Annotated in this window: 51 protein-coding genes, 2 tRNA genes and 1 riboswitch (2 of these 54 only partly in view); of the genes, 45 read left to right on the forward strand and 8 right to left on the reverse strand. The window is 53.8% G+C overall.

The features are described 5' to 3' along the window. Positions 1 to 185: the start of a S9 family peptidase gene (locus HMPREF2609_RS02410; RefSeq protein ID WP_070534874.1), read on the reverse strand. Its footprint begins 2,017 nt before the window's first position; 185 of the gene's 2,202 nt are visible here — the first part of the coding sequence; its start codon is at positions 183 to 185; its stop codon lies beyond the left edge, outside the window. A gap of 171 nt (positions 186 to 356) precedes the next feature. Here HMPREF2609_RS02410 and HMPREF2609_RS02415 point away from each other — a divergent pair, with 171 nt between their 5' ends. Together HMPREF2609_RS02415 and HMPREF2609_RS02420 are read left to right on the forward strand one after the other, a co-directional pair. After that, positions 357 to 1,361, forward strand: a complete 1,005-nt coding sequence (locus HMPREF2609_RS02415; RefSeq protein WP_065423715.1) for an Abi family protein — start codon at positions 357 to 359, stop codon at positions 1,359 to 1,361. 301 nt (positions 1,362 to 1,662) lie between these two features. Then, positions 1,663 to 2,409 carry an SDR family NAD(P)-dependent oxidoreductase gene (locus HMPREF2609_RS02420; protein ID WP_070534877.1) on the forward strand — a complete coding sequence of 249 codons (747 nt, stop codon included), beginning with the start codon at positions 1,663 to 1,665 and terminating at the stop codon, positions 2,407 to 2,409. Between the two features lie 105 nt (positions 2,410 to 2,514). Here the strand turns inward: HMPREF2609_RS02420 and rsgA are convergent, their stop codons facing one another. The 4 genes from rsgA to HMPREF2609_RS02440 form a co-directional block, all read right to left on the reverse strand. Beyond that, on the reverse strand, positions 2,515 to 3,663 hold the full coding sequence (gene rsgA / locus HMPREF2609_RS02425) for a ribosome small subunit-dependent GTPase A (protein ID WP_231375383.1): 1,149 nt from the start codon (positions 3,661 to 3,663) through the stop codon (positions 2,515 to 2,517). A 117-nt stretch (positions 3,664 to 3,780) separates the two neighbouring features. After that, positions 3,781 to 4,575, reverse strand: coding sequence for a hypothetical protein (locus HMPREF2609_RS02430; RefSeq protein WP_048753028.1), 795 nt, complete (start codon positions 4,573 to 4,575; stop codon positions 3,781 to 3,783). 9 nt (positions 4,576 to 4,584) lie between these two features. Then, positions 4,585 to 5,334 carry a hypothetical protein gene (locus HMPREF2609_RS02435; protein ID WP_246825542.1) on the reverse strand — a complete coding sequence of 250 codons (750 nt, stop codon included), beginning with the start codon at positions 5,332 to 5,334 and terminating at the stop codon, positions 4,585 to 4,587. Positions 5,335 to 5,351: 17 nt separating this feature from the next. Beyond that, positions 5,352 to 6,353 (reverse strand): ABC transporter ATP-binding protein, encoded by a 1,002-nt coding sequence (locus tag HMPREF2609_RS02440; protein ID WP_048753031.1) that lies wholly within the window; start codon positions 6,351 to 6,353, stop codon positions 5,352 to 5,354. Positions 6,354 to 6,934: 581 nt separating this feature from the next. Then, positions 6,935 to 7,048: riboswitch (SAM riboswitch) on the forward strand. A 109-nt stretch (positions 7,049 to 7,157) separates the two neighbouring features. Here HMPREF2609_RS02440 and HMPREF2609_RS02445 point away from each other — a divergent pair. Both HMPREF2609_RS02445 and HMPREF2609_RS02450 read left to right on the forward strand, forming a co-directional pair. Further along, on the forward strand, positions 7,158 to 8,504 hold the full coding sequence (locus tag HMPREF2609_RS02445; protein WP_070534879.1) for a bifunctional o-acetylhomoserine/o-acetylserine sulfhydrylase: 1,347 nt from the start codon (positions 7,158 to 7,160) through the stop codon (positions 8,502 to 8,504). A 97-nt stretch (positions 8,505 to 8,601) separates the two neighbouring features. Then, complete coding sequence (locus HMPREF2609_RS02450) at positions 8,602 to 9,885, forward strand: homoserine O-acetyltransferase MetX (protein ID WP_070534881.1); 1,284 nt, start codon at positions 8,602 to 8,604, stop codon at positions 9,883 to 9,885. Between the two features lie 124 nt (positions 9,886 to 10,009). Here the strand turns inward: HMPREF2609_RS02450 and HMPREF2609_RS02455 are convergent, their stop codons facing one another. After that, on the reverse strand, positions 10,010 to 10,825 hold the full coding sequence (locus HMPREF2609_RS02455; protein ID WP_070534883.1) for a MerR family transcriptional regulator: 816 nt from the start codon (positions 10,823 to 10,825) through the stop codon (positions 10,010 to 10,012). Positions 10,826 to 10,920: 95 nt separating this feature from the next. Here HMPREF2609_RS02455 and HMPREF2609_RS02460 point away from each other — a divergent pair, with 95 nt between their 5' ends. Next, positions 10,921 to 11,685 carry an alpha/beta hydrolase gene (locus HMPREF2609_RS02460; protein ID WP_048755112.1) on the forward strand — a complete coding sequence of 255 codons (765 nt, stop codon included), beginning with the start codon at positions 10,921 to 10,923 and terminating at the stop codon, positions 11,683 to 11,685. Positions 11,686 to 11,785: 100 nt separating this feature from the next. On the opposite strand, the gene HMPREF2609_RS02465 is transcribed toward HMPREF2609_RS02460, so the two are convergent. Then, positions 11,786 to 11,998: an RNA-binding S4 domain-containing protein gene (locus HMPREF2609_RS02465; RefSeq protein WP_048755111.1), complete on the reverse strand. Its 213-nt coding sequence runs from the start codon at positions 11,996 to 11,998 to the stop codon at positions 11,786 to 11,788. Between the two features lie 161 nt (positions 11,999 to 12,159). On the opposite strand from HMPREF2609_RS02465, the gene HMPREF2609_RS02470 reads away from it, so the two are divergent. The 12 genes from HMPREF2609_RS02470 to HMPREF2609_RS02525 all read left to right on the forward strand — a co-directional run bounded on the left by HMPREF2609_RS02470 (position 12,160) and on the right by HMPREF2609_RS02525 (position 27,623). Next, positions 12,160 to 13,539: a glycine--tRNA ligase gene (locus tag HMPREF2609_RS02470; protein WP_070534885.1), complete on the forward strand. Its 1,380-nt coding sequence runs from the start codon at positions 12,160 to 12,162 to the stop codon at positions 13,537 to 13,539. A gap of 80 nt (positions 13,540 to 13,619) precedes the next feature. Further along, entirely contained in the window at positions 13,620 to 14,684 is a 1,065-nt protein-coding gene (locus HMPREF2609_RS02475) for a GNAT family N-acetyltransferase (protein WP_070534888.1), read from the forward strand. Positions 14,685 to 14,823: 139 nt separating this feature from the next. After that, the gene (gene dusB / locus HMPREF2609_RS02480) at positions 14,824 to 15,990 is read left to right on the forward strand and encodes a tRNA dihydrouridine synthase DusB (protein WP_070449133.1); all 1,167 of its coding nucleotides are present in this window, start codon (positions 14,824 to 14,826) and stop codon (positions 15,988 to 15,990) included. Positions 15,991 to 16,100: 110 nt separating this feature from the next. Next, complete coding sequence (locus tag HMPREF2609_RS02485; protein WP_070534890.1) at positions 16,101 to 17,462, forward strand: deoxyguanosinetriphosphate triphosphohydrolase; 1,362 nt, start codon at positions 16,101 to 16,103, stop codon at positions 17,460 to 17,462. Between the two features lie 105 nt (positions 17,463 to 17,567). Further along, positions 17,568 to 19,598 carry a DNA primase gene (gene dnaG, locus HMPREF2609_RS02490; RefSeq protein ID WP_070534892.1) on the forward strand — a complete coding sequence of 677 codons (2,031 nt, stop codon included), beginning with the start codon at positions 17,568 to 17,570 and terminating at the stop codon, positions 19,596 to 19,598. A gap of 89 nt (positions 19,599 to 19,687) precedes the next feature. After that, positions 19,688 to 19,760, forward strand: a tRNA-Asn gene (locus HMPREF2609_RS02495). A gap of 544 nt (positions 19,761 to 20,304) precedes the next feature. Next, the gene (locus HMPREF2609_RS02500; protein ID WP_048753045.1) at positions 20,305 to 21,168 is read left to right on the forward strand and encodes a phage holin family protein; all 864 of its coding nucleotides are present in this window, start codon (positions 20,305 to 20,307) and stop codon (positions 21,166 to 21,168) included. 192 nt (positions 21,169 to 21,360) lie between these two features. After that, positions 21,361 to 22,572 (forward strand): glycosyltransferase, encoded by a 1,212-nt coding sequence (locus HMPREF2609_RS02505; RefSeq protein ID WP_048753046.1) that lies wholly within the window; start codon positions 21,361 to 21,363, stop codon positions 22,570 to 22,572. A gap of 72 nt (positions 22,573 to 22,644) precedes the next feature. Beyond that, positions 22,645 to 22,718 (forward strand) — tRNA-Ile (locus tag HMPREF2609_RS02510). Positions 22,719 to 22,936: 218 nt separating this feature from the next. Further along, entirely contained in the window at positions 22,937 to 24,292 is a 1,356-nt protein-coding gene (locus HMPREF2609_RS02515) for a hypothetical protein (protein ID WP_048755105.1), read from the forward strand. Between the two features lie 247 nt (positions 24,293 to 24,539). Next, positions 24,540 to 25,538, forward strand: coding sequence for a Yip1 family protein (locus tag HMPREF2609_RS02520; protein WP_246825543.1), 999 nt, complete (start codon positions 24,540 to 24,542; stop codon positions 25,536 to 25,538). 12 nt (positions 25,539 to 25,550) lie between these two features. After that, positions 25,551 to 27,623 (forward strand): hypothetical protein, encoded by a 2,073-nt coding sequence (locus HMPREF2609_RS02525; RefSeq protein WP_048753048.1) that lies wholly within the window; start codon positions 25,551 to 25,553, stop codon positions 27,621 to 27,623. Between the two features lie 101 nt (positions 27,624 to 27,724). On the opposite strand, the gene HMPREF2609_RS02530 is transcribed toward HMPREF2609_RS02525, so the two are convergent. Continuing rightward, the gene (locus HMPREF2609_RS02530; RefSeq protein ID WP_239661874.1) at positions 27,725 to 28,201 is read right to left on the reverse strand and encodes a murein hydrolase activator EnvC family protein; all 477 of its coding nucleotides are present in this window, start codon (positions 28,199 to 28,201) and stop codon (positions 27,725 to 27,727) included. A gap of 814 nt (positions 28,202 to 29,015) precedes the next feature. Here HMPREF2609_RS02530 and rpsB point away from each other — a divergent pair. The 28 genes from rpsB to HMPREF2609_RS02670 all read left to right on the forward strand — a co-directional run. Then, the gene (rpsB, locus tag HMPREF2609_RS02535; protein WP_004006225.1) at positions 29,016 to 29,810 is read left to right on the forward strand and encodes a 30S ribosomal protein S2; all 795 of its coding nucleotides are present in this window, start codon (positions 29,016 to 29,018) and stop codon (positions 29,808 to 29,810) included. A 131-nt stretch (positions 29,811 to 29,941) separates the two neighbouring features. After that, positions 29,942 to 30,772: a translation elongation factor Ts gene (gene tsf, locus HMPREF2609_RS02540; RefSeq protein ID WP_004006226.1), complete on the forward strand. Its 831-nt coding sequence runs from the start codon at positions 29,942 to 29,944 to the stop codon at positions 30,770 to 30,772. A gap of 375 nt (positions 30,773 to 31,147) precedes the next feature. Then, positions 31,148 to 31,891, forward strand: a complete 744-nt coding sequence (gene pyrH / locus HMPREF2609_RS02545) for a UMP kinase (protein ID WP_004006227.1) — start codon at positions 31,148 to 31,150, stop codon at positions 31,889 to 31,891. A gap of 201 nt (positions 31,892 to 32,092) precedes the next feature. Then, entirely contained in the window at positions 32,093 to 32,650 is a 558-nt protein-coding gene (gene frr, locus HMPREF2609_RS02550; protein ID WP_048753050.1) for a ribosome recycling factor, read from the forward strand. Positions 32,651 to 32,659: 9 nt separating this feature from the next. Beyond that, positions 32,660 to 33,538: a phosphatidate cytidylyltransferase gene (locus HMPREF2609_RS02555; RefSeq protein ID WP_048753052.1), complete on the forward strand. Its 879-nt coding sequence runs from the start codon at positions 32,660 to 32,662 to the stop codon at positions 33,536 to 33,538. A 90-nt stretch (positions 33,539 to 33,628) separates the two neighbouring features. Beyond that, positions 33,629 to 34,222 (forward strand): DivIVA domain-containing protein, encoded by a 594-nt coding sequence (locus HMPREF2609_RS02560; RefSeq protein ID WP_004006230.1) that lies wholly within the window; start codon positions 33,629 to 33,631, stop codon positions 34,220 to 34,222. A 62-nt stretch (positions 34,223 to 34,284) separates the two neighbouring features. After that, on the forward strand, positions 34,285 to 35,613 hold the full coding sequence (gene dxr, locus HMPREF2609_RS02565; protein WP_048755101.1) for a 1-deoxy-D-xylulose-5-phosphate reductoisomerase: 1,329 nt from the start codon (positions 34,285 to 34,287) through the stop codon (positions 35,611 to 35,613). Positions 35,614 to 35,749: 136 nt separating this feature from the next. Next, on the forward strand, positions 35,750 to 37,183 hold the full coding sequence (locus tag HMPREF2609_RS02570) for a M50 family metallopeptidase (protein WP_070534896.1): 1,434 nt from the start codon (positions 35,750 to 35,752) through the stop codon (positions 37,181 to 37,183). Positions 37,184 to 37,409: 226 nt separating this feature from the next. Further along, a complete protein-coding gene (gene ispG / locus HMPREF2609_RS02575) occupies positions 37,410 to 38,552 on the forward strand; it encodes a flavodoxin-dependent (E)-4-hydroxy-3-methylbut-2-enyl-diphosphate synthase (RefSeq protein ID WP_080972543.1) in 1,143 nt (380 codons plus the stop codon). A 143-nt stretch (positions 38,553 to 38,695) separates the two neighbouring features. Continuing rightward, positions 38,696 to 39,682, forward strand: a complete 987-nt coding sequence (locus HMPREF2609_RS02580; RefSeq protein ID WP_070534897.1) for a GNAT family N-acetyltransferase — start codon at positions 38,696 to 38,698, stop codon at positions 39,680 to 39,682. A gap of 163 nt (positions 39,683 to 39,845) precedes the next feature. Further along, positions 39,846 to 41,663: a proline--tRNA ligase gene (locus HMPREF2609_RS02585; RefSeq protein WP_070534899.1), complete on the forward strand. Its 1,818-nt coding sequence runs from the start codon at positions 39,846 to 39,848 to the stop codon at positions 41,661 to 41,663. Between the two features lie 65 nt (positions 41,664 to 41,728). Continuing rightward, on the forward strand, positions 41,729 to 42,394 hold the full coding sequence (gene rimP / locus HMPREF2609_RS02590; protein WP_070448430.1) for a ribosome maturation factor RimP: 666 nt from the start codon (positions 41,729 to 41,731) through the stop codon (positions 42,392 to 42,394). A 130-nt stretch (positions 42,395 to 42,524) separates the two neighbouring features. Beyond that, positions 42,525 to 43,562: a transcription termination factor NusA gene (nusA, locus tag HMPREF2609_RS02595; RefSeq protein WP_004006237.1), complete on the forward strand. Its 1,038-nt coding sequence runs from the start codon at positions 42,525 to 42,527 to the stop codon at positions 43,560 to 43,562. Positions 43,563 to 43,739: 177 nt separating this feature from the next. Continuing rightward, positions 43,740 to 44,033: a YlxR family protein gene (locus HMPREF2609_RS02600; protein WP_080513871.1), complete on the forward strand. Its 294-nt coding sequence runs from the start codon at positions 43,740 to 43,742 to the stop codon at positions 44,031 to 44,033. Positions 44,034 to 44,263: 230 nt separating this feature from the next. Beyond that, positions 44,264 to 47,062, forward strand: a complete 2,799-nt coding sequence (gene infB, locus HMPREF2609_RS02605) for a translation initiation factor IF-2 (protein ID WP_070534901.1) — start codon at positions 44,264 to 44,266, stop codon at positions 47,060 to 47,062. A 116-nt stretch (positions 47,063 to 47,178) separates the two neighbouring features. Beyond that, the gene (gene rbfA / locus HMPREF2609_RS02610) at positions 47,179 to 47,619 is read left to right on the forward strand and encodes a 30S ribosome-binding factor RbfA (RefSeq protein WP_048753064.1); all 441 of its coding nucleotides are present in this window, start codon (positions 47,179 to 47,181) and stop codon (positions 47,617 to 47,619) included. A 4-nt stretch (positions 47,620 to 47,623) separates the two neighbouring features. After that, positions 47,624 to 48,706 (forward strand): tRNA pseudouridine(55) synthase TruB, encoded by a 1,083-nt coding sequence (truB, locus tag HMPREF2609_RS02615; RefSeq protein ID WP_070448428.1) that lies wholly within the window; start codon positions 47,624 to 47,626, stop codon positions 48,704 to 48,706. Continuing rightward, a complete protein-coding gene (locus HMPREF2609_RS02620) occupies positions 48,703 to 49,074 on the forward strand; it encodes a hypothetical protein (protein WP_004006242.1) in 372 nt (123 codons plus the stop codon). Before truB ends, HMPREF2609_RS02620 begins: the two co-directional genes overlap by 4 nt. Positions 49,075 to 49,180: 106 nt before the next feature. Further along, the gene (locus HMPREF2609_RS02625; RefSeq protein WP_095343012.1) at positions 49,181 to 49,666 is read left to right on the forward strand and encodes a hypothetical protein; all 486 of its coding nucleotides are present in this window, start codon (positions 49,181 to 49,183) and stop codon (positions 49,664 to 49,666) included. 28 nt (positions 49,667 to 49,694) lie between these two features. Then, positions 49,695 to 50,390, forward strand: coding sequence for a DUF4345 domain-containing protein (locus tag HMPREF2609_RS02630; RefSeq protein ID WP_070448427.1), 696 nt, complete (start codon positions 49,695 to 49,697; stop codon positions 50,388 to 50,390). Positions 50,391 to 50,495: 105 nt separating this feature from the next. Further along, a complete protein-coding gene (locus HMPREF2609_RS02635) occupies positions 50,496 to 51,461 on the forward strand; it encodes a bifunctional riboflavin kinase/FAD synthetase (RefSeq protein ID WP_048755096.1) in 966 nt (321 codons plus the stop codon). Positions 51,462 to 51,847: 386 nt separating this feature from the next. Next, on the forward strand, positions 51,848 to 52,789 hold the full coding sequence (locus HMPREF2609_RS02640; RefSeq protein WP_239661875.1) for a hypothetical protein: 942 nt from the start codon (positions 51,848 to 51,850) through the stop codon (positions 52,787 to 52,789). Positions 52,790 to 53,027: 238 nt separating this feature from the next. Beyond that, a complete protein-coding gene (locus HMPREF2609_RS02645; RefSeq protein WP_070534903.1) occupies positions 53,028 to 53,489 on the forward strand; it encodes an S-ribosylhomocysteine lyase in 462 nt (153 codons plus the stop codon). After that, positions 53,486 to 54,403, forward strand: a complete 918-nt coding sequence (mtnN, locus tag HMPREF2609_RS02650) for a 5'-methylthioadenosine/S-adenosylhomocysteine nucleosidase (protein WP_210391446.1) — start codon at positions 53,486 to 53,488, stop codon at positions 54,401 to 54,403. Before HMPREF2609_RS02645 ends, mtnN begins: the two co-directional genes overlap by 4 nt. Positions 54,404 to 54,567: 164 nt before the next feature. Then, positions 54,568 to 54,873: a hypothetical protein gene (locus HMPREF2609_RS02655; RefSeq protein ID WP_013398741.1), complete on the forward strand. Its 306-nt coding sequence runs from the start codon at positions 54,568 to 54,570 to the stop codon at positions 54,871 to 54,873. A gap of 228 nt (positions 54,874 to 55,101) precedes the next feature. Further along, a complete protein-coding gene (locus tag HMPREF2609_RS02660; protein ID WP_070534905.1) occupies positions 55,102 to 56,544 on the forward strand; it encodes an amino acid permease in 1,443 nt (480 codons plus the stop codon). A gap of 203 nt (positions 56,545 to 56,747) precedes the next feature. Then, positions 56,748 to 57,017 carry a 30S ribosomal protein S15 gene (gene rpsO / locus HMPREF2609_RS02665; protein WP_004006251.1) on the forward strand — a complete coding sequence of 90 codons (270 nt, stop codon included), beginning with the start codon at positions 56,748 to 56,750 and terminating at the stop codon, positions 57,015 to 57,017. 280 nt (positions 57,018 to 57,297) lie between these two features. Then, on the forward strand, positions 57,298 to 57,671 hold the beginning of the coding sequence (locus HMPREF2609_RS02670) for a polyribonucleotide nucleotidyltransferase (protein ID WP_070534907.1). Its footprint extends 1,846 nt past the window's final position; the window shows 374 of its 2,220 coding nt (coding positions 1-374); it begins with the start codon at positions 57,298 to 57,300; the stop codon falls past the right edge of the window.

The raw sequence follows: 57,671 nt of genomic DNA on the forward strand, positions 1-57,671 counted from the left end.
ACGGCGGCGGTGTAGTCTGCCTCCGCGTTCAGGTAGTCGAGGACTTCCTGATTTTCTTTATCGCGCATCCACTCGTAATGGTCGATAAAAGTGTCGCCGTGATACTCACGAATATGCTCAACTTTTTTAGGGATGGGAACGAGGGGCATTTCTTCTGTCTGCGTGGTGTTCGATGCGTCGCTCATGGGGCTCCTTGACTCGGGCTCGACTAGTTGGCGAATGCTTTGTTAGCTTGTTCTCTAGTGTAGCGACTTGAGAGGTAAATTACTGCCCTAGCACGGTTTTTGGGGTGATATTGGGATCAAGAACGTGTAGAATGGAGGCAATCGTTCAGCCCGCCTCGATTTACATTGAGAGTGGGCTGGATCTCTTTTTATATATCAAAGGCGGATACATTGGGAACAATACCTCTAAAGCCACCAATAACGCTTGAGCAGCAGATTGAGCGGTTACGTAAGCGGGGGATGAGCATCGAAGATGATATAGCTCAGCAGTGGCTAAGTAATATCTCTTATTACCGTTTGTCAGCGTATTGGTATCCGAATCGAATTATAACTAAAAATTCTGATGGACAAATATGTAGAGGTGATCTGTTTATGCCCAGAACCTCGTTTGAAGATGTTATAGCTCTTTATGAGGCTGATCGTAAGCTTCGTACGCTTATTCATGATGGTATCGAACGTATTGAAGTAGCTTTACGAGCTCGTATTGGTGAGTTGTTAGTTTCTGAAGGATCACTAAGTTATCGTAATAAGATTATATTTCGGCCTAATTTTAAACATGAAGAATGGCTAGAAACTGCTGATAAACGCGTTTCTCGTGCTATGCGACGTAATGAATCTATTAAGCATTATGCAGATCAATATGGTGGTCAATACCCTTTTTGGGTTCTTGCTGATGTCCTTGATTTTTCTGATATTTCAAAGCTTTATGAAGGGTTGAAAACAACTGATCAATATAAATTGGCGGAAGATTTAGGCGTGAATATTGACCTAAATCTGCTGCCCGCAAATCTGCGGAGGAAAACACTTCGCAGTCATCCACTTGTACGCTGGTTTGAGCAACTATCCATTGTGAGGAATACATGTGCTCATCATGGAAGACTCTGGAATAAGTCTTTTACCCCTGCCTCTACCAATGCTTTGCGTACGGTACATGGGCTTTCTACTTTACCTGACGGGCAAAGTGGACGGATCTATGGCACTCTTGTCCTTATGGCATTTTTGTTGCGAACTATATCCCCTAATTCATCGTGGCAAGGAAAAATTGTTAATCTTCTTGAGGATAAATTTATACCGAATCCAATAGTATCCATGAAAAGCATGGGTTTGCCGAATAGTTGGTCCGGCTCCCTTTTATAGGCCTAATAAGAATTGTTATTCTTTTTAATAACTTGCCCTTTGGAGTTATTTGCAGTGCTAAAACTGTGCTATCAACTAGTTTGAGACAGATATATCCCGCAATAACGATGGTAAACCAGAAGGTTTTTACCGGGGAGCCAATGCCTGTGCTGGACCTAGAAATCTGCAGCGGCGTATCTGTCGATGCCATATCTAGCGATAGGTACAGTGTCCCTTGATAGACAGCTCCTCTTTTATTTCACTATGCTGAAAGGTGATGCTGAACTTTCAGCGTCTTTCACAGCTCATACAAGGAGGAAATATGGCACAGATCGCTCTCGTCACCGGCGCCAGCCGCGGTATTGGTAAGGCGACTGCGGTTCGGCTGGCGCAGCTGGGGTATCACGTGATTGCGCAGCACCGTGCGGAGAACCCGGACTTCAGTGAGGTAGAGGCTGTCGCATCCGAGCGCGGGGTAAAAGTAACACCTGTACAGGCTGATTTCTCAGACCCGCAGTCCGTTTCTGTCTTTCTGGCTCACGTGAAGGATGCGCTGGGTGGGGATACTCTCGACGTTGCTGTGCTCAACGCAGGTGTTGGCACGCAGGGAACCTTCCAGGAGCTCGATGGAGAGGCTCTGCGCAGTCTGCTGCAGATCAATACGGTTGCCCCCTACGAACTTGCTGCCGGGCTGGTGCCGCTTATGAGCGCACCGGGTGGGCGTTATGTTTTCACCGGGTCGGTTTTGACTCGCTACGCGTTCCCCGCGATGACGGGCTATGGTATGAGTAAGATTGCACTGGAATACCTGGTGCGGAATATGGCTGTTGAGCTTGGACCTCAGGGTATTACAGTGAACCTTGTGGCGCCCGGGGTGGTCGATACTGACATTAATGCCGCCTGGCTGCGCGATAATGCGGAGGCAGCCGAATTCGTGAAATCCGGCAATGCGATGAAGAAGGTTACCCAGCCTGAGGATGTAGCAGAAGTAATTGGTCTGCTCACTCAGAACTCATCGCAAACAATTACCGGGCAGATTATTGACGTCTCGATGGGCGATAAGCTCTAAATCCTGACGTCCGCGAGCAGGTAGGATTTGGCCGACCATGCCGAAAAATCCTACCTGCTCGGGACAAAAGACACCTGCTTGTGGATAGAGAGTAGGAAGAATCGTCTACCTGCTGCGTCCTTTGACACGCATGAGGGTGCGGCGGCCGCTCTTGTTCGCTTTGGTAAATCGACGGTTTTGCTCGCGGTACGCACGCTCATCTGCACGCAGGCGCTGATTTTCAGATTCGCGGCGCATCCGCTGGTAACGGTCGAAGCGCTCGGCATCCAAAAGCCCGGAACCGAGAGCCTCACGCACCGCGCATCCAGGTTCGCTGCGATGCGCACAATCCGTATAGCGGCATTTAGCGGCAAGAACCGAAATATCCGTAAAAGTCTCGTCGATGGCGTGAGGATCAGTTGTCGCTGCCAGTGCACGAACACCTGGCGTATCAATGACCACAGCATGTTTACCCACGAGCATGTGGCGAGAAGTTGTGGTGTGCCTGCCCTTGCCGTCGGAGGCACGAACACCTGAGACAACCTGCGGGATCGTCCCAGGCGCACCGCTAAAATACGTGTCTCCGAGCATCGTATTCACAAGTGTAGATTTTCCTGCACCGCTACGCCCCAGTAAAACTGCCGTTTTGCCGGTTAGGGATGCGTAGAAATCCGCAATACTCGCCGGCGAATCCACACTGACCGCGTGAACTGCATCTACATCGCGGCCTAAGGAGCTGCGGTAGTCCTCAAATGCATCTGCGGAACATAAATCGGTTTTTGTTAGCACTAGAACCGCTTCACACATGCTGGAGCGTGCCAGTGCCACGTACCGTTCGATGCGTCCCACCGAAGGCTCGGGGAATACTGGCTCCACAATGCATAGCGCATCAACATTCGCTGCTACCGGCTGCGCAGTTGAGATGCGCGTAGCACTCGGGCGGTCCAGGTAAGTGCGGCGCGGCAGAATAGCGAGCAGGACGGTGTGGTCTGGGTGCGCGTCAAGCAAAACCCAGTCACCAACGACTGGAAGACTCTCGGTCTCGTCATCATGCGGGGCAGTGGAGAGTGTCACCGAAAACGTACGCAAAGGTACGGCAGAGTCCGGGGCATCCGGGAAAGGAGCACCTATGGCCTCGAACCGGGTGCGGTGGATCGTGCTGACTCGGGCGATCGCGAGTTCGTGAAGATCGAGATTATCAGCGTAGGCGGCGGCTACAGCTTGCCCGTGCCAGAGGGCATCGTAGCCCAAAGACATAAGAGTAAAAGTAGACATTAAAATCCTCAAAATCTTGAGTAGTTACTGCCTCGCGAACAGATAGGATCTGACTGAGCAGGTAGAAAAACCCTACCTGCTCGGGACAAAAACCACCTGCTCGCGAGAAGGGAAAGGTTATAGCAGATTCGTGCGTGCACCCGAGCGGATGCGTCGCGCAGCGGCATGTACTAGGACAAGCCCCGCAAGTGCCCAAAGTACGCAGACTAGCACCTCAGTCACAACTGTTGAATCCACCATTTCAGAAGAGCCGCTCACCAAAGCAATCGTTCGTCCGCCGGGAACCAATGTACACAATGCCGCCAGCCACGCCGGGTATGCATCTACCGGCACGATCACGCCCGCACTGATAGGCAGAAGCGCTCCTAAGATAGTTCCTCCCAGATATGGGTCGGAAAGATACAACCCCAGCCCAGCGGCGAAAACACCCAGACATACACCTGCCATGAGAGCCAGGGGTAAGAGTGTCACAGAACGCACAAGCATGGACAGGCTGCCTTCAAGGGAACCACCGAAACCGGTATAGGCAGCTGCAACACCCAGGTTCGTGATGCCAGTGATCAGAGCTAAAAGCACGGGCATTGCAGAGACTCCCAGCCAATAAGCCGCATCAAACCGTCGGGCGGTGCACACCTGCTCGAACACTCCCAGCCAGCGGTCGGTCGCCGCGCGCGCCACAACACCGACTGCCACGCTGAGTACCACGCTTGCCAGGGCAGAGGCGCATGCGATCCGCACAGGATCAGGTGCGGAAAGATCGCGTCCTAGTAGAACGCTGAACAGCACGCTCATCCCCGGTACGATCACGAGGGTGCTGAGTGCCGTACCAACTGTGGCGAAGGTGATGGATGAAGACCACCCAACCTTGGCGGTACTGTTCAGACGATAGAGAAAGTTCGTTCGTTTAAACATCGCAGCCTCCTAGATTGCACCCAGAGTGCCATGTACCGTTGCCGCGCGTAGTGCTCGCCTACCCAATAGATATGCCGCGAGCATCCAGAGGGCTGTGACCGCACAGGTTTGCAGTACAACGCCCAGAAAGTCACCGAATGAGTTCATAGGCATCTGCCCAAGCAGAACCTTCACGGGTGCCTGAATCGGAATCAGCGTGCCGAGCCCATCAAGCCATGCAGGCGCGGAACTCTCGGTAAAAAGCACCCCGGAAGCCACGAAAACCGGCACAAGCAGCAGCTCCTCATAGGCGATAGCGTTCGGGGTCGCCACAAAGAACCCTGCAATCACGAAGGTCACCGCCAGACACGAGATCCACAGCAGCGAAAGACCCACCAGATAGCGTGCACCCACCTGAGTAAAGTCTGTAAAATCTACCGAGAAGGTGCACAGCGCCCAGAAAACCCAGGCCAATGGCAGGGCGGCAAGCCCAAAAATGGAGGCAGTTGAGACCACCGCTGCGAGCGCCCGCAGCGGGTTCACGGCACCATTGAGCAGATACACGAACGTTCCCCGGTAGCGCTCAAAGTTGAGGATTCCGGCACTAACAATGCACATGTTCCAGGTGCCGATAATACCTGCGCGAGTCCAGGCGAGGGTTGCATCAACTGGCCAGGCACCGGCGGCGAGCGCCTGCAGGGCCGTCGCCCCAAAGGTACTCAGCAGCAGTAATTGTAGGAAGTAGGGAACTGTGAGGAATTGGCGCAGAGAAAAAGACATCAAGCGAAGTTGCCGGTTCATCGTTTCAGTCCTTCCGCCATGGCCAGGTATGCCTCTTCGAGAGTGGCTGGGCGAGTATACAGTGGTGTGAGCATCTGAACCTCACGCTCAGCGAGAATACGGGTCAGCAGAGCCTCTGCGTGTTCGGTACTGAAGGGGTGCGGCTTTTCCGAAACAGAACGTTCATTCCAGTACACGGTGATCTCCCACTCGCTGCCGCGCGGGGTCAGCAACACTGTTCCCGCATCGCCCAAAGACCGAGCAAGTTCTTGAAGCACCGGCCCGGCATTCGCATCCACACGCCCCACGGTGGTAACGGAGATCCCGGCGTGCGCGGTAATATCCGCCACTGTGCCCGAAACCGCCATGCGACCGGCACCGATGACCGTGACCCGATGCGCTAACTCCTCAATCTCGCCCAGCAGATGGCTCGTGAGTAAAATGGCGGTGCCGTCATCAGCGAGGGCGCGAATTAGCTGGCGTATTGTCAGCGAAATATCTGGGTCAAGCCCATTCGTCGGCTCATCCAAAAGCAGCAGTTTTGGCTCGCCCAGCAGTGCCCGCGCGATGTGCAGACGTTGTTTCATACCGCGGGAAAACTCTTGTACCTTCTTCGCGGCGACATCTGCAAGATCGACCCGTTCCAAAGCGCTCGCCACCTGGGTACGGCGTTTGCGCGCGCTAACTCCGGCAAGGTCGGCGAAGAAGAGAAGATTATCGCGGGCGGATGCTCGCGGATAGAACCCGGTATCCCCGCCGAGTACAAGCCCTAGGGATGCGCGCGCACGCTGGGGGTGTGCAAGCGCATCCACCCCGTCGATGCGAACGGTACCGCTTGTGGGAGTCAGCAGTGTTGCGCACATCTGTACAACCGTTGTTTTCCCCGCTCCATTGGGACCGAGCAGAGCATGAATTTCGCCGGAACTTATGCTGAGTGAAACATTATCGACAGCGGTGAAAGCGCGTTCACCCTTGCCAAAGGTGCGGCATAGCTGTGCCGCGTCAAGAATTGTAGACATTGTGATAAAACCTTGCGGTGCTTAGTCACCCGAAGCCGCTTGAGCATGGTGTTCGCACGCCTGCAATACGTGGGACGGGTGAGATGAATAAGTCGTGAGAGAGGCACTTCTTAGTGCCTGAATAATCCCAAGTCACCGGCTGCAGGTGCGGAAGGTATAACAATAAAACCCTCAGAACTTTGGTGTCCCAAGCGCTCACTATGCGCTTCTGAAATGTATCGAACCAAAGCAGGGTTATTTCTGAAATTTTTAGAGCCCACCATCTGGGCGGGCATTCCGCGAGCCGGTGCGACTTTAGCGGGAAGTCATACCTCATCACTCCTAGATTCAAGGCTTCCACCAGTGTAGCATGGCTCACGATTGCCTACGCTGATGGTAATTTAGCGACGGCTAACGGCAGATCACATGGCTTTAGCGGTTCGGGTACAACATAGGCACGGTCACAAGCGCATAAGTATTGGTGTTTCTCCCAAACAATAGGCTGTCGTGAAAACAGTTCATAAAACGTCATCTTTGCAACAATGCGCCGAAAACGCGCATCCGGCTTGACCATGTGCGCTTCCTATGAAACTCTAGATGCAGGTCATGAGAGCCAGTGATAAGCCCCAGCTAGCTGGCCGGCAACCCTCCTCCGCGGTGGGGTGCCCTGGGTGAGGACCAGGCGTTGAACACAAAGTACAACGCAAGCGCGGGACCGATGTGCCCGATTCTGGTACATCGTTTTTTCGTTTGCAGAGAAGAAAGCCTAAGAACTCTGTACCGAAATCGGCATGCGGCCCCCTGAACTATTACAAGGAGCTTCGCATGAGCAACACTACAGTCCCGACTCCCGCCAATCCCGCCGGTTGGAAATTTGAAACCCGCCAGATTCACGCGGGGCAGGCACCGGATGCTGCAACGGGAGCTCGGGCGTTACCTATCTACCAGACCACCTCGTTCGTTTTCGAGAACGCAGAACAGGCCGCTAACCGTTTTGCTCTCACAGAGCTTGGGCCTATCTATACCCGTCTGAACAACCCCACCCAAGAGGTTATCGAAAACCGCATCGCATCCCTTGAAGGGGGAGTAGGGGCGCTTTTGCTGGCCTCAGGCCAAGCGGCTATTACCTATGCGATTCTTAATATTGCGGGCGCGGGCGACCATATCGTGGCTTCCCCATCGATTTATGGGGGAACCTACAACCTACTTAAATACACGCTTGCCGACCTCGGCGTTGAAACTACGTTTGTTGAAAACCCGGACGACCTGCAGCAATGGCGCGATGCGGTTCGCCCCAACACGAAACTCTTCTACGGAGAAACCGTACCTAACCCCCGGAATGATGTGCTCGACATCGAGCCTATCGCCCAGATCGCCCACGACAATGGCGTTCCCCTAATCGTTGATAACACTGTTCCCACCCCATATCTGGTGCGCCCCATCGAATTTGGTGCGGATGTTGTAATCCATTCCGCCACAAAATATCTGGGTGGGCACGGCACCTCAATCGGCGGCGTTATCGTGGACTCCGGGAATTTCGACTATGGAGCCAATCCCGAAAAGTTCCCCAAGTTCAACGAACCTGCCCCCGGTTACCACGGTCTAGTTTATGCCCGTGACTTGGGCAAAGACTCCGCTTTTGGTGCGAACCTTTCCTATATTCTCAAGGCGCGGGTTTCGCTTCTGCGCGACACCGGGGCGGCGATCTCTCCAACCAACGCCTTCAACATTGGTATCGGTCTGGAGACTCTTTCCCTGCGCATCGAACGCCATATCGAGAACGCGACCAAGGTCGCAAACTGGTTGGAGGAGCATCCGCTGGTCGATCAGGTGATCTGGGCCGGTCTGCCTTCCTCGCCCTGGTACGAGCGAGCCCAGAAGTACCTGCCGAAGGGGCCGGGCGCCGTCGTGGGATTCACCCTCAAAGACGCCGACCTGGAACAGACTCGCACCTTTGTGGATGCTCTGCAGCTGCATTCCAATGTGGCGAATATCGGCGATGTACGTTCGCTTGTTATTCATCCCGCATCCACCACCCACTCGCAGCTTTCCGAGGAAGAGCTAGAGGCAATTGGGGTGAGCAAAAACTTTGTGCGCCTCGCCGTAGGGATCGAGAATATTGACGATATTATCGCAGACCTAGAATTGGGTTTTGCGACTCTGAACGCCTAACCTGCACCGTCGCGACCGGGCTGCACAGTAAGTGCCCGGTCGCGGTATCGGTTTCTCGCCTGCCATTACCAAAACTACCGGTTACCCAGGAGAAAACATGACGGAAAATACCGTACACGCCACCTATCTGTCGCAGCTGCAGTATCCCAGCGCTCAGGGGTACCTGCGGCAGATGGCGATCGGTGATTTCACCCTCGAAAACGGTACCGTGCTTCCACAGGTGAACATTAGCTACGAGACGTGGGGGACTCTTAACGAAGCTGGGGACAACGCGATTCTTATTCTGCACGCCCTCACCGGCGACACCCATGTTTCGCGAGGGATTCCCACATCAGATATGCCTGCACCCAGTATCCGTGCGGTCGAAAGTGATGGTTGGTGGGAAGGTATTGTGGGGCCGGGTGCGGTGGTCGATACTACCAAGTATTTTGTGATAGCCCCCAATATCTTGGGTGGATGCTACGGCTCGACCGGTCCGGCAAGTATCGTACCCGAGGGGTACCCGGGTGCCGGGAAACCCTGGGGGTCACGCTTTCCTCACGTCACTATTCGCGACTCGGTACGAGCCGAAGCCGAACTTATCGCCCGGTTGGGGATTAAGAGTTTTCACCATGTAATCGGAGGATCGCTCGGCGGGGCACGCGCTATCGAATGGGCGGCAACCTTCCCCGAGCTGGTACGTGGATGCGCGGTCATCGCCGCCGGCCCCGCCGCCACTGCCGAACAGATTTCCTGGGCTCACACCCAGAACCTCGCCATCCGTGCTGATGCCAATTTTGCTTCCGGCGATTATTATGGGGGATCGGCACCCACGGCCGGGCTCGCGCTGGCGAGGCGCATAGCCCACACCACCTACCGCAGCCCAGCCGAGTTGGAGCATCGCTTTGGGCGGCAGGCAAACCGCGGCGAATCCACCGACGGCGGGTCCATTGGTGAGAACCGCGGACGATATGCGGTCGAAAGCTACCTGGACCACCATGGTGATAAGCTCGTTGAGCGTTTCGATGCCAATAGCTACCTTGCCGTGAATGAGGCGCTAATCTCGCACGATGTTGCACGCGGGCGCGGCAGCCTCTCGCATGCGCTTGCCCTCAGCGATTGTAAGTGGACTATCGCCGCCGTAAGCACCGATCGCCTGTTTTTCCCGCATGAATCGTACCGTCTGGCGGAGGCGCTGCCGGTTCCCGTAAAGGTCGATATTATCGAATCCGACCACGGACATGACGGTTTCTTAGTCGAATCCCGCCAGTTGGAGGCGATTCTCGCTAAGGCTCTCGGAGTCCCGGTTCCCGAGCGAGAGCGCGCTGTCGATGAAGGAAAATCCTTTCAAGATATAGCTGCTCTTTTCGGTTCGCCTCTTGAAACACAAAAACAGAACTAGCTTTCGTTTTTATATATCCGAACATAGAAACCGTACATAAAAGCCTTGTGAGGACTATATTTCGGCGTGAAATAAGTCCCCACAAGGCTTTGTGTACGGTACCGATATTTGTGAATGGACGAGGTTAGCACCAGGTCACATTCTCGGGGTCAAGACCGTGGGCGCGGGCATTCTCGTAGATGATGTCCCGCAGCCAGACAGCCAGTCCCGCAGCGAGCTTCTCGTAGTGCTCGTTGAAACGGGCGTCCTCAACATAACCGCGTGCCAGAATTGCGTGTTTGGCGGGGGTTACCTCGAAGAAGAAAAGTGAGGCGCGGTGCCGCTCGGCAAGCGCATTCGCTTCCTCACTGCCTGGCTGCACGCCACGAGTGAAAGCCTCGACGAGGGCTTGCTCAACCGTGTCAAGCTCCTGCTTGCCCTTCACCCAGTCGGTGCGGCTCATGGCCGCAGTACGGCGTTGGTATTCAGCCCAATCGTCGGTGTGCCCGTAACGCTCCTGCGCTTCTTGCTCACGTGCGGGGCTGAACCCGTCTCCCATAATTTCTGCTTTTTCTGCAGCGGTGAGCTGTTCGTTCTTAGGTGCCATTGCATCCTCCAAAAGTTGATCTAGTGTTGTTAGCATGCGCTCATAGACGGCCATTTTGCGCTGGAGCATATCTCGCTGGGCGAGTAGATGCTCGGTGCTGTTCGCTTCGTCCTGCAGTACGCTGCGAATGGCTTCAAGGCTCATGCCAATGGCGCGATACCCCATAATGACGGTGATGCGCTCAAGATCGGCATCACTGTAGTAGCGGTATCCGTTGAGCTCATCGTGCGCGGGGCTGATCAGACCCCGCTGTTCCCAGTGGTGAAGCGTGCGCACGGTCAGCCCGTGCAGGGATGCAGCCTCTCCTACGGTGTACTCGTGCTGCCCGCCATCTGGTGTAGTGTTCGCGTCCATGTTTTTACTGTAGATCCTGACGTTGGGTGAGGGTCAAGCCTTGAGCGGAAATCTATTTCGGTTGTTTATGGCAGGCTCCTCGGTAAGATGAAGATATGAGTGAAAATACGTACATTGTCGAATATTCCCGACCCGAGGATGAACGCGCCGGAACCCACCTGGTGCTTCTGCTGCATGGGTACGGTTCGCATGAGAAAGACCTGCTGTCGCTAGCTGAACATCTGCCGCAGGAGGGTATCACCTATGCGGGAATGCGCGCCCCGCAGCCGGTAGGCACCCAGTTTTCGGCGGACGCAACCGGTGCCCACATTCCCGCCGAGGCCATAGGTTACCAGTGGTACCCACTGGATCAACAGCTCAATGCGGATGTGCGGACCATAGAACAGGCCAGCGACTACGTGCTGGAGTGGGTCGAACAGCAAGAACCACACTACGCTTCAGTCTCGCTGGTGGGGTTCTCGCAAGGCATGGCGGTGGCAACTTCTATGGTGCGGCATCGCCCAGGAAAATTTGCCGCACTGGTGGGGCTCTCCGGATACGCGGTCGAATCGGACTCTCCTTATTTCAAGGATGACGAGCTCAAAGCCACCGGGCTGCCCGTTTTCTTCGGCAGGGACCAGGAAGACCCTATTATTCCGCAGCCCTTCGTGGATTACACCTACGAGTGGATTCGCGCATATACCGATGGCATCAAAGTTCTGTATGCGGGCGCCGGGCACGGGGTAAGCGCCCTGGAAATCCGCCATGTGGGCGAGTTCATCGACGTGAAGGTGCTGGGGCATGCGCCGCGCATCCGTGATGAGAAGGTAGCGGATGCAGCGGGTAATGCTGGGGTGTCAGAGCAAGAATCTGCCGACTAAAAGAACCTGAATAACGCATCTTGGGTTGTATAACGCACCGCCGGAAGGTGCGTTATACAACCCAAGATGCGTTATTGCGGGAGGGGAAAGGACAGAAAACCTAGTCCCGAGCCACCTGCGCACTTACCCCGTTGAAGCTCACCGTGTCGCCCGGATGCAGCTGTTTGCCCCGTGCCTCCTCAATCTGCCCATTGACCTTTACCAGCCCATGCTGGATTACTTCGCGTGCCTGTGCACCGTCTTCGACCAGATTAGCCAGCTTCAAAAACTGTCCCAGACGAATCATTTCGTCACGAATATAGATTTTCTCCATGTCACCAGTGTATCGGCGCCCAGAAACTACACGGCAAGACGGGTACGCAATGATACCCTAGTATCTTGTACTTGTGACCGTATATCCCGGCGCTTACCGCGCGCGGAAGAACACTGAACTCACGCACGCCACAGCCGGTGGCGGGGCATAAAGGAGTAAACATGGCAGAAAAGTCCACTCTCGACAATGTTATTGCGCTCGCTAAGCGCCGCGGCTTCGTCTTCCAGGCGGGTGAAATCTACGGCGGTTCCCGCTCCGCATGGGATTACGGTCCCCTTGGCGTGGAACTGAAAGAAAACATCCGTCAGCAGTGGTGGCAGCGTTTCGTGCGTTCACGCGCGGATATGGTCGGGCTGGACTCTTCGGTAATCCTGCCTCGCCCGGTGTGGGAAGCATCCGGGCACGTGGCAACCTTTATGGACCCGCTGGTGGAATGCCTCTCGTGCCACAGGCGTCAGCGCCAAGACCACCTGATTGAGGCTTTCGAAGCTAAAAAGGGGCGTGCACCCGAAAATATGGGTGAGGTTGTCTGCCCGAACTGCGGCACCCGCGGCGAATGGACCGAACCGCAGAACTTCTCAGGCCTGTTGAAAACCTACCTGGGGCCTGTCGATAACGAGGAAGGGCTGCACTTTCTGCGCCCCGAAACCGCGCAGGGCATCTTCGTAAACTTCAACAATGTGGTGACTGCGGCCCGTAAACGTCCGCCCTTCGGTATCGGGCAGATCGGTAAGGCGTTCCGCAACGAGATCACCCCCGGCAACTTCATCTTCCGCACCCGCGAATTCGAGCAGATGGAGATCGAATACTTCGTTCACCCCGATGAAGCAGATAAGCACTTTGACGCATGGGTTGAAGACTGCTGGAACTGGTTCGTTGACTTGGGCATTAACCCTGAGAACATGCGCCAGTTCGATGTTCCTGAGGACGACCGCGCGCACTACTCAGCGGGCACCATCGACATTGAGTACCGTTTTGGTTTCCAAGGCGGCGAATGGGGCGAACTCATGGGTGTGGCGAACCGCACCGATTACGACCTGGGCGTGCACAATGAACACTCGAACGCGAAGCTCGAATACTTTGATCAGGCCAGCGGCGAACGTTACGTGCCCTACGTCATTGAGCCTTCATTCGGCCTGACACGCTCCATGATGGCGTTCCTCGTCGATGCTTACGTTGAGGATGAAGCCCCGAATACTAAGGGCGGCGTCGATAAGCGCGTGGTGCTCAAACTCGATCCGCGCCTGGCACCGGTGAAGGCTGCCGTTCTGCCCCTGTCGAAGAAACCCGAACTCTCCGAGCCCGCCCACAAGCTGGCAGCCGACCTGTGCGGTGCCTGGAACATCGACTACGACGAAGCGGGAGCTATCGGCCGCCGCTACCGCCGCCAAGACGAAATCGGCACCCCGTTCTGCATTACCGTAGACTTCGATACTTTAGAGGATCAGGCGGTCACCATCCGCGAGCGCGACACCATGAGTCAGGAGCGCGTGGCGCTCGATCAGGTGAAGGCATACCTGGCGGCGCGTCTGGCCATATAGATTCTTTTCAATATGTACATGGGCGGGGTTCTCTGCAACAGAGAGCCCCGCCGGTATTTTCACTTAGTCACTAGGATCTGGTGCAGAACCTAGCCGATACGTACAATAGTGAGAACCCTATCCTCGCGGTGAAACCCGCGCATCCTGTGGAAGAAAGGCATCCCATGAACACCTACGAGTTTCGTCCATGGCGCGAAGGCGACGATTTAGAGCTTCTGCAGGTGTGGGGAGATCCGCGAAGCGAGCAGGAGGCGCTGCAGCGCACATCGTTCGGAGAGGCCTCGGATGCCCCCTTCAGTCGAACCCTCGTAGTCACCGATGCGGGCGTGCCAATCGCCGCCGGCGTCGTGACCGCATCGCTGCTGCACCCCCAGCGGCTGTGGGCGTATATCGAAGTGGCCGAAGGGCACCGCCGCGCCGGGCTGGGTACCGAGCTTTTAGACCGGTTGCGTGAGATCGCCGCCGAAAATGGGCAGGTTCCGAACGTCCGAGTGAAGCTGGCACCATTTAGCACCGGCGAGGAATTTGCCCAAGCGAAGGGCATGAAAATGATTCAGCGCTCGCGTCTGGTTCATATTGACGCGGGTGCGATTCCGCCAGTGCCCCTGCGTGAGGATGAGAACGACAAACCCACTCAGGCAATTGAGGATTTGGCGACCGGCTCGGTTGAGCTGACCTCGAAGCTCTGGGAGTTCTACCGCGATTCGCATGATTGGGATGTTCCCGCCGAGGTCGGGTTAGGGACCGTAAACCGGTATTTCCTCTCAGATGAGGCGCGCGCCTTCGGGGCGTTGGTACTGCGCGATAACATTCAGCAGGCTGAGAAAGAGGGGAAGAAAGGCGAAATCATTGCCTTTGCGGTGAGTTATCATCCTTTTGAGACTGACCCTGCCGCCGCGCTGGTCGATGAGAATACTGCGACTGAGGTTTTGCTCGGATATGACATGCAGAACGAAGGCGCGGTCGAGGCTATTATGCAGCTTCTTTCGCTGTTGACGGCGCAGTACCCGGTGTTGGTTGAGGTAGACGATTCGATGACCGCTCTCGTAGAGGTGACCGATGTTCTTCTGCGTGCTGGAACCGCGAGCGTGGAAGGTGACCCAACCTATATTTACGCAAGCGATTATCCGGGTTCCGCTTCCTAAAGATTAAGGCACCGACTATGCCGCAGAAAAACCGCACCATGAGGGCACGATAGCCGTATGGCACCCTGCCCAGTGCGCCTGTCGTGAACCGGGGTATGTGCATCCGTGCCGATTTGCGTGTGTATGCCACAATATAGAGGTGAATTCTGAAGCCTCCCACCTGAAATTACCGCCGCTGAACCTCGGTAAACTGACTGTTGAAACGCCCGTGGTGCTCGCCCCGATGGCGGGTGTTACGAATAAGGCGTTCCGTCGTCTGTGCCGCGAGTACGGCGGTGGATTATATGTGACCGAGATGGTGACGGCGCGCGCCCTCGTGGAACGCAAACCCGAGTCGATGCGCATTATCGAACACGATGCGGATGAGCAGATTCGCTCCATCCAGATCTACGGGGTAGACGCGGTTAACGTGGGTAAGGCTATTCGGCTGGTCGTGGAGGAAGACCGTGCGGATCATATCGACTTGAACTTTGGGTGCCCGGCGCCGAAAGTCACAAAACGCGGCGGCGGCGCGGCGCTTCCGTGGAAAACCGATCTCTTTACTGCGATTGTGCATACGGCGGTCAAAGAGGCTTCGCGCAACGATATTCCCCTGACCATCAAGATGCGTAAAGGTATTGATGATGACCACATCACGTTCCTTGAATCCGCTAAGATCGCCCGGGATGCGGGTGTCGCCGCCATAGCCCTGCATGGGCGCACCGCTGCCCAGCACTATTCGGGAACAGCGGATTGGGACTCCATCGCGCAGCTTCGCGAGGCGATTCCAGACGTTCCCATCTTAGGCAACGGCGATATTTTTGCCGCCGAAGATGCCGTGCGCATGGTCGAACAGACCGGTGTGGACGGCGTGGTGATTGGGCGCGGCTGCCAAGGGCGCCCGTGGCTTTTTGGCGATCTGCAGAATGCTTTTGAGGGTAGTACCGAGCGTATCCGACCTACTCTGAGTGAGGTTGCCGCAATGATTTACCGGCATGCCGAGCTGCTTGTTGAGACTTTTGCGGATGAGTACAAGGGTCTGCGTGAGATCCGTAAACATGTTGCCTGGTATTTCAAGGGCTACCCGGTGGGCGGCGAGCTGCGTGCCAAGATGGCGACCGTACCTGATTTAGCGACTTTCCGCGAACTGCTGGGGCAGCTTGATCACAGTATCGGGTATCCGGGGGCCGCGGTTGAAGGTTCGCGCGGCCGGGCCGGGAGCCCGAAGAAGCCGCATCTGCCGGATGGGTGGCTTAACTCCCGTATTTTAGGGGATGCTGAAAGGCTTGGACTCGTGGAGGCGGAACTCGATATCTCGGGCGGATAATCGGTCGGAGTTTATCGTAGTCTGATAAAAACATTGCGTCTAGGCGAAATAGTGCTTATATAAGTAGTAGACAAGGTGCCAGACGCACCGGGAGCAGGAACGGAGGAGCGATGACTCGCATTGCCGAAGAAGGGCAGGAACGTTGGGAATGGAACCTGCCCGCAGGGTACACCCCCGACGATTCGGAACGCTGGGTGCCCGAAATACATCCGTTCCGGGATCGCACCCCCTTTGAACGCGATCGTGCCCGTGTGCTTCACTCCTCTGCGCTGCGGCGTCTAGGCGCTAAAACCCAGGTCATGAACCCGGATACGGACGATTTCGTGCGTACCCGTCTCACTCATTCCCTTGAAGTCGCCCAGGTCGGGCGCGAAGTGGGCCGGATGCTCGGATGCGATCCAGACGTAGTTGATACTGCTTGCCTCTCTCATGACCTGGGGCATCCGCCCTTTGGACATAACGGTGAACGTGCTCTGAACAAGCTCGCCGCCCATATGGGCGGGTTCGAGGGCAACGCCCAAACCCTTAGGCTGCTCAGCCGCCTTGAACCGAAAGTGATCGCCGAACATGACGTATCTGCGGGTCTGAACCTGACACGAGCATCCCTGGACGCCACCTGCAAATACCCGTGGACACGCACAGACGCACCACGCCGCGCAGACGGCACCCAAACCCACAAATTCGGTGTTTACGAGGATGACCTGCCGGTCTTCGAATGGTTCCGTGAGGGCGCACACGACGCCGGGGTAGAGTCCCAGCGCAAATGCCTGGAAGCGCAGGTTATGGACCTTGCCGATGATATTTCATACTCGGTGCACGACGTTGAAGATGCAGTCTTCGGCGGGCATGTGCAGTTGGAACAGCTGCGCGAGGCGAAGCATCGGCAGGCCGTCTTTAACATGACCCGCCAATGGTATCTTCCAGATGCCACCGACGAACAGCTGGACTCAGCGCTTTGCCGCCTAGAGACCCTGAACCGGTGGGTTCCGTGCATGACCGGTTCGCGCGCCTCCTTAGCACAGTTCAAGGGACTTACTAGTAAACTTATCGGTCGTTTCGCCTGGAGCGCCGTGGAGGCGACCCGCGAACGTTACGGGCGAAACGCCCCGCTAACCCGCTATAGCGCCGAACTGATCGTACCGGAAGATACCCGAGACGAAATCGCTGTCATGAAGGGGATCGCAACCGCATTCGTTATGACGGTGCGCGACGCCCAACCCCATTACGAACACCAGCACGAAATACTGGGTATCCTAGTCGAAGCACTATACGAAGATTCCCAGCGTGCATACCCTCAGTACATCGACAGCATCTTCAGAACGGACTACGCGCAGCTGGGGACTCATGACGACGACGCACGCCTGCGCCTCGTCATTGATCAAGTGGCATCCCTAACCGACAGGTCGGCGGTTGCACTTTACACCCGCATCAACGGAACCCCCTGGATGCTGGGGGAGAAGCCCTTGTGGTAGCCTAGTCTTCCACGCGGCAAAGACAAGACAGAGACCCCGTGCATAGACGGGCATGAAATACCTTCTAAAACTGCTATTACAGCACGGTGCAGCAGAAATGAGACGATGGCTGGACTAATCCGCAAAGAAGACATTGATGAAGTACGCGCCCGTACCGATATCCGCGAAATCGTTGAGGGATACGTAACCCTCAAAGGTGCAGGTATCGGCGCGTATAAAGGGCTGTGCCCGTTCCACGACGAACGCACGCCCTCCTTCAATGTGCGTCCGCAAATGGGCACCTACCACTGCTTTGGATGCGGCGAATCCGGTGACGTCTACTCCTTCGTCATGGCGATGGAACACACCGGGTTTACCGAAACCGTTGAACGCTTAGCGGCGCGTATCGGCTACACCCTGCACTATGAAGGCGGAAACCCGCGAGACAGGTACGAAGCAAGCCTGCGCCGCCGACTTCTCGACGCCCACAAAATCGCCGCAGAGTTTTTTGAACGCAGCCTCTACTCAGCGAACGCAGGGGAAGCACAACGCTTTCTTGGCGCTCGCGGGTTCGACCCAGTCGCCACCAAAACCTTCGGGGTCGGATACGCCCCCCGCGGCTGGGACAATCTGCTCAAACATCTGCGTTCCCAAGGATTTACCGACGAGGAACTGCGCGCTACCGGTATGTTCTCTGAGGGAAACCGCGGCCTCTACGACCGTTTTCGTGGGCGCATCATCTGGCCTATCCGCACCGTAGCGGGCGAAACCATCGGATTCGGGGCACGCCGTCTCTTCGACGACGACCAAGGCCCCAAATATCTCAACACCCCCGAAACGCCGCTATACAAAAAATCGCAAGTGCTTTACGGCATCGACCTCGCCAAACGTGAGATGACCAAAACCAAACAGGTCGTCATCGTCGAAGGCTATACCGATGTTATGGCGGCACATCTGGCAGGCATCAAAACCGCCGTAGCAACCTGCGGCACCGCCTTCGGTGCAGGGCACATTAAAGTGGTACGCCGCATGATCACCGATGACGGCTCCGGCGGAGAAATTATCTTTACTTTCGATGGCGATGCCGCGGGACAGAAAGCCGCGCTCGCAGCGTTTGAAGAGGATCAGCGTTTCGTGGCACAAACATACGTGGCGGTCGCCCAAGAAGGTATGGATCCGTGCGATCTTCGCCTGCACAGGGGCGATGCGGCGGTACGATCCCTTATCGCCTCTCGCCGTCCGCTCTTCGAATTCGTCATCGACACAACCCTCAAACGCTTCGACCTGACCACCCTAGAGGGGCGTGTGCTGGCGATGCGCGCCATCGCGCCCATTATCGCCGGGATCAGGGACCGCGACCTGCGCCCGGCCTATATGCGTAAAGTCTCTGGACAGCTCGGTATGGAACTTGAGGAAATACAGCGTGCGGTCGCCTACGCCCAGCGCCATCCGCAGCAGAAAAAGCGGTACGAACCGGTGGCTCAGCAGCCCCAAACGCCCCGGTACGAGCAGGTACCTGGATATGGTCAGCAGGATCTGCAGAACTACTCAGCTCAACCGTGGAACGCATCTGCCGGAAACCCTGCGCCTCAGACAGAAAGGCCCTCGAACCCCGGAAATACTATGCCAGACACTCACAGCGATACTAGCGTGGCAAATACCGGCGGGGGAGAGCCAATACTCGCCCCCGACCCTGCCGATCCCGTGGCGCGTTTGGAAAAGGCCGCACTTGAAATCGCCCTGCAGCATCCTCATTTGATGAGCGTATCCCAGTGGCAGGAATTCGCCCGCGTAGAATTCCGCTACCGTATGCACCGTGAAATTTCTCGAGGCATCATACACGCGGCCTCCACGGTAGCGCCTGCCGCCGGGGTTGAATGGCTCAACGTAGTGCGTTCTGGTACTATCGCCGAGGTACACCCCGCGATCGCCGAACTGAGTGTAGCGGCGCTGCCCATAGCCCACGAAGAGCACCTCCCCAGGTTTATTGAGGGTACTCTCAACAGCCTCTTTATCCACCAGATCACCCGACAGAAATCCGACCTCATGATGCGTCTGGAGCAGCTCAGTTCGGCCTCTGACGGTGAAGAGTATGCGCACGTGCAACGAGAGCTTTTAGAGCTTGAAATGCGCCGCAGAACACTCACAAAAAACTAGTAAGGTACATCACTATACCCTAAGTTGCGGAGGCAACAAACAGCCGGTATAGTTATTACTCGTTGCGGATAAACGCCGTAACGGGATAATCCCCCGTAGCTCAATTGGCAGAGCATTCGACTGTTAATCGAAGGGTTACTGGTTCGAGTCCAGTCGGGGGAGCTTATTAAAGGGCCTCAGGTTACACCAGAGGTCCTTTCTCTATATGTTGACTGGAACCAGTAACCCACTTCGCCCTGCGAAAGCGCTGGGGCGCTTCCTATCGGGCTTCGTCTATTTCGAGTCCAGTCGGGGGAGCATTTAAAAGCCTCAGAGTAAAGCTCCGAGGCTTTTCTCATAGGGTGACTGGATTTTGCCAGTAACCCGCTCCATATTTTCTCAACGCTGGGGTCTCTAAATACCCTCACACAAGAACCATCTCGCGCATCAAACATCTCTGTCTCGAACACTATATGAATGCATACGCATAAAAGTTTTCGAGAAATTACACAGCACACGGTAAAATGCGAAAGATACCCTACGCACCATAAAACCGTGTACTGCCGCCTTCTGAAGATTTGATGGGAGCAGAAAAACCATACGGTTTGGTTGGTGTGATCGCTGGGGCGGCTGTGTAACAACACACCTGCGGTAAGAATAGAGCTAGAATAATAACCGTGGGGTGCTAAACAGAAGCTCCACACAGAACAATCACGGAGAGGTGGGCATGACCACAAACACTAATCCCCAAGGCATACGAGCAGGCATTGCAGGGATTAAGTCAAGTATCGCGGGTCTCTTTGATGCCGCTAAGGTACTTAAAACCCTAGGTATTAACCAGGTCAAAGACGAAGTCCAGATTGCAAAGCACGAGCTTAAGACCAAAGGCGTCGCTCTTGGCAAAGGTGCAGCGTTCCTCGCCGTCGCAGCTGTTTTTGCGTGCTTCATGGTCATCGCTATTATCGGTCTGCTTATCTTCCTCCTTGGACAGCTTGTACCTTTATGGGCCTCAGCGCTGATTTGGGCAGGCGTCTTCCTCATTATTCTCGCCATTTTAGGGCTTATCGGATATAAAAAAGTTAAAGCCCAGCTGCCCTTTGCTCCCGAATCGGCAATCTTCGGCGTTCTCTTTGATCTCGGCGTGCTTCGTGAAGGCAGCGCAATGACAGCCTCCCGTTTGAAACAAGAGCAGGCTGAACGGGCAGCGCGCAAGCAGGCAGAGCGTGAGGCCGCAGCAGAGAAGGCACGCCAAGAAGCTGAAGAACGTAAGGCACGCGGCGAAGAAGAACCCAAGCCGCTCACCATTGAGCAGATTCAGCAGCGCACTAAAGAACGTCGCGCACACCTTGCAGCTTTGCGCGATGACATGCAGAAGTACGCACAGAGTGCTCAATCCTTCACCCAATCAACCGTAGACTCTGCAAAGACCAGTGTGCAGAACGCGCCCAGCAGCGCGGCTACCGTTGGGCGCAACATGGTCAGTAACGCATCCAAGCCTGAGGTTGTTAAGGCTCGGTGGAAGTCCTTCGCAGCTCTGGGCGCATCACTCTCTGCAGTCGTACTCTTCCTCCGAAAGATTGTGCGACGCTAACGCAAGTATCTGCACCACAAACTCCGTATTATTGGCCCGTCACCTTCGCGGTGGCGGGCCATTTTTTGAGGGTTTTTGGAGAGACTCTCAGAGAACTCCAAGGCCTCTCTATGCTGAGGAACGCGATAACACCCGATAAAATAATGAAGAACACCCCATACACCTGAGAAGTCAGACCAAGGAGAACAGGCGATGCAGCAGGCAAAGAAGATCCTGATCGGTGCTGAGACCTATCCCCCCGATGTGAACGGCGCGGCACAATTTGGGCACCGCCTAGCGACCTCTATGCTCAAGCGCGGGCACGAAGTACACGTGGTTGCCGCAAATCCCAGCCGTGGACCTAGCTACCGAACTGTCGTAGAGGGCGGCATCGTCGAACACCGTCTGCGTTCGCATTTGCCTCCCACTCATGAAACCAACCGCATCTGTATTCCCTGGGAAATCCACGCCGAGGTGGGTCGTATCCTTGACGAAGTTAAACCTGATGTTATTCATGTGCAGTGCCACTACATTATCGGGCGCGCATTACTGAAGCAGGCACATAAGCGTGGAATTCGAGTTATCGCCACCAACCACTTTATGCCCGCAAACTTGGACCCATTCCTGCCGTTCCCGGAACCAATCAAAAAGGTGTATGCGCACATTACTTGGGCGGATATGCGCCGTCTTTTCAAATATGCGGCGGTGGTGACAACTCCGACTCAGATCGGCGCCGATGCGATGCGAGATCTTGGAAGATTTACTCGCCCCGTTATGCCCGTTTCTAACGGCATTGAAATCAGCGACTACGAACTTGCTGAGGGCGCAGATTTGGGCAAAGCACCCGGCGAACTGCGTGTAACCTTCGTGGGTCGTCTTGCTGAAGAGAAGCACGTAGATGTGCTTATTGAGGCGCTCTCTCTTCTCCCCGAAGACCTTGACCACGTTCGCCTTGATATCGCTGGAGGCGGCGAGCTTCGTGAAACCCTCGAACAGAAGGTACGCGAATGCGGTGTTGAAAACCGAGTAACGTTCCGTGGGTTTGTTCCGGACGAAGAACTGCCGGGTGTTTACCAGAGGGCGGATATTTTCTGTCAGCCTGGGACCGCAGAGCTGCAGTCGCTTGTCTCCTTGGAGGCTATGAGCGCATCCACCCCCGTAGTCTTGGCAAACGCCCTAGCGCTTCCACATCTCGTGGAAGAAGGCGTTAACGGATACCTCTTTGAGCCTAATAATCCGCAGGATTTGGCGGATAAACTTACAGCAATTCTTCGTCTACCTGCCGCTGAACGCGAGCAGATGGGGCGTGAGAGCCGCCGTATTGTGGAATTCCATAGTGCGGAGAATACCTGGCGCATTTTTGAGGAATTATATGTATCGGATGCCCCCTATGAGCGTTTTCTTGCCCAACGTTCTGAAAAATAAGGTGTGTCTAAGATTCGCCAAAACTGTACCCCTCAGGTACTCTAGAGACGTGGCTTACGCGCTAAGCCTCTAGGGGAGTTAGCTCAGCCGGTTAGAGCAGAGGACTCATAATCCTTTGGTCGTGGGTTCAAGTCCCACACTCCCTACAGACCCCGCTCGGTATGACTCATTTATTACATGTCGCCGAGCGGGGTCTTTTCGCTTTATATCGGGGTTCGAGTTACGCGAGTTAGAACAGAGAGCATAAACACGCTACATTAGATACGAACATTTGAGAGATAAAGTGTTTGCCAGCTACTTTTTAAAAGCACCATTTTCTCTCGGAACCCCTGCTAGAGACTCCGGCTCACTCAAAAGAGGAATAATGACCACCGATAAATCCTGCATGAGAGCGCTACACGGTTTATATGAGCGCCGCTTTCTGCGTTTTGCCACCGCGTTTACCCTCGCCTCTGTTCTTGGCGTGGCGGCACCCGTTCTTGCGCCGGGGCCTACATACGATCACGGCTCGGCCTTCCTGACAGCGGCTAGCGCAGATCAGCAGGATGTTCCTTCGCCTCATGTTCGCAATCTTATTTTTGTGCTTCAGCTCAAGGAAGACGGTACCTTTGAGGGGCACTTGCTTCTCGGAGATTTTAAAGGTGAGATTGGGCAAAGCGAGCTTCAAGACCTAGATACCTATCTGGAGGCCGTCAAAGTTGATAACCAAAAGGTAGAGTCCGATATTCATTCGTATCAGCCGTATTTTGTGGGTAAAGATGCTCTTATCCCGAAAGAAGCGCAGGGTCGGCACGTAACATTTACTGCGAATAGCATCGACCAGGTTAATAGAGACCTCGAACAGCTTCTCGGAACCAAGAATAATTCCATCTCTTTCAGCGAGTCCACAGGAGAAAATCAAGAGCTTTTATCAACCGCAAATGTGCATATTGATTGTGCCGGTATTTGTGATGCGAGCATGTCATCCCCGCCATTGGGGCTTGTGGCGGCGCCCGCATCCTGGGGTAAGAGCGGCGACGAAGCTCTGTACAGCGTCAACGAGGCAGCAAAATACGATTCTGGTACATCTTCGGTTGTTAGCTATACGATGAGCCGCCGAGTGGTTCCTGAGAAATTTTCAAGCACTTTCTACATCAGCTCCGAGTCTTCTTTGAGTGCGAGCTTCCAATATACCTTTAGCCCGCTCGACGCAATGCTTTTTAGCCGGAGTATTAATGAGATCTTTGGTGCCTCCAATACAAAGACCGGTGAACATAATATGGAGCGTAATGAGCAGGGTATAGGGCGTACCTTTACTACCCGGATCAGCAATATCAAAGTTCAAGATTTCCAACGTTTGCTCAACAACTATATGCCCGGCAGCGAGGTAAGTCTTGAGAAGGGTGAGAACGATCAGCTGACGTTGCGTGCCAAGCTCGTTGCGGATGCTAAAGTCACCGATAGATTCAGTGGCGACAGTGAATATATTGTGGTGGCGCCGGACGGTATGGCAGTTGTAAATCCTCCTGCTAATACTGTTGTAGATCAGTCCGATGGGGCAATTCATGTGCGCGCCAAGGGTATTAACACCGCCACAATGGAAATTCATATGCAGAAGGCCCCCCGCAACTATAGGCCAATTATGATTGCTGGGATTGTCGTAGCATCCCTGCTCATCGTAGTGCTGATCTCTATCCCCATCGTGGTGACTCGTCGCGTGAAGAAATTAGAAGAAGAATAAATACCTTATTTTCTGAAGATATGACGAATTATCGTGAGTAAAGGCGAGATTTAAGGTAGGGTAAAAAGTAACCTCGCATGCACACGCGAGACATCGCCGATAAACACACGGAGTACTGTTGCTCCAGCGCCTTCTTCCTGGAATAAGGCTTAGCCACGAGATCTTCAGACTTATCTGGTTTCTTGAAGCAACGTCCCGAGTGTATATCGGCTTGTTGCATAGGAAAATCCGAGATAAGGATCAGATGATGAGTGAGAATATTCCGCAGTCCGGTCAAGGTCAGCCACAACATCCTCAAGGCTATGGCAATGACGGGTACCAGAATCCCAACCCCGCTCAACCGTATGGGAACCCTAATATGCACCAGTCTGTACCTCCCCAGGAGCAGGGCGGACAATACCAGCAGGATCCTAATCAGTTTGGAAACCCGGTTCCGGGTGCTCCGAACCAGCAGATTCCCCAGCCGAACGGGTTTAACCCGCAAAACCCTGCACAGCCTCAGGGAGACCCACATGCTGGTTTCGCCCAGCCAGCAGCACCGGCAGTGCCAAACCCTTTCGCTGAAGCTCTCAAGAATGTTTGGGGCAGCTTCCTTGATGTCTTTAAGAGCCAGCCGGGCGACGCACATAAAAGACTGCAGGACAGCCAACCTTGGGGATGGATTATCGCTGTAGCAGCACAGTCCTTCGCAGGCTCTTTGGTCATTACGCAGCTGGTCAGCGGTCTTCTTGGGCTTTTCTACATGTTCCGCGGATCATTCTACGGCAGCCGGGGGAGCTCCTCTCAGGGAGGAAACTTTGGGCAGACCGTCATGATTTTTCTGATTTTCTTTGTCGCAATTTTTGCGATTCACGTTCTGCGCGGCTTGCAGCTCATGCTGACCGCTCGTATCGGAAAAGTTCAGTCGAGTTTCAACGACTGCATGAGCGCGGCAGGTGTTGCGGCTCTTCCCTTGGTTGGCTCCTATCTTCTGCTCTACCTCTTTGTTCTTCTCACGATGGGTACAAATGGGAAGAACTTTGCAGAGAACCCCACCCTGACGATATATCTTCTGGTAGCAATCTTTGCGTTCTCGATTGTGATCGGTGAGTCTCTTATCTACCTGGGGCTGAATCGCCTGGGTCGTTTTGAGAAATCTCCTGTGTTAATGCACGCTCTTCTTACAACTGCATGGGTTCTTGTGGCCCTCATTGTATACAACATTGCGTTCCAGATGATGCCTAACCCCCTGGCATCAAGCCTCTAGGAGCATTGTAAGATGAGCCAGCTACTACAGCAGCGCTCGTCAAGACGGCAAGGAAGACTTGGGTTCCTTGCCGTCTTTCTGGCGGTTCTAGCGCTCATTATGTCTGCCTGTGGTGCAAAAGTTGAGACAAATCTTGGGCTTGAAAATTCAGAGAAGGGCTCCCGCACCATTACAGTGTCTTTCAGCTTGAAAGATAATAAAGATTACCTCAAGGGTGACGTTAACGCTCTTGATGCTTCGATTAAGAAACACAAACCTCAAGAACTTGATTACGAGGGCATTCGAACCGAAGGTGATAACGCTCAGGCCACCTTCAAAGTGAATTTTAATAGCGTAGATGAGTACCGCACTAAAGTCTCCGCTATTTTGAGAGCTTCGAGTTTTGACAAAGAACCTCAGATTCTGATTAGCAACAGCAAAGACGGCTTGGTTCAGGGCGTTGAAGTTTCCGAAAACTTCACCTCGCAGGACCTTATCAAGTGGCTCCCCGAAGCACTTGTAACAGACGGCTTGGTCGAAGCAAAACGCAAAGACAACGTCCTGCAGTCCAGCGGGAAAAACAGCGTTACCTTTGAAGGTCGCGAAATTAAAACAACAGAGTCCTCCAACGAGGTTCAAGCTAAAGACCTCAAAGATAATGGGTTTGATGAAGTTGTGATTGCGGTCGATAAGAAGGACGGTAAATATAACGCCAAGATTGTCTTTCTCGCAAAAGAGATCATGGTACCTGACCGGGTAAGTGCTGTAGACGCTTATCTTAACTCGGTGAAACCTGAGGGAGCTGAGCTTACTAAAGGTATTGACGAAGAAATCGCCAAAAAGTCTTACCGGAGCCTACCGTCCACGCAATCTGGTAAAGATGAAAGCGGTCGCAACCTAAAATTTACTGCCGATTCTTTCGAGGATCTCAATGCTAAACTTCAGAAAATTCTGGGTACTCAAGAGACCGCGTTAGAAAGTTCCCAAGAAGTTAAAACTGATTCTTCTGGGGCGAAGATCATTGAGCATGTAACAGGTTCAGTTGATTGCAGCCGTGTGTGTTCACCGGGAACCAACTACGGGGTGAAGTTTAGCTTCTCTGACGACGGTAAAAATTTTGACCAGGACTACGGTTCGTCGAATAGCTCAAGCTCAAGCGCATCCGCGTCGGATAGGGTAATAAAAGTCAACCTAAAGAATTCGCGCACGATTCAGCCTGAAAGCCTAAACGTGAATTCTGCGCTGGGTATGGACGGTTCTGTTGAAGCGAAGTTTGAACTTGCTTTTAAGAGTTCTGATGTCGCGCAGGCTGGGGATGCCCTTAAATCTTTCGTTCAAGGGTCTGATGAGGCTCAAGCGACATTTGAGGAACGTACTGACGGCGATAATACGATATATTCAGCAAAGATACGAGGCAAAGATTCTGCGGAATTCAATACCCGTATTGGTACTTACCTACCCGGTTCTGAAATGACGATTCATCATCCTGGCGGGGTTAATCTTTTCGGGGCAGACTATACGGTTTCGCCCAAGTTTAACCTGCAGGAGCGTTTTGGTCAGCTACAGCCCAAAAACTACGATTTTAAGTTTGAGCTCCCCATCATGAGCTCGGTTAAAACCGATGCTCTGCAGGGAAGCAACTCTATGTTTGGTCGCCAAGATTCACATCTCTCTGGCGACGGGCGTAACGTTACGGTTAATAGCTCGGAGGGTTATGTCAATACCTCATCCCTCACCATTCCAGCGCATGGGTTTACCATGACGGACTTTGTGGTGGATGCTATTTTGCTCGGTCTGCTTCTGCTGATTCTGTTGGTGCTCTTCATCTTCCGCAAGCGCATTCGTCGCGCAAGCCAGAAGGCACGCGAACGCCGAGCTGCACAGCAAGCGGTGCAGCCGACAGCAGCCTACACAGCTTCAGACTCGGATGTTCTCAATTACGGCGACGATTCGCCGACCGTTGCGTTCTCGTCCGGAAGCTCCTATGCGGCTGAAACGGACGGTACTATTCCGCTGCCCGCCCAACAGGCTCCTCCCCCGAAGCACGCTGCAAAGTCACAGCAGAAACCCGTTTCGGGTGATAGTGATCAGGACTTTTTGCAGTAGTGCCGTGCCATAACGTATAGCAAAGCAGAGACCGGTTGGTCAGGCACACAGTGAGCCCCGCATCGTACACGATGCGGGGCTCACGACATATAGGTAATATTTCAGGCTTTGAAACTCTCGTCAACGGGAAGTAGTATAGTCGGTTCTGCTGGTCCCAACAGAAGCATAGGGTTAATATATTCTGCGTTTTTGCCGCTTCCGTTCTTGTGGTCGCCGCCGCGCCGAACGCTCCAGTAAAGGCATGTGGTAGAGCACCGAGGTTTTGCGGGATGCGCATCCACCCGAGCGATAACCTGCCCCGCCTGAACGTGAGTACCGACTGGCAGAGGATCGGTGACAGGCTCGAAACTCGACCTATACCCGTTCGGATGCTCAATGACTACTACCTGTCGATCGACGACAGTTCCCGAGAAAACTATGGTTCCAGGCGCCGGAGCGCGTACTTGGTCCTGTTCTGTTGCCTCAAGATCGACTCCGCGATGCCCTGCCGACCACCGCTGACTGGGCTTGATAAAGGCATGAATGACATGAGGTTTTCCAGATATAGGTGAAATCCATGAACGCGCAGAAGTGTGCATGATCTGGAGGGGACCGTGTCGGTACTTTATACCGCTGACGTGTGGCCCGAAGCCTAAAGATAATGCCACGGTAAGGACTATGATCTGGATCGTTAAAACCCGCAAGAATATTGGAGAAGGCACCCAGACTTTTATAGGATGCCCTGAGCGCCAGCATGCTAGAAGAAACAGGGGAGTACGCCACAGTGCAGATATAAAGTGTTGTCTGGACATCGTAAAAATACGTGCCTGTGCCGCCAGACCCGCGCGGTGCATCCACGCCCCCAACCAATCACATATCATTCTTCGAGCACACCACAGTCGAAGACGCATAAAGATATGTACAAGGCTGTACTGTGGAAAACTTACCCTTTCGGGACATTTTTATTCGATATCCACAGACGGTATTTAGCGTTTTCGTGAAAAACAGGTGAGACGGTTCAGCGTTTTTCATAAACCTCCAAAATATGAAGACTCGTGATTCTACGGGTTCAAGTGAGGTGGTAGCAACAATTTTTACAAAAACCACGCTTATCCGGGCGAAAAGCTCACGGTACTAAAGACTTAAGACCCAAATATCAGGTACAATTTTCTATTGCAGTGTGCCTAGCCTGGTAACGGAAAGGCTCGCTGACGACGCGTGGCGTGAGCACCTGGAACCTAAATACCAGGTGATAAAAGACCTTCGGTCCGCTTAGAACAAGCGGTCAGGGCTTGAGACACGGGGCAACCCGAATGTCTAATCGCCACTAGGATAAACCGATAACTACTATGCGCGCGTGTGGCTAGCCCGAGATGGGAGGTCAGCGCGGCACCCTGATATAAAGGAGACGACATGCCCGTCGTAACTATGCGTGAGATGCTGGATTCCGGCGTTCACTTCGGTCACCAGACCCGCCGTTGGAACCCCAAGATGAAGCGTTTCATCCTCACCGAACGCAACGGCATTTACATCATCGACCTGCAGCAGTCCCTCGAATTCATCGATAAGGCTTTTGAGGCTGTTAAATCCACCGTTGCACACGGCGGCAACATTCTGTTTGTGGGTACCAAGAAGCAGGCACAGGAAGTTATTGCTGAGCAGGCTACCCGCGTGAATATGCCTTACGTTAACCACCGCTGGCTTGGTGGTATGCTCACCAACTTCTCCACCATTGCTAAGAGCATTGAGCGTATGAAGGAACTTGAGCAGATCGACTTTGACGATGTCGCAGGTTCTCGTTACACCAAGAAGGAACTGCTCTTGATGCGCCGCGAGTTTGAGAAGCTCGAAAAGACCCTGGGCGGTATCCGTAACCTGAGCAAGGTTCCCTCCCTCGTCTGGGTTGTTGATACCAAGAAGGAGCACCTGGCGGTTAACGAGGCTCAGAAGCTGGGCATCCCCGTGGTAGCTATTCTTGACACCAACTGTGACCCTGACGAAGTTGCATTCCCCATCCCTGGTAACGACGATGCGATCCGTTCCGTCAACCTGCTCACCCGTGTGGTGGCAGACGCTGTTGCTGCAGGTCTCATTGAGCGTAATGCTAAGAAGACCGGTAAGGCAGAGGCTGCTGAAGAGCCTATGGCTGCGTGGGAGCGCGAACTGCTAGAGCAGCACGAGGCAGCTCAGGCGGCTGAAGCTAAGTAGGCTTTAGCTTTTCCACGATGGGAAAAGCAGTACGGACGGTACCTACCCTGTGGCGGGTAAGGTGCCGTCCGCTCATAGCTCATGGGCGTTATCACGCCTACATCTTAAATTAAGGAAAAAGAGGAGTTCACATGGCGAACTACACTGCAGCAGACATCAAGGCACTGCGTGAGAAGACCGGCGCAGGTATGCTCGACGTCAAGAAAGCTCTCGATGAGGCTAACGGCGACCAGCAGAAAGCAATGGAGATTATCCGTGTGAAGGGTCTGAAGGGCGTCACCAAGCGTGAAGGTCGTGCAACCGCTGAAGGTTTGGTTGCAGCTCGCGTAGAAAACGGCGTTGGTTACATGGTTGAGGTCAATTCTGAAACCGACTTCGTGGCTAAGTCCGAACCCTTCATCACCTTCGGGCGTAACGTGCTGGAGGCTGCTATCGCGGCTAACGCATCCACTCTGGAAGAGCTGCAGGCCGCATCCTTCGAGGGTAAGACCGTTGAAGAGCTCACCACCGATGCTGCCGCCCTGCTGGGTGAGAAGGTCGTGGTGCGCCGCGTAGCACGCGTTGAAGGCGAGAACGTGGCAGTTTACCTGCACAAGACCTCTAAGGACCTGCCCGCACAGGTTGGTGTTCTGCTTGCTGTTTCCGGTAATAACGTTGATGAAATTGCGCATGACGTCGCAGTCCACATCGCAGCGATGAGCCCCAAGTACCTGGACTCTGAATCTATCCCGGCTGACCAGGTTGAAGCTGAGAAGCGTGTTGCACGTGAGACCGCAATCGCTGAGGGCAAGCCCGAGAAGATTCTGGATAAGATCGTTGAGGGTCGTCTCAAGGGCTTCTTCAAAGAGAACACCCTGCTTGACCAGGACTTCGCAAAAGACACCAAGAAGTCTGTGGCACAGGCACTCTCTGAGGCTGGCGCAACCGCTACCGGTTTCGCACGTTTCCGCGTTGGTGCCTAGTTTCTAGGAGCTTTCCTCAAGCAGACAGCCTTTACTGAGGTTATATGCTAAAGTCGGATGCTTGCCCTGTGAAGGGTGAGCATCCGACTTTTTGTATAAATATTGTGCAGGTTGCGCACCTAGCGCAAAGAAAGTTCCAGAACCTATTTTCTGTATAGATTATCTTGCAGATACAGTGTTGACCTGAGGTTTTATAGGGTTTTATATGCCCGGAGCATTTAGTCTCTTAAACTCTACGCCTTCTGGCATGTCGAATGAGAGAGAAAAATATCGAAGGGTGTACCACAAGACAGTGTTTCCGTAGCGTATCCTTGATAAGGACTATTGAGTGTTCACCCCGTTATCAGCATAAGTTTTATCCGTTGGAGGGTATTTATGACCGACTCACACACGCACCCAATCCATCGAGACGACACCGGTCGTCGCCGTGTTCTACTCAAGCTCTCAGGCGAAGTTTTCGGCGGGGGAGAAGTTGGTATTTCGACCGGGGTTGTGCGTAATATTGCACAGCAGATTGCAGCAACTGTGGGTAAGGTAGAGACCTCCATCGTGATTGGCGGCGGTAACTTCTTCCGTGGCGCCGAGCTTTCACAGGCAGGTATGGATCGTTCCCGCGCAGACTATATGGGCATGCTCGGTACCGTGATGAACTCTCTGGCTCTTCAGGATTTCTTGGAGCAAGAAGGTATTGATACCCGCGTACAGTCTGCTATTACTATGCCGCAGGTTGCAGAAACCTACATTCCTCGCCGCGCTATTCGCCATATGCAGAAAGACCGTGTGGTTATTTTCGGCGCCGGTGCCGGTCTGCCCTATTTTTCGACCGATACCGTAGCTGCCCAGCGAGCCTTGGAAATTCACGCTGACGAAGTTCTGGTAGCAAAGAATGGTGTGGACGGCATCTACACTGCCGATCCGAATAAAGACCCTCAGGCTGAGCGCCTGTATAACCTCACCTACGATGAAGCTATGCAACGCAACATTCGTGTGTTGGATCAGACCGCATTCTCCCTATGTCGCGATAATAACGTGACGATGCGCGTCTTCGGCATGCAGGGCGAAGGTAACGTAACCCGCGCTATTCTGGGGGAGAAGATGGGTACTCTTGTAACCCGCTAAAGAAACGTTATGCCGTTATACTCCTTGCATTAGAAGCCGTTCAACGGCTTAGCCATAAGGAAAAAACGGTGAGAAGTCGCCCGAGATAGTCTCGGGCGACTAAACTATAACTAGGTCGCGGTTTGCATCGTTTGGTGTTTCCCGTAGCCGTAGCTACCAAAATCGGCATGAGCCGACTTCCCCTATAAAGGAGATTCCGTCGTGATCGAAGAAACCCTTGCCGAAGCCGGCGAGAAGATGGATAAGACCATTGAAGCTATCAAAACAGAATTCGCCAAAGTCCGCACCGGACGTGTGAACCCTGCGATTTTTAGCTCTATTACCGCAGACTACTACGGCGCGCCGACTCCATTGCAGCAGCTGGTGTCGTTCAACGTTGAAGATGCCCGTACGGTTAAGATTGTTCCATTTGATGTGAGCGCTTTAGCTGCTATCGAAAAAGCAGTGCGTGACTCTGACTTGGGTGTAAACCCCAGCAACGACGGTGCCGCTATCCGCGTGGTTATGCCCGAGATGACCTCTGAGCGTCGTAAAGAATACATAAAATTGGTCAACCACAAAGCCGAGGAAGCTCGCGTTTCGGTACGTAATGTGCGCCGCCATGCTAAAACCGTCATTGATAAGCTTGTGAAAGACGGCGAGACCGGTGAGGACGACGGTGCCCGTGCCGAAAAAGAGCTTGATGCCCTCACTAAGAAACATGTAGATACTATCGATGAGCTCTACAAGCACAAGGAATCTGAGCTGCTTGAGGTTTAAGGCTCAGAGATGAACACACGAGAAGATACGGGGGATAAGAAGAGCGAAACAGCCCCCGCCCCAGGGAAAACAGCATCCCGAGCGGGGCGCAACTTACCCGCCGCTATCGGCGTAGGCGTAGCATTCGGCGCGGTGCTGACTACAGGGCTTTTCTTTCCTCCGTTTCTTGTGCTTCTCTGCGCGATCTCTACCGGGCTGGGAAGCTGGGAGCTTGCCTCCGCACTCAACAAAAAACGCGACTACAATTTACCCCTGACCCTGGTGACGGTGCTGGCTCCGATCCCCACAGTCTCAGCGTATATTTGGGGATTCACTGGTTTGGGGATCTCCTGCGTTGCTGTCGCCCTAGTACTTGCTTGTGTCACCTTGGTGGTACCCAGGAAACGCACAGCCTCACGGTATAAAGTTTTGAGGGGTCTCATTCTAATTTTGGGATGGGTACCCTTGACCCTCGGAATTTCGATGGTGTACTTTAGCACCGAGCGCGGTTGGGCAGGCATCCTGATGATCCTTCTCATGGCAGTCAGCAACGATACTTTCGGGTATATTGCCGGTGTTATATGGGGTAAACATCCTATAGCACCTACCATTTCGCCAAAGAAGAGCTGGGAGGGCTTTGCCGGTTCCTATCTTGGGTCTGCCGTGGTAGCCTGTATTGCTCTAAGTATTTTGGGGCAGAAATGGTACTGGGGAATACCACTCGCTGCAGTCATGGTCATCGCCTCTACGGCGGGTGATCTTGTAGAATCTGTTTTTAAACGTCGAATAGGCATCAAGGATATGTCAAATATCCTGCCTGGGCACGGCGGCATGATGGATCGTCTGGACTCGGTACTTTTTGCGGCCGCAGTTGGGTGTTTGATTTTTACCTTTGTGCTTCCTCTCTAGAGTGGAACACAAGATAGCGAAAACTTTATGCGTAGGGTACGCACACGAGCTGCTCACGTCGTGTGCCCTGCCTGATGATAAGGAGAATCCTTGGCAACGAATACTAGTCGTACAGATAACGGCTTCGGCCGTGCGGCAGAACTCGAACCTGGTTATAAACGAACCGAGGTCGATCGTCTCTTTGCTCGACTAGCCGAGGATTACGAACAGCTAAGCGGCGCTGTACAGCAGCACGCTAATATTTACACGTCGCGGCTTATTCGCCAGGTTGTTTTTCGTACCGAGCCCGGCGGCTATGCGGTAGGGGACGTCGATCGCGCCCTAGAGCGTATAGAAGAACGTTTTGCCAAACTGGAACGCAGCCGTTATATAGAACAGTACGGTTTAAGCAATTGGGAGCTATCCCTCGTAGACGCGGGTGAGCTTCTGGCACAGCGACTAGAGCGGCCGGATGGTGAACGCTTCCGCCGCCCTTCTAAACGCAAGCACGCCGGGTATTTTGTGGGTGATGTTGATAAGGTATGCCATCATATCTATGCTCAACTCAATAGCGAAGAACCGCTTGATACATCCGTTATTCGTAACGCTGTCTTTAGGTCTGCGACCGGCTCGGTGAGCTATGAAGAAACCCAGGTTGATGCCTTTATGGATCGCTGTATCGAGCTTATCCAAGATCTGACCTAAGACGTTGCTGGCAGCCGCAGAGCTTTCTGAGACCGTACCGACAGCATGCGATACTAGTAAACATGAAGTTTGGTTCCTCTACCCGGGTTGGGGGCTTCCGCGAAACCCTCACCGAAGCTCTTAAACACGGACTTTGTGATGCTCGAAGGGTTACTTTACTCGGTTCCACCGGGTCTATTGGCACCCAAGCAGTACAGGTTATAGAGCATCTTGCGCGTCTTGCGGGCACCACCGTCGATGTTGAGGATGCACCGCTGAAGGTTGCAGCTCTCAGCGCCGGTTCACGCTCCCTCGAATTATTAGCACAGCAGGCGGTTCGGGTACGCGCCGAGCTTGTTGCCACCAGCGGCACGGCGCAAGATGCACAACGGTTGCGAGAATACCTTGATGCGGCCGCCCGCAGTGTGGGCATTAGCGGGTACAGTCCGCGCATCGTCTGGGGAGAACGTGCCAGCGTTGAGGCGGCGGCGCATCCGGCGGATGTGGTGCTCAACGGCATTACCGGATCTATCGGTTTAGAACCCACACTGACCGCCCTCAAAGCGGGGCACCGGGTTGCCCTTGCAAATAAAGAATCTCTGATCGCGGGTGGACCGCTTGTGCGTGCCGCCGTCGATGCCTCACCGTTAGAAACCCCGATGGTTCCCGTGGATTCGGAGCATTCGGCTCTTGCCCAAGCATTAGCCAGTGGCACCGACGCCGAGATAGACCGGCTGATTCTCACGGCCTCAGGTGGACCTTTTCGAGGATATACCCGTGACATGCTTCATGATGTTACCCCACGGCAGGCGCTGGCGCATCCTACCTGGGATATGGGGCTGGTGGTCACAACCAATTCGGCAACTATGGTGAATAAGGCCCTTGAGGTATTAGAGGCACACCATCTTTTTGGGGTTGATCTTGACCGCATTGATGTTGCGGTACACCCGCAGTCGATTGTGCATTCGATGGTTCAGTTCGTAGACGGCGCGACTATTGCCCAGGCATCCCCGCCGACCATGCTTCTGCCTATTGCTTTGGGGCTGACGTGGCCGCATCGCATTCCGCAGGTAGCGGCTCCCTGTGATTGGACTCAGGCGCAAACATGGACTTTTGAGCCGCTTGATTCGACGGCTTTCCCTGCTGTGCAGATGATTAAAGAGGCGGGCAAGCGGGGCGGAACCTTTCCCACCGTTTTTAACGCCGCTAATGAGGAAGCGGTTAGCGCTTTCCACGCCGGTAAAATTCGGTTTACCGATATTGTGGATTCCGTGGCGCGTGTTTTGGAGGCGTACGCCGCCAGTAGCGAGGTTACGGCTGAAGCCGACATGAGCTTAGAGGCTGTTCTGAACGCCGAAGCTTGGGCACGTGCATACGCTCGTGAGTTCTACGCCAAGAAGATGCCGTCATAACCATCACGAAGGTTTTCCCTACGCGGCGCATAACCTGAGCGCCACGTACCCTATAATTTCACAGCTTAGGGGAGTACCCTAGAAACTTCGCGGGAAACCGCTTGAGAACCCGTACCTTTTGTTGCGAAGGAGAAACGTGGAGATTCTGCTCTACGCCGCAGGCGTCATCATTATGGCGATAGCTATTGCGCTGTCTATTGCTCTGCATGAGGTGGGACACCTGGTACCTGCGAAACTCTTTAAGGTGCGTGTACCGCAATATATGATTGGTTTCGGCAAAACTATTTTTTCGTTCCGCCGCGGTGAAACTGAGTACGGGTTTAAAGCTATTCCTTTAGGCGGATATATTTCTATGATTGGCATGTATCCGCCTGCGCCCGAACACGAGGAGCGTGCGAAACGGGCAATGGAGCATCCCACAGAGGGGAACGCCGAGGGTACCACTGGCGTGGAGGAAGAACACGAACCCGAGATCGAAACTCTTCGCGCCGGAACTACCAGCCCTTTTGGGTCTTTGGCGAATGCGGCCCGTGAGGCTGACTTAGAGCGCCTGAAACCCGGAGATGAAAATCGTCTGTTTTATAAACTTCCCGTGTATAAACGCATGATTATCATGCTGGGCGGGCCTAGCATGAACTTGCTCATCGGGATCGTATGCACCGCCATTCTCATCTGCGGTTTTGGAACCCTGTCTGCAACTAATAAAGTGGCATCGGTTTCCGATTGCGTGCCAAAAGCAACGATCACCGAAGACCGTATCTCATATTCCGAATGTACTGACTCTTCGGCACCATCTCCCGCGAAAGCGGCAGGACTGCGTAAAGATGACCGTATAGTTGCTATCAACGGCAACCGCACGAGCACCTGGGAACAGGTTTCTTCTAACATTCGTCAGGCAGGGAATAATACCGTAACCGTCACCATTGAACGCGATGGTTCTGAGCAGCAGCTCACCATGACCCCGGCGCTTTTGGAGCGTCCGGTCGTGGATGAAAAGACTCGAGAATATGTGCGTAACGACGATGGGTCGTTCAAGATGATGACCGGCGGCTTTATCGGTATCTCACCAACTTCGGAGATGGTTCCAGGCTCGTTGGGCGATGTAATGCCCAATGTGGGCGACACGCTGGGACGTATTGCACATTCCATGTGGTCGCTGCCACAGCGCGTATGGGAGCTGGGGGTAAATCTCTTCTCGAATCAGGAACGCGATGAGAACTCCCCAGTATCCGTAGTGGGGGTAAGCCGGATTGCCGGTGAAGTGGCCTCGACAGACCGTATCGATCTGAAAGCAAAAACTGCGACCTTAGTCTCGCTGGTAGCCGGAATGAACCTGATGCTTTTCGCCTTTAACCTACTTCCGCTTCTTCCCCTAGACGGAGGGCATGTTTTTGGTGCCCTGTGGGAGGCAATTCGACGTGGTTTCGCCAAGCTTACCCGCCGTGCCGATCCCGGTCCGTTTGACCCGGTCAAACTTCTGCCGCTTACCTATGTTGTAGCGGGTGCTTTCATTCTGATGTCCATTGTGATTATTGCCGCCGACTTTATTAAACCCCTGCGGCTGTTCTAAATGGTGGAGCAAGCTATGCACCGCATAGCGTCTAGTGAGGATCGTGTACGCAAACGAATTGTGAGCGGGACTACCGTTTTTTCATCTCATCGTGATATTGCTCGCGGTTAGGGTATCCGTATTAGTGGTTCTGCACGCGACGGTGGCACAATAGGAAGCTGAGCGGCGCATCCCGCGCCCCAATTTTTATGACATTTGGAGGATTGCCTTGTCGGTTAGCCTTGGTATGCCGAAGCCTGCACCTGCGGTTCTTGCACCCCGCCGCAAGACCCGTCAATTCAAGGTAGGTACAGTGGGCATCGGTTCCGAATCTCCCATTTCGGTACAGTCTATGACGACCACCAAGACCCACGATATCGGTTCAACTTTGCAGCAAATTGCTGAGCTAACCGCCGCCGGGTGCGATATTGTGCGTGTGGCATGCCCGACCGATAAAGATGCTGAGGCACTACCCATCATCGCAAAGCAGTCTAATATTCCGGTGATCGCGGATATTCACTTTCAGCCCAAGTACGTGTATGCGGCTATTAAAGCCGGATGCGGCGCAGTGCGTGTGAATCCCGGTAACATTCGTAAATTCGATGACCAGGTAAAAGAGATCGCCGAGATGGCTTCCGAGCATGGTACCTCTATCCGCATCGGTGTGAATGCTGGTTCGCTCGATAAACGTCTGCTCGAAAAATATGGCCACGCTACTCCAGAGGCGCTGGTTGAGTCCGCTGTGTGGGAAGCCTCTCTCTTTGAGGAGCATGGGTTCCGCGATTTCAAGATTTCCGTTAAACACAACGACCCGGTGGTTATGGTTGAGGCATACCGGCAGCTTGCCGCCCGCGGCGATTGGCCTTTGCACTTAGGCGTGACTGAAGCAGGCCCCGCATTCCAGGGAACCATCAAGAGTTCGGTAGCATTCGGCACCCTCCTCTCTCAAGGGATTGGCGATACGATCCGTGTTTCGCTTTCGGCCCCTCCGGTGGAAGAAGTCAAGGTAGGAACCAAGATTCTGGAATCCCTTAACCTGCGCCCGCGCAAGCTCGACATTGTTTCGTGCCCCTCATGCGGTCGCGCCCAGGTGAATGTGTGGGAGCTCGCCGAAAACGTGACCAAGGGCTTGGAGCATATGAAGGTTCCGCTTCGCGTCGCCGTGATGGGATGCGTGGTGAACGGTCCCGGCGAGGCACGTGAAGCAGACTTAGGAGTGGCATCCGGTAACGGTAAGGGACAGATCTTTGTGAAAGGGGAAGTTATTAAAACCGTTCCCGAAGATCAGATCGTGGAAACCCTTCTTGAAGAGGCAACCCGTATTGCTGCCGAGATGGAAGCCTCGGGGGAGTACGTGCCCGAAGGCGCCCCCGCTGTTACCGTCAAATAGTACGGCTGTACCTCGTCCGTAGCGTTGAATATAAACGCGACGAGTCTGAAATCTCTAAGCGCCTCGCCTTCAACGGACGCGGGGCGCTTAGCTGTGACACATTCAAAACCGCGATAGCTCTCTCGTTAGATAGAATCGAAAGCGTGCTCAAAAAGTTTTTCTCCTCATCTGCCCCCCAGGTGGTGGCTCTCGATCGGCGCGATGCAGATGCCCTCGAAGAGCTTCTCTATGCGGATACGCTGGGGAACCTCTACGCTATTGAGCATTACGATATTTACGGGCTGCCGCCAGCATCGGCATCCGGAGCACGCATGACGGGGAATAAGCTGCCAGCACAGTATCGCGGGTTCGTGGGGATTTACGAAGATAACATCTTGCTGAGCGCGCTGTTACTGGGCAGCAATACCGTTCCCATCTGGTTACCCGACGACGATCGAATGCGCTCACATGCCGAGGTTCTTGCTCACCTCATTTACCATTCTCGGGGCAGCATTGAGTCTCTTTTTGGACCCAGTGAATGTGTGCTTCCAATCTGGGAGTACTTGAGGAAACGCCTCGCGAGTCCTTTCTCTGTTCGGACGGTACAGCCGCTACTGTACCTGCCCCCAGAAAAAAATCTATTCTCACTCTATTCGGCCTCTCTGCCTGAACTGCCCGGCTATCTACCCTCGTTACAGTCGGTTCCAGAGAACCCTGGAGGATATGTGCGCTGTACTGTTCTGTCAGATTACGATGATGTTCTGCCTGCCGCAGCCGCTATGTTCCATGAGGAAGTCGGTATTGAACCCATCGCACGGTACGGCAGCAACTACAGAAACCGTGTACGGTCGATGGTATCCGAAGGCAAAAACGTGATTGTCACTAACGATCTCGGCGTGGTGGTTTTCAAAGCTGATCTGGGTATATCGCATCTGGACGCTGCGCAGATACAGGGCGTTTGGGTGCACCCTGACTATCGCGGTCTGGGGCTTGCGGCTCCGTTTCTTGCTGCGGCCTGTGAGCTTTTCCGAGAGAGGCACCCGCATCTGAGCCTCTACGTTAATAACTACAACGATCGGGCACTTTCTCTCTATCAGCGCACCGGATGGGAAGATATTGGGCAATATTCGACCATTATCCTTACTCGTTAGCGTCTGAAAATATACACGTTGGTTTTTTATACCAACTATGCTTCGCCTGTGAGCGCGGAAACCTATAGACTTGTTATATTATTCATCGACGTTCGCCGCCGCTTTCGGGTTAAGGAATGTGGGATGCGGTGAAGGTCTAGCATCAAATCCAAGGAGAACACACATGGTACTTCGCTTGTCCAACCTCTTCGTGCGGACCCTGCGTGAAGATCCTGTAGACGCTGAGGTAGCAAGCCATAAGCTTTTAGTGCGCGCAGGTTATATTCGTCGTGCCGCTCCTGGCGTGTATACCTGGCTGCCCTTGGGTTTGAAAGTTCTGCGCAAGGTAGAAAATATCGTGCGTGAAGAAATGAACGCAATTGGAGCCCAAGAAGTTCTCTTCCCGGCATTGTTGCCGCGAGAACCCTATGAGGCAACTAACCGGTGGGAAGAATACGGTGATAATCTCTTCCGCCTTCAGGACCGCAAGGGCGCCGATATGCTGCTGGCGCCCACCCATGAGGAAATGTTCACCCTGTTGGTGAAAGACCTTTATTCCTCCTACAAGGATCTGCCGCTGTATATTTACCAGATCCAGAATAAGTACCGTGACGAGGCTCGACCCCGCGCTGGTTTGTTGCGTGGGCGCGAATTTGTCATGAAGGATTCCTACTCTTTTACTGTGGACGACGAAGGCTTGAATGAAGCTTACGAGGCCCACCGCGCCGCTTACCAGCGTATTTTTAACCGCTTGGGATTAGACACCGTCATAGTGACCGCGCAATCGGGTGCTATGGGTGGTTCACGCAGTGAAGAATTCCTGCATCCGACCCCTGTAGGTGAAGACACTTTTGTGCGTTCCGCCGGTGGCTACGCCGCAAATGTGGAGGCAGTCACCACCGTTGTGCCTGCAGATATTGATTTCACGGATACACCCGCAGCTATCGTGCTCGATACCCCCGAATCTCCCACGATTGAAACTCTTGTAACCCAGATGAACGACCTGCACCCGCAGGTGACCGGCGGTGAACTCACCGCTGAACAGACGCTTAAATGTTTTGTGGGCGCAGCCATTACCCCCGCCGGGGAGCGTAAACTCTTTGCCGTGGGTGTACCTGGTGATCGCGAAGTCGATCTGGGACGCGTCGAGGTTAACATTGGTGCGCTCATGGGTATCGGTGGCGAGATCGAGGTTGAGGCTGCTTCTGAGGAGGATCTAAAGAAATTCCCGCAGCTCGTCAAGGGCTATATTGGCCCGGGTCTTACTCTCGATCAGCCCATGTTGGGTGAGAATACCGAAGAGCGTCAAACTGCTACCGGTATTCCGTTTTTCGTTGATCCGCGCGTGGTTCGCGGAACCTCGTGGGTTACTGGCGCTAACGAGCACGGCAAACACGTGGCAAATCTCGTTTACGGGCGGGACTTTAATGCAGACGGTACTTTGGAAGCGTGTGAAGTACGCGAAGGCGACCCAGCACCGGATGGTTCTGGACCGCTTATTGCTGCACGCGGTGTTGAGATGGGACATATCTTCCAGCTTGGCCGTAAATACGCCGAGGCACTGGGACTGAAAGTACTCGATCAGAACGGTAAACTCCAGACCGTGACGATGGGATCTTACGGTATTGGCGTAACCCGTGCGCTTGCCGCAATCGCTGAGGGCAATCATGACGAGAAGGGTCTGATCTGGCCGCGTAACTTGGCACCCGCCGATGTGCACATCGTCATCACGAATAAAGACGCTCAATCCCACGAGTACGCAGAAACCTTGAGCACGGAGCTTGAAGGTGCCGGGGTGCAGGTGCTTTTGGACGACCGTCTGAAAACCAGCCCGGGCGTTAAATTCGGCGATGCAGAGCTTCTGGGCGTACCCACCATCTTAGTGATTGGCCGCGGGTTCAAAGACGGTACTTTGGAACTCAAAGACCGGCGAAACGGAGAGGCACGCGATATTGCCGTATCGGATGCGGTGCGCGAAATCCTCGCCGAGATCCGCTCTTAGGTCCTATTCCCAGGCATAGACGCGTTCATCATCCTTGGCAAGATTATCGAGAAGAGAAGGAAGATATGGCGTATAAACCTAAACGGTCCGGTAAGAAAGACGGCGCCCCCAATGCTCGCTCCCGGCGTGCCGCATCACGAACCGCCAGGGGTGTAACTCGTCCCTTCGAATCCGCAGGGTCGGAAAAACCGGCACCGGCAAAAATTGGGACACGCTCCCTACATGAGGACGAGGTAAACGAAGCTATCAAACCTGTGCTCAGTGAGTTTTCGCTCGTGCTTGAAAGGATTAAGATCAGCGGTCCGGCAGCTAACCGAACGGTAGAAATTACCGTGGACTATACGGAAGATCGGACAGATTCCCTTTCTCTGGACAGCCTTGCGGAAATCTCGGGGGCTATCTCACAGGCTCTGGATAAAGCTGATGAGCACGATGAGTTCTTCCCCTATATGTTGGAGGTTTCCTCTCCCGGAGCTACCCGAGAACTCACCGAGCGCCGTCATTGGAAACGTGCTCGCGCCCGACTTGTAGCAGTGACACAGACAGATGGCACGGAATACGTGGCTCGTCTTGACGAGATTACGGACGAAGGCCCTGTGCTTCGGCGTAAGAAACAGACTAAGAAAGGGCAGAAGCAGACATACCATGACGCTGTGATTGTGCCCTGGGAAAATATTGGGCACGCTAATGTTGAAATTGATTTCAATTCTACTCAAGAGACTGTAGAATAGGTACAAAATAGGCTTTCTGTTTGTTTTTTCACACTCAACAAACATAAAGCAAACCGTTCGGGAGCCGGGGCGCAGAAAAAGCGTCCCGGCGCCGTGCTACAGGGAAAGGCTGAAGAGCGTGGACAACAATATGACGATCGACTTAGGCGTTCTGCATGCACTTGCAAAGCAACGAGGTCTCGTTTTGGAGGAACTGTTCTCGCTGGTTGAAAATGCTCTGGTGCTTGCCTATATGAAGCAGCCCGGCGCCATTAAAGGCTCCCGAGCCGTCATCGATCGAACCACCGGCGACTTCGCTATTCTTGCGCCGGAACTTGACGATGACAACCAGAAAATCGATGAGTTCGATGATACGCCCAATAACTTTGGGCGCATTGCTGCGGCGACGGTGCGTCAGGTTTTATCGCAGCGTCTGCGCGATGCCGAAGATGCATCCGTGCTTGGTGAATTTAAAGACCGAGAAGGAACCTTAGCATCCGGCGTTATTCAGCAGGGGAATAACCCCCGTATGGTTCAAGTCGATTTGGGAACTATTGAGGCCGTACTCCCCGCGAACGAGCAGGTTCCCGGAGAACAATATCCCCACGGAACCCGTATTCGTGCATATCTCTTAGAGGCGCGCCGCGGGCAGAAAGGGCCCTCGATTGTGCTCTCGCGGTCGCATCCGAACTTGGTGCTTCGCCTATTTGAGCATGAGGTTCCAGAGATCGCCGACGGATCGGTCAAGATTAACTCCATTGCTCGCGAGGCAGGACATCGCTCGAAGATAGCGGTAAGCGCAACGAACCCCAGTATCAACGCTAAGGGGGCCTGCATCGGTGATATGGGCGCTCGCGTACGTGCTGTTGCCGCTGAACTTAACGACGAGAAGATCGACATTGTTGATTACTCGACGGATCCTGCGGAGTTTATTACGGCTGCGCTCTCGCCCGCTAAGGTGACCGAAGTTATTATTGCGGACCCCCGCGAATATTCTGCTCGTGCGATTGTCCCCGATGAGCAGCTTTCGCTGGCAATCGGGCGGGAAGGCCAGAACGCGCGCCTTGCAGCGAAACTAACCGGCTGGCGTATTGATATTTTGGCGGAATCAAAATATGCTCAGATTCGTGCCGAAGAAGAGGTGGCTGAGCGAGTAGCCCGCAGCCTTGATTTAGACGAAAACGAGTAGTAACCGGTATTCTAGTAGGAGTACCCTGTAGCCCCTAGAGGGTCTTTCCGCATTCGTGAAACCGAATACGGACGTGACCCAGATGAGGGGCTACACTTAAGATGTGCGTTTGGTGCGTGCACCCCAGCGGCGTGCCTAAACGGCTGTGACAGTTTTGATGGGGAAGAGGGGAGAGCAATGAGTGAACCTCTCCGTACCTGTATTGGCTGTCGCCTCCGCGATAATCCGCGGAATATGCTCCGTATCGTCCGTTTCGGCGGCGACGGAGAACGGATGCGCATCCTTCCGGATGTGCACCGCACCTTGCCCGGTCGCGGTGCGTGGCTGCATATGCGTGAATCCTGCCAGCAACAGGCTTTTCGTAAAAATGCTTTCGCCCGCGCCTTTAAAGTTTCAATTGCTCGCGCAGACCTTATGGTTTTGACCGAATACTTCGCTCAGCGCAAGCCCGAAACTACGGGCTATGAGTGAAACTCACATCCCTATAAGTCAACGAGTTTGACGACTTCTTGCAGATTACGAAAGCGAGTCAGAAAACTGATGGATATCTAATGAGTGCCGCGACATGAGTACCCATCTGTGCTCACACCCCGGCAAATTTATGCCCACGCGTGTGTTAGGCGTAACCGAGAGCCTAGTGCGCGCATACACACATCACTAGTGTTCGCACCGTCCTGGTGCGAGCCAGGACAGGAGAAAATTTGGCTAAGCCTCGCGTACACGAGATTGCTAAAGAACTTGGTGTAACGTCAAAAGAAGTTATTGCAAAACTAGCCGAACAAGGCGAATTCGTAAAGGGCGCATCCTCGACCCTTAACCCGCTCGTGGTTAAGAAACTGCGTGAAGCGTTCCCCGCCCCCGCTCAGGCACCTGAAAAAGCTGAAAAACCAACTAAAGCGTCAGGGAAGTCTGCAGCTTCCACAGCTAAAACTGCTAGTGCTAAGCCCGCCGCTCCAAAGAAGCCGGCGGACGCGAAATCTGCTGCTAAACCTGCGGCACCGAAACCTGCCCCTAAACCGGGTGCAAAACCTGCAGCTAAATCTGCGGCTCCTAAGCCCGGTGCCAAGGGCGCCGCTAAATCTTCTTCGGGTCCTCGTCCTGGCAACAACCCCTTCTCCTCACAGCAGGGAATGGCTCGTCCAGAGGCTCCGAAGCCTGCTGCTCCAAAGCCCGCACCGAAACCTGGTGCATCGGCTCCAAAACCGGGCCCGAAGCCTGGTCCTCGTCCGGGTAACAACCCCTTCTCCTCGCAGCAGGGAATGAAACGACCCGAACGCGGCGAACAACGTTCTGGCGGTCCTCGTCCACCCCGCGGTCAACGTTCAGGCAATAATGCCCCTCGTCCCGGCGGTGGGGGCAACGGTCCCCGTTCCGCATCGGGGTCGCGCTCGCACGCGCCTCGTTCCGGCGGCGGCAACCGTCCTAGCCCGTCCATTATGCCGTCCAAGGTCTCGAACGTTGGTTCCGGTCCCGGAGCACCCGGTGGTGGTGGCGGAGGCGGTAACCGTCGTGGCGGAGGCGGCTATAACCGCGGTCCTTCGCGTCCGGGTCCCGGTGGCCGTGGAAATGCACAGGGTGCTTTCGGCCGTGGCGGTTCTAAGCGTAAGAACCGTAAGTCGAAGGCAGCCCGCCGCAATGAAGTCGAGCAGATGAATGCACCCGCACCCGGTGGTGTGGTAGTACCTCGCGGTGATGGCTCGACTGAGGTCCGCCTGCGTCGCGGTGCGTCCATTATGGATTTTGCCGAGAAGATTGGCGCTAACCCGGCTTCGCTGATTACCGTGCTCTTCCACTTGGGCGAAATGGCTACTCAAACCCAGTCGCTCGATGAAGAAACCTTCGAGCTATTGGGCGCCGAGTTGGGGTACGTCGTAAAGATCGTGTCTCCCGAGGACGAAGAACGCGAGCTCTTGGAATCCTTTGACATCGACCTTGAAGCCGAAGCAGAGGCGGAAGGCGATGACGTTCTTGAAGTGCGTCCTCCGGTTGTGACTGTGATGGGTCACGTTGACCATGGTAAAACTCGACTGCTGGACGCTATTCGGAATACCAACGTCATTGAGGGTGAAGCTGGCGGCATTACCCAGCATATTGGTGCGTATCAGGTACACACCACTGTCGAAGGTGAAGACCGCGCGATTACCTTTATCGATACCCCCGGTCACGAGGCGTTTACCGCTATGCGTGCCCGCGGCGCGAAGGTTACCGATGTTGCCATTCTTGTGGTCGCTGCGGATGACGGCGTGATGCCGCAGACCGTTGAGGCGCTGAATCACGCTCAGGCGGCTGATGTGCCGATCGTCGTGGCTATCAACAAGATCGATAAGGAAGGCGCATCGCCCGATAAGGTCAAGGGCCAGCTGACCGAGTACGGTCTGGTACCTGAAGATTACGGTGGAGACACCATGTTTGTGAACGTTTCGGCTCGGAATGGCACAAACATTACCGAACTGCTTGAAGCCGTAACCTTGACTGCCGACGTTCTGGAACTGCGCGCTAATCCGAATAAGGAAGCTCGTGGCGTTGCCATTGAAGCGAATCTGGATAAGGGCCGCGGTGCGGTCTCCACCGTCTTGGTGCAGTCCGGTACTCTGCATGTGGGCGATGCGATTGTCGCCGGTGTGGCACACGGTCGCGTGCGCGCAATGTTCGACGAGAACGGTCATGCAGTGAAAGAAGCCGGTCCGTCCCGTCCCGTTCAGGTTCTGGGTCTTTCGACCGTGCCCCGTGCGGGAGATACCTTCCTCTCGACCGAAGAAGAGCGCACCGCACGCCAGATTGCAGAGAAGCGTGAGGCCGCAGACCGTAACGCACAGCTCGCGAAGCGTCGTAAGCGCGTGACCCTTGAATCCTTCGATGCCGCTGTGGCTGAGGGCAAGATGGATACCCTCAACCTGATTATTAAGGGTGACGTCTCCGGTGCTGTTGAAGCTCTGGAAGAGTCGCTCATGAAGATTGATGTGGGCGGCGACGAAGTTCAGCTGCGCGTCATCCACCGCGGTGTAGGTGCTATTACTCAGAACGATGTGAACCTGGCAACCGTGGACAACGCGGTGATCATTGGCTTCAACGTTCGTCCTGCAGAGCGTGTCTCTGAGCTTGCAGACCGCGAGGGCGTCGAAATGAAGTTCTACTCGGTCATCTACCGCGCGATTGAGGAAATTGAGCAGGCTGTCAAAGGCATGCTTAAACCTGAATACGAAGAGGTCGAACTCGGCTCGGCGGAGATCCGCGAAGTGTTCCGTTCCTCCAAGTGGGGTAACATCGCAGGTTCGATGGTCAAGAACGGCATTGTCAAGCGTAATTCCAAGGCACGCCTGGTACGTGACGGTGTTGTGGTGTCAGAAGACCTCACCATCGAGTCGTTGCGTCGTTTCAAGGACGATGCTACCGAAGTACGTGAAGGCTTCGAGTGTGGTATTGGACTCGGTTCCTTCAACGACATCAAGGAAGGCGACGTCATCGAAACCTGGGAGATGCGCGAGAAGCCGCGCGTCTAAGACCCGCAGAAACGCGCCCGTTCCCCGTATCTCGCTTCATTCTGGTTTTGTACCGGAAGGTGCGGGATGCGGGGCGGGCGTTTCCCCTATCTGTACTTGACCACAAGGAGAAAACTATGGCTGATGCAGCACGTGCAGCCCGTCTCGCCGATCGTATTAAGGTGATTGTGGCGCAGGCGCTTGAACGCCGGGTCAAAGACCCCCGCCTCGGTTTTGTGACGGTTACCGATGCCCGGGTCACGAATGACCTGCAGCACGCAACCCTGTACTACACCGTATACGGTTCTGAAGAAGAACAAGAAAACACAAAAAAGGCGTTGGAATCCGCTAAGGGCATTTTGCGCTCTGAGGTGGGAAAAAATATTACCGCGCGTCTGACGCCAACCCTCACCTTCGTACCAGACGAAGTACCGGTTAACGCTTACCACCTCGAAGACCTCTTAAAGAAAACCCGTGAGCGCGATGCTGAACTTGCTGCCGCATCCGCAGGGGCCCAGTACGCGGGCGAGGCAGACCCATACAAGAAACCTGAGCAGGCCGAAGTAGAGGAAGACTAATACAGTGGCGAAAGCTCGGGAACGTGGACCGTCAGGTCTACTGGTGGTGGATAAACCCGCTGGCATGACGAGCCATGATGTAGTCTTGAAGATCCGCTGGATTGCCGGTACGCGGCGTGTTGGTCATGCAGGTACTCTTGATCCGGCGGCGACCGGCGTGTTGGTTTTAGGCTTGAATAAAGCGACAAAGCTTTTGACGTATTTAGTTGGTCAGGATAAAACTTATGAGGCTCGCCTGGTGTTAGGGGCCACAACTCTGACAGAGGACGCTGAGGGAGAGCTCACCGGGATTGCTCGCGCGGAGGCTGTGAGGGCTCTGACTCGGGAGAAGATTGAAAACGCCGTACGATCTTTGACGGGCGATATTATGCAGGTTCCCTCCGCCGTTTCGGCGATTAAGGTTAAGGGCGTGCGTTCTTATGCTCGGGTTCGTGACGGCGAGGATATTGAACTTCCCGCCCGAAAGGTCACGATTCATGAGGCCGCTATTCATGAGGTGCGCGATAGCAAACTTGATACTCGACTATATACTGTTGCCGAGGGGCTTGATGCTCCCGCGTGTGTACCAGTTGTTGAGGTAGATATTACGGTTTCCTGCTCTTCTGGAACCTATATTCGTGCTTTTGCTCGTGATGTGGGTAAAGCCCTGGGCGTTGGGGGCCATCTGAGTGCTTTGAACCGTATACGTGTAGGGAATGTGTATCAGCGTGAGGCGTTTGATTTAGCTGAACTCATGAAGGAACACGAGAACGCTGATGGGCCGCTAGACTTACCTGTACTTTCTCTTGAGGAGGCGGCACGTCGTCTGTTCAACGTTCGGCAGCTTACGACGCAAGAGGCGACCGATATTTCATTTGGTCGGCGCATTACAGTCAGTGAGGAAGGCTCAGATGCTCTTGTCTTAGGCACACAAAGCCCGGAATCTCAGCATGCCAATACCGAGGGGATAACTGCCGCATTTGCGCCGGACGGAACACTAGTGGCTCTTATAGAGAATGTGAAGTTTCGGGGAACCCGATGCGCGGCACCCGTGCTCGTATTTGAAGCAGGAATTGACTTCTCGCGGGAAGCGGGGGAGCGGCTATGATCGCTGGTTTGGACTGGTGGTTCTGGATTACTGTGGTACTCGGTACGTTATCGTGTCTGGCTTCTTTGGTACAGTATTTCCGTGGTTATGAACCCGATGACTATTCACAAGGTCCGATGCTTGTTCTTGAAGCGTTTTTAGTGGTGTACCTGGTAGGGTCGATCATCATGCAGGCTGTGGGACCGGGACCTCGTGGTGACTGGCTGGAGTATTACGGGTACCTCGTGACTGCCATGCTTATTCCCGCCGGCGCGTTCTTCTATTCTCTCAGCGAGCGTACGCGATGGGCGACTCTGCTACTGGCGGTTCCAGGGCCCGTGCTTATCGTGATGGTTCACCGAATGAATATGCTGTGGTATTACTATTAGACACAGGTTTTACTCCACATAGCTGGGGCACAGAGCCTGAATTATAGAGCAAGTACGCAAGCATCTAGAGACACCTTCTGCGCACACACCTTGGGAAGGACACGATGTGCATAATACTTTGAACCCTTGGGGTTCCCGCACCACAAAAGGCAATTCTAAATCCGATGCTGTTTCCTCAGCTGGCCATGCCTCCGGTCCGGGTAAAGTTATCGCTGTGGTGTACGGGATTTTTACATTGTCGGCGGGCGCTCGCGCGTGTTATCAGCTGATTCGTAAATTTGATGAGGCGCCTTTGGCGATTCTGCTTTCGCTTCTTTCCGCAATTATTTATGCTATTGCTGCTGTTTCTTTAGCAAAGCGTGGAGAACGTGCTAGGCAGCTTGCGGTTATCACCATCGTAGTGGAGCTTCTTGGCGTCCTTGGCATAGGAGTTTTCTCGTATGCCGCTCCGCAGTTTTTCCCTTTAGCATCCGTGTGGTCGCATTTCGGGCAGGGATATGGGTATATCCCCTTGGTACTGCCGGTGGTGGGGTTGTGGTGGCTGTACCGGGCAGCGCATCGCACTACGAACAGGTCGCAGAATTCTCGGTGAGGATAGCGAAAACTAAAAGGAGAGAACTATGACTCGTGATAAGAACTCGCAGAAGGCCGAGAAAAAACCACTTTCAACCTCTGAACCGGTAACTCAGCCGCAGCCGGTGATTTCAGCGCAGTCGGAGTATCCGCAGAAAGCGCGCACTGCGTCGGCTCAACAGCCTGCACAGAAAATCGGATCTGAATCCAGTGCTCAGAAATCTGCTCGCGGATCAAAAAATACTGCCCCTGCAGCATCGCAGAAAACGACGGCCGTGCGTACGGTGGAGGACGTCGCCAAGCCTCAGAACCAAGGGGTTTTTCGCGCTGTGACCGCACTTTATGGTGCTTTGGTTATGCTCTATGCGGGGTGGCAGATCTTCTCTGGCGCCCGTGCTGTGCCAGAGAATGATGCTCTGGCGGCAAATGCTTCTCTGGAATCAAATTATGCGTTTTTCGCCGCAATATACTTCGGTTTGGGGCTCTCATTCCTCGTTATCGCCGTGAAGTTCAAGTGGGTCAATATGCTGGTGATATCCTGTTTGGTGGTTTTCTTAGGCGGCGTGGGACGTATTATGTCGTGGGCTACCCACGGTACCCCGCATTGGTCGCTGATCGTGCTGATGGTGACTGAGCTGGTCATTCCTCCATGCCTGTTGATTTGGTACGCCTGGATTAATAAGTCCAATAAGATTCGGCAGGATATGCTTCAAGCTTCGCAACAGGGGAAATCCTCTCGTTAGCGTTGGGTCTCGAAAATCCTTCAGGTTTATCGGGGTGGTAATTCTACATACGTCTTCAGACTGGTTTAGGATGTATAGGTACATTATTTCTTACCAGGAGAGCCCGTGACCCTCTATACCGAGTTGAGCGATATTCCGGCGGATTTCGGTCCGTCCGTAGTGACTATCGGCAATTTTGATGGCGTGCATATTGGTCACGCTCGCGTTATTTCACGTGTTGTCGAGGTAGCGAATGAGCACGGGCTTGTTTCGGTTGCTGTTTCGTTTGATCCGCACCCCATGCAGGTGCATAATCCTGAACTGAAGCATCAGGAAATCATGGGTCAGGGGTCAAGACGTTATTTCATGTGCCAGCTTGGCCTGCAGAACTACCTACTGCTGCATTACGACCTAGAGTTTGCGAAGCAGAGCCCCGAAGAATTTGTGAAGTCCGTCTTTGTTGATACCCTGCGTGCACGTTATGTCGTGATCGGCGACGATGTGCGTTTTGGGCACAAGAATTCGGGCGATTTAAACACAATGCGCGAACTGGGGAAGAAATACGGGTTTGAGGTCATCGTGGTTGATGATTTGATGGCCGATGAAAAAACCCGATGCTCTTCAACCCGCATTCGCGAATATCTGAACGCGGGGGACATGGAAGGTGCGGCTCGGCTGCTTGGTCGTCCGCACCTGATGTACGGGGAAGTCGTGCACGGCTTGGCGCGTGGGCGTGAATTGGGGTTCCCTACAGCAAATTTGGAGCTGGAGGCGCGCGGCTTTATCCCGGTTGATGGTGTGTATGCCGGATGGTTGACCGATGAGTCTGGTGAAAAGCATCCGGCGGCTATATCCGTGGGTACAAACCCAACCTTCGACGGCATTGAAAACCGTCAGGTTGAGGCGCATGTTATTAACCGTCCTCAAGAACGTGTTGAGGACTTTGACCTTTATGGGCAGCATGTGGTCGTGGAATTTGTGAAGCACCTGCGCCCTATGGTTGCGTACCATGGCATTGATGCTTTGATCGAACAGATTAATCAGGATGTTGCGCAGGCGCGCGATGTGCTTGCCGCAGGGTCTTACGCTTAGGTAATAAGACTCTGGCGTTTTCTGTCGTCTGTAATCTTATGAAGACCAAAATAAAACATAACTGATTCTGTAACTTTCATGTTTATCGTGAAGGTTTAAAATATTTTTTATATTAATTGTATAAATGTATAGATAAACCGCACCTTGAGAATTTAATTGTAATATTTTTGTTTACTTCGAGAGAAATATGTAATTTTCTCTCTTGTTGATGTGTGCATGAGATACACTAAAAATTACAAATTTCCGATAGCTTATTGATGCATGTAATATATCTTGGGTCTTTGGTGACATAAGATATATTAGAGAGTAATCTACCTGGAGAATATATCCCTGACTTATTGCGTAAATCAGGGATGACAATCACCTACTCGACACAAAGGAATATTGTGAATACCTCGAAAACACTGTCCCGGCGTACCTTGGCAAAAGGCACCGCCTGGGCTGCCCCTGTTGTATTAGCCTCCTCCGCTATACCCGCATATGCGTCCAGCGTGCCGGATTGTTCATGGCTTGCGACTCAGAATGTTGTGGAGACGAGCGTTTCTAACGAATTCTCGGACAATGGTAATCCGAATATTACCGTCGCGGACTGGGGGAACCAAGGGGGTGCTGGTGTATCTTATAAATTTGCCGATACATATGACAATGGTCGTAACCCTTATGCTGTTAATACACCCATTGAGAGAAACCCTTACCATGATTTCACCTTTACCTACCGCATCACAGAAGATTTGCGGAGCTTTAAGGCGAATCCTTGGGTTAATCAGGCAACTCCAGTGGGTGAACAAAATGCAAAAAATAATGCTGTACTCGATACCCAATTTAACGGTGTTGGGTATAAAGTTACTGGTGCCCAACCTATCAAGCAGGGAACCTTTGGGTGGGGGAGCTTCAACCACAAAAATATTGATGGTATGCCCTCAAAAACTACGGGGTCTTACGGTTGTTATGAGGACCGTAAGTTCTATCCGTTCTCCCGTTCTCAGGCGCGTTCTGTAGTTGAGGGCAGCCGCTGGCGCGGACAGCTCTATCTTGACTTCGGACCGGTAAGTGCAGGAACGATTATTAAAGTAACTATTCGTGTTTACTCGCTTCAAGAAATGTCCGCCTCGTACATTAATCAGCGCTACTACAACAACAACTGCAATCCAACCTATAATGGTGGTCCCAAACGTTGGGCTGGAGATAACGACCAGGTTGGTGTGGTGGGCGAGTACTCTTACGCACTCAAAGACCCCCGTGTTGCAGAGTGCAGCAGTTCTGCCAATAAGCATGCGGTGCCGATCAGCGGATACTGGGCTTTCGGCGGTAACTGGACCCGAGAGTAATATCCTCCAGCAAAGCTATGCACCATCAAGCTGTTTGGCACTTATATAAAGAGGGCTAGTGCAGCAGTGCATGCTGTACATGGAATACGGCGGTATTGCAATAACGCGATGCCGCCGTATTCTTGCGTCATGAGACCGAGCTCAGCGGCATTTATGCAATGAGAATGCAGGAACTCTCTTAGGGAGAGTATCTTATGAAGGGTTCCGACGAAGCGGGTGCTTAAGAGAGAATATAAGCATGAAAAAAATGAACGTCGAGTCTTTCAACCTTGATCATCGTGCCGTTGTGGCCCCCTATGTGCGGATTGCAGACCGCAAGGAATTGCCCGGTGGAGATACCCTCATCAAATACGATGTCCGCTTCACTCAGCCTAACAAGAGCCATCTTGAAATGCCCGTCGTACATTCGATCGAGCATATGAGCGCAGAGCACATGCGCAACCACACCGATAAGCTCATCGATTTTTCACCGATGGGATGCCAGACTGGGTTTTACGCCCTCACCCTGGGGCTAGAGCTGCAGGAGTTCTTGCCCATCCTGGAAGCGACTCTACGCGATATTCTCACGGCTACCGAGGTACCCGCCGCGAATGAAATACAGTGCGGTTGGGGCGCTAACCACACCCTTGAAGGGGCGCAGAATGCTGCACGTGAATTCCTCGCCGCACGTGCTGACTGGGAGCAGGTGATGGCGGCGTGAGCGAACAGCATCACTCTGGCGAACAGGGGCACTCCGAAGCAGCTGCGCAGATGTTCCCCACAGACTTTACGCCGGCGGATATTTTTAACGAAATGTATGCCGACCTGGAGAACCTGAACGACCTCATGATGAGCTTCTCAAACGCGATCGTCATTCAGGTTGCGATGGATGAAGAGCTAGCCCCGTTCCTCGCAGCGACTGAGCAAGCACAGCCCTCCTTCACTGAAGGCGTAGCAAAATTCTACCCACGTTATCTTATGCTTGAAGAAGATCAGGTTCCCCTTCTGCTGGTTCGCTCCAAAATTGGGTTAGTCAATGCCGCATCCGCCGTCACGGAAGCTATCAACTACGCGACTAACTGTTTGGGGGTTATCAGTGCAGGAACCGCCGGTGGTCTTGCGCAGCACATCAACGTTGGAGATATAGTACTGGGGTCAAATTACCTGTACACCGATGCCGACGCAACCATTTTTGGATACGAACGCGGGCAGATTCCTGGGATGCCCGTATCCTATGGCGATCGTGACTCGGACTGGGAAGAGGCGATTGAAGCGGCGCTTTCAGCTCTTAAATCGGCACAGGAGGAAGGTTCCTGGGCGGTGCACCAAGGGCGGATGCTTGCGGGTAACTCATTCGTGACTGAGTACAACGTGAAGGACACCCGAGAGGCCTTCGATACGGCACTCAGCACCGATATGGAGACCACAGCGATCGCGCAGATCTGCAGTAACTATGATGTGTCTTTTATGGCGGTACGCTGCATCTCTGATTTATGCGGCCCATCCGCAGATCAGGAATTTCATCTTTCGGTCGATGTGGTGGCTCCCCGCTCGGCACGATATGCGCTGCAGATTGCCGCTGAGCTCTGGACGCAGCAGGAATTACCCGCTCTTGAGTTGAACCTTGAAGACTAAGTGGACGGATCTGCTTAAGAAGACCATAATGCTTCAGGCCCCAAGTGTTCAGACGGTTGCACAGAAACACTCATTACAAGAAAAATTCCGAGAGAATTCACATTTAAGCCGTCATAGCGTATGGTTAACACAGCAATAACGTACTCGTGACTCAGGAGAGCACCATGAAAATCTGCCCGACCTTAGCCTCTGCGGCTGGTCTTCTTGGCGGTTACAAGGTCGCATCTACAACCGGCAACCGGCCTCTTGGTGGCGCCGTGCTGGGTCTTGCGGGTTTTATTGCTTTCAAGAACTGGAAGCGTAAAGCTGGAGTTGGGCGTGCTACGTTCCTCACCGGCGTTTACCTTTCTGCCTTCGGTTACTCCCATCCACTCGCCAAGAAAATTGGCGCGTGGCCGGCAGTCTATACCGTGACTGGCGTAACCGCTCTGTTGTCGCTCATCGTAGGACGTAAGCGTAAACAGAAATAGTCTTAAGCAAGACGGCGGGTTGGCTATCGTTGCCAAACCCGCCGTCTTTTTGCGTTACGGTTCACCGCAACTAAGAAATCGCAAGGATGCACGGGGAGTACGCTGGGCGCATCCCACAACCTCGATGGGGGAGGTGCACGGCATACGGCAACAAAAGCCACACCGCAGAACCAACCAGAACACAAGATTTTCAAGAGGTTACACCGCTAACCCGCGAGGTGAGGAAAAATGAAGAATAACGCTAACTCTGCGGCAACCACCGCAAATGGCGCTATCTCCACCGAGGATGCGCCCCAGCTATCGCGCGGACTCTCCCTGCGTCACATCATGTTCATTGCGCTTGGCTCGGCAATCGGCACCGGACTCTTTTACGGCTCCGCCTCCGCTATTCAACTGGCGGGCCCCGCTGTACTACTCGCCTATGTGATTGGCGGAGCTGCCGTTTTCATGGTGATGCGCGCTATGGGGGAGCTCGCACTGGCACACCCCGTATCTGGCGCATTCTCGGAATACGCAACCCGGTATCTGGGACCTTGGGCTGGGTTCGTCACCGGTTGGAGCTATGCTCTGGAAATGGCGCTCGTTGCCATCGCGGATGTGACAGCATTTGCAGTATATATGAAATTCTGGTTCCCTCAGTCGCCCTCGTGGATCTGGATCGTATCGGTGCTGCTCATTTTGCTCGCCATTAACCTTGCCAAGGTGAAAGCCTTTGGCGAGACAGAATTTTGGTTCACTATTGTCAAGGTAAGCGCTATTATCGCCATGATTGTGGGCGGAATTATTCTGCTTTTCGTTGGTGTGCAGGCACACACCTCGGTGAAGCCGTCCGTCACGAATCTGTGGGCGCTTGATGGTGGTTTTATGCCCGAAGGGTTTACTGGTTTCCTGGCATGTTTTACCGTGGTAATGTTTGCCTTTGGCGGTATTGAGAATATCGGTATTGCGGCGGGGGAGGCGGAAAACCCACGCACGTCGATTCCTAAGGCTATTCGTACTGTGCCGTTCCGCATTCTGATCTTCTATGTGCTGACTCTCTCCGTCATTATGTCGCTCTACCCTTGGTACTCTGTCACTAAAGAGAACTCGCCTTTTGTGCAGATCTTCGAGAACCTGGGAATTCCGGCGGCAGGATCAATCCTCAACGTGGTTATTATTACCGCCGCCGTGTCTGCGATGAATGCCGATGTTTACGGTGCCGGGCGTATGATGTACGGGCTGGCAAAGCAGGGGCTGGCCCCGAAATCATTCGGCAAGGTTGCAAAAAACGGTGCGCCCTGGATGACGACTCTTCTGATGATCGTGGTTATGGCGGTGGGCGTGATCGTGAATATCGCGTTCGAGAATGCTTTTGAAGTAGTCGCTTCGCTGGCAACATTCGCGACCGTTTTCGTGTGGGTTATGATTCTGCTGGCGCACATCGCCTATAAACGTGGGGGATACGAAGACGAAGTGCAGCCCGTGCGGCTTCCTCTGGTTGTCAGCTATATAACGCTTGCGTTTATGGCGTTCATCGTCGTGCTATTCGGATTCTTCGATGACACTCGTTTGGCTCTTGTTGTTGGCGCTATATGGTGTGTTTTCCTTCTCGCGTACTATCGCCTAGCGGTAGCGTCACGGTTGGCAAAGAACGCAAAACTGGCGATCACGTCTGATGCTCAGGATGGATAAATGCGGTATTGCGGGCGGAAATGCTAGGCCTAAATACGGAATGTGCTGCGGCGGTAATCTTTCAAAATCCGTAAAAGTAGCGTAGAATATGTTAAACGCGTGTCTGCGGTCCGCGGCAGAAGACGTGAGGGGCATACGCCCAAAACCCCGGCGACATACGGTCGTACGGGCAGCTACGCGGCACTAACTCTAGGAGTTATACAGTGGCATTGGATCCCGCTATCAAGCAGGAAATCATCAAGGAATACGCAACTCACGAGGGTGACACTGGTTCTCCCGAGGTGCAGATTGCAGTTCTGTCTCGTCGAATCTCCGATCTGACTGAGCATTTGAAGTTCCACAAGCACGATCACCACTCCCGTCGTGGTTTGATGATCCTCGTGGGTCGTCGTCGCAATATGCTAGGCTACCTCAAGGATATTGATATTGAACGCTACCGTTCGCTCATTGAGCGTCTTGGTCTGCGTCGCTAAGGTTTTCGTACCTTGCAGGTAACGCTAAGCGGGCGCATCCTCCGTCGCACGGCGGGGGATGCGCCCGCGTTATCATGTACGGAAACCCGTCCATTTTTCGGATAAACAGTTTATAAAAAGTGCTCGTTCCAGGCACGCCCCGGTGCGGTCCTCGGTAGCGAATTACGGAATACTCCTGTACACAACAGAGGTTCAGGGTACGACGTCCGTGGTTTCCTATCGAAGGCCGATAGATTGGGTGAAAACGGCGACGGGCATACGAACACAGAAAGAAGGAATCGTGGAAGGTCCCGAAATCCAATTCTCTGAAGTAGAAATTGACAATGGTATTCATGGCAAACGCCATGTACGTTTTGAAACTGGCCGTCTCGCCAAACAAGCGGCAGGATCCGTGCTCGTCACGATTGATGACGAAACAACGCTGCTTTCAGCAACCGCAATTGGTAAATCTCCCCGCGAGGGCTTTGACTTCTTCCCGCTGACCGTAGACGTTGAAGAGCGCATGTACGCCGCCGGTAAAATTCCCGGTTCGTTCTTCCGCCGCGAGGGGCGACCCCCGACCGAGGCGATTCTTGCGGCACGTCTAATCGACCGTCCACTGCGCCCCGCTTTTACCAAGGGTATTCGTAACGAAGTGCAGGTTGTCGTCACCGT

The sequence above is a fragment of the Rothia sp. HMSC058E10 genome (assembly GCF_001809415.1).
GTDB lineage: Bacteria > Actinomycetota > Actinomycetes > Actinomycetales > Micrococcaceae > Rothia > Rothia dentocariosa.

Excerpts from the sequence above, each read along its gene's own strand:
- HMPREF2609_RS02420 (WP_070534877.1), top strand. The coding sequence starts at position 1,663 with ATGGCACAGATCGCTCTCGTCACCGGCGCCAGCCGCGGTATTGGTAAG.
- rsgA (WP_231375383.1), bottom strand. The coding sequence starts at position 3,663 with ATGTCTACTTTTACTCTTATGTCTTTGGGCTACGATGCCCTCTGGCAC.
- HMPREF2609_RS02430 (WP_048753028.1), bottom strand. The coding sequence starts at position 4,575 with ATGTTTAAACGAACGAACTTTCTCTATCGTCTGAACAGTACCGCCAAG.
- HMPREF2609_RS02435 (WP_246825542.1), bottom strand. The coding sequence starts at position 5,334 with ATGTCTTTTTCTCTGCGCCAATTCCTCACAGTTCCCTACTTCCTACAA.
- HMPREF2609_RS02440 (WP_048753031.1), bottom strand. The coding sequence starts at position 6,353 with ATGTCTACAATTCTTGACGCGGCACAGCTATGCCGCACCTTTGGCAAG.
- HMPREF2609_RS02445 (WP_070534879.1), top strand. The coding sequence starts at position 7,158 with ATGAGCAACACTACAGTCCCGACTCCCGCCAATCCCGCCGGTTGGAAA.
- HMPREF2609_RS02450 (WP_070534881.1), top strand. The coding sequence starts at position 8,602 with ATGACGGAAAATACCGTACACGCCACCTATCTGTCGCAGCTGCAGTAT.
- HMPREF2609_RS02455 (WP_070534883.1), bottom strand. The coding sequence starts at position 10,825 with ATGGACGCGAACACTACACCAGATGGCGGGCAGCACGAGTACACCGTA.
- HMPREF2609_RS02460 (WP_048755112.1), top strand. The coding sequence starts at position 10,921 with ATGAGTGAAAATACGTACATTGTCGAATATTCCCGACCCGAGGATGAA.
- HMPREF2609_RS02465 (WP_048755111.1), bottom strand. The coding sequence starts at position 11,998 with ATGGAGAAAATCTATATTCGTGACGAAATGATTCGTCTGGGACAGTTT.
- HMPREF2609_RS02470 (WP_070534885.1), top strand. The coding sequence starts at position 12,160 with ATGGCAGAAAAGTCCACTCTCGACAATGTTATTGCGCTCGCTAAGCGC.
- HMPREF2609_RS02485 (WP_070534890.1), top strand. The coding sequence starts at position 16,101 with ATGACTCGCATTGCCGAAGAAGGGCAGGAACGTTGGGAATGGAACCTG.
- dnaG (WP_070534892.1), top strand. The coding sequence starts at position 17,568 with ATGGCTGGACTAATCCGCAAAGAAGACATTGATGAAGTACGCGCCCGT.
- HMPREF2609_RS02500 (WP_048753045.1), top strand. The coding sequence starts at position 20,305 with ATGACCACAAACACTAATCCCCAAGGCATACGAGCAGGCATTGCAGGG.
- HMPREF2609_RS02505 (WP_048753046.1), top strand. The coding sequence starts at position 21,361 with ATGCAGCAGGCAAAGAAGATCCTGATCGGTGCTGAGACCTATCCCCCC.
- HMPREF2609_RS02515 (WP_048755105.1), top strand. The coding sequence starts at position 22,937 with ATGACCACCGATAAATCCTGCATGAGAGCGCTACACGGTTTATATGAG.
- HMPREF2609_RS02520 (WP_246825543.1), top strand. The coding sequence starts at position 24,540 with ATGAGTGAGAATATTCCGCAGTCCGGTCAAGGTCAGCCACAACATCCT.
- HMPREF2609_RS02525 (WP_048753048.1), top strand. The coding sequence starts at position 25,551 with ATGAGCCAGCTACTACAGCAGCGCTCGTCAAGACGGCAAGGAAGACTT.
- HMPREF2609_RS02530 (WP_239661874.1), bottom strand. The coding sequence starts at position 28,201 with ATGCACACTTCTGCGCGTTCATGGATTTCACCTATATCTGGAAAACCT.
- rpsB (WP_004006225.1), top strand. The coding sequence starts at position 29,016 with ATGCCCGTCGTAACTATGCGTGAGATGCTGGATTCCGGCGTTCACTTC.
- tsf (WP_004006226.1), top strand. The coding sequence starts at position 29,942 with ATGGCGAACTACACTGCAGCAGACATCAAGGCACTGCGTGAGAAGACC.
- pyrH (WP_004006227.1), top strand. The coding sequence starts at position 31,148 with ATGACCGACTCACACACGCACCCAATCCATCGAGACGACACCGGTCGT.
- HMPREF2609_RS02555 (WP_048753052.1), top strand. The coding sequence starts at position 32,660 with ATGAACACACGAGAAGATACGGGGGATAAGAAGAGCGAAACAGCCCCC.
- dxr (WP_048755101.1), top strand. The coding sequence starts at position 34,285 with ATGAAGTTTGGTTCCTCTACCCGGGTTGGGGGCTTCCGCGAAACCCTC.
- ispG (WP_080972543.1), top strand. The coding sequence starts at position 37,410 with ATGCCGAAGCCTGCACCTGCGGTTCTTGCACCCCGCCGCAAGACCCGT.
- HMPREF2609_RS02585 (WP_070534899.1), top strand. The coding sequence starts at position 39,846 with ATGGTACTTCGCTTGTCCAACCTCTTCGTGCGGACCCTGCGTGAAGAT.
- rimP (WP_070448430.1), top strand. The coding sequence starts at position 41,729 with ATGGCGTATAAACCTAAACGGTCCGGTAAGAAAGACGGCGCCCCCAAT.
- nusA (WP_004006237.1), top strand. The coding sequence starts at position 42,525 with ATGACGATCGACTTAGGCGTTCTGCATGCACTTGCAAAGCAACGAGGT.
- HMPREF2609_RS02600 (WP_080513871.1), top strand. The coding sequence starts at position 43,740 with ATGAGTGAACCTCTCCGTACCTGTATTGGCTGTCGCCTCCGCGATAAT.
- rbfA (WP_048753064.1), top strand. The coding sequence starts at position 47,179 with ATGGCTGATGCAGCACGTGCAGCCCGTCTCGCCGATCGTATTAAGGTG.
- HMPREF2609_RS02620 (WP_004006242.1), top strand. The coding sequence starts at position 48,703 with ATGATCGCTGGTTTGGACTGGTGGTTCTGGATTACTGTGGTACTCGGT.
- HMPREF2609_RS02630 (WP_070448427.1), top strand. The coding sequence starts at position 49,695 with ATGACTCGTGATAAGAACTCGCAGAAGGCCGAGAAAAAACCACTTTCA.
- HMPREF2609_RS02645 (WP_070534903.1), top strand. The coding sequence starts at position 53,028 with ATGAAAAAAATGAACGTCGAGTCTTTCAACCTTGATCATCGTGCCGTT.
- HMPREF2609_RS02655 (WP_013398741.1), top strand. The coding sequence starts at position 54,568 with ATGAAAATCTGCCCGACCTTAGCCTCTGCGGCTGGTCTTCTTGGCGGT.
- HMPREF2609_RS02660 (WP_070534905.1), top strand. The coding sequence starts at position 55,102 with ATGAAGAATAACGCTAACTCTGCGGCAACCACCGCAAATGGCGCTATC.